The sequence below is a fragment of the Clostridium sp. OS1-26 genome (assembly GCF_030915445.1).
Taxonomy (GTDB): Bacteria; Bacillota; Clostridia; order Clostridiales; family Clostridiaceae; genus Clostridium_AM.
On record NZ_CP133264.1, the window covers coordinates 1,556,432 to 1,614,102 of the forward strand.

Consider the following 57,671-nt stretch of genomic DNA (forward strand, 5'->3'; position numbering starts at 1 on the left):
CAAATATTAAAAACTACAGAAAGCGAAAAGAGAAGTCTATTTGCATGGATGCAAGCGGTAAAGAGAATCGGCAAAGGTACTGGGAAAATGGCTTCGAACTATAGAAGAATAGCGCAAGATGAGATGGAGAAGTGTAAAACAATAATTCCAGTATGGATTATGCCTTTAAACAGAGTAATTGAAAATATAAAGTTATCAAGAGACTTATTTGACGTAATTATATTTGATGAAAGCAGTCAAAGTGATATATTTTCAATATGTGCATTAATGAGGGCAAAAAAGCTATTATAGTAGGAGATGATAAACAGATAAGCCCGGAAGTCATAGGAATAGATCAGGGATTTATACATGAGCTAATTAATAAACATTTAAGAGATATACCTCAAAACGAATGGTTTGATCTTCAGACCAGTCTTTACGATACTGCACTAAGAGTTTTTCCTAATAGATTAATGCTTAGAGAACATTTTAGATGTGTTCCAGAAATAATTAAGTTTAGCAATGATAATTGTTATGCTGGAGATATGAAGCCTTTGAGGTATCTTAAGTCCTATGAGGCTTTCTATCCTCCTGTGGTGCCAGTAAAGATTGATAGCGGATACAGAGAACAAAACAAGCCAATTAATATTCCAGAGGCAGAGTTTATTGCAAATAAAGTAGCGGAATGTTGCAGAGATAGGCGATATACAGGAATGACAATGGGAGCTATATCTCTCCTTGGAGAATCTCAAGGCGAACTAATTGAAAGTATGATAAGAGAAAAAATAGGCGAAGAGGAGATGATAAAAAGAAAACTAATATGTGGAGATGCTTACTCTTTCCAAGGTGATGAAAGAGACATAATGTTTTTATCAATGGTTATTTCAAATAATGTAAAATTTACATCTCTGACCAAGGAATCAGATGTTAGAAGGTTTAATGTAGCAGCGAGCAGGGCTAGAAATCAGATGTGGCTGATTTATTCAATAGATTTAGAGGAGCTTAATCCAGAATGCATTAGATATTCTCTTTTAAATTATTGCTTAAACTATGATAAAATTAATTGCAACAACACAAATATTAATTATGCCTTTCAATCGAGATTTCAAAAAGATGTGTATAATATGATTAGTGATGAAGGAATTAAATTAGTTCCTCAAGTTAAAATAGGAAGATATAAAATAGATTTTGTGGTAGAAGGTTCAACAAATAAAATAGCAATTATATGTGAGGGAGAGATGCTCAGCGAAAATTATGACTGGGAGGAGAGATTAGAAGTACAGATAGGATTAGAAAGAATAGGGTGGACATTCTTAAGGATAAGACCTAGTGAGTTTTACTATAATCCCGAAAAGACTATGGATAGGCTATGGCAAAAGTTAAAGAATAATGATATGGAACAATATAAAAATAAAAATTTAATAGCAGAACAATTAAAAGTCGTATAAATTATATTTAAAATAATGCCTAGTACATTTATAATTAAAGATAGGCGGAATATATTACGAAATAATATGTTAATGTATAACATTGCTTTTTATGCAGACATGCTTCTGCATGAAAAGCAATATGTCATTTCAATGTATTTTATTATTTTATATAAGGGTGATTAAATATGATAAAGTCTATAGATAATAATATTCCCATAGAATTTATATCAAAAATATCTAAAAAAGAAGCAAATAGTAGAAAACCCATATATCAAATACATAAGTGGTTTGGCAGAAAAACAGATGCTATATTTCGAAGTATTCTTTTATCATTAGAATTAGACAAAGAGAAAGTGAAGGATTTTCACAATATATATTATAGCAATAATTCAAAACTACTAGAAGGAAAGGTAATACTGGATCCATTTATGGGGGGTGGAGTTACACTAGTAAATACTCTTAGACTTGGTGGAAAAGCTATAGGTATAGATGTTAATCCAGTTGCTTGGTTCATAACAAAAAACGAACTTCAAATACCGGAACTAGGTAAGGATGGTTGTAGACAAGAAATGATAAAGAAGCTGCAGCTTGAATTTACAAAAATAGAAGATAGGATAGGTAATGAAATAAAAGAGGAATACACCACCGAAATATACGATTATAATGAAAATAAAAATCGAAAAGTTGATATAATGTATGTACTTTGGATAAAGAAGGTTAAGTGTCCTAAATGTGGTAGATACATTAAGTTGTTTCCATCATATTCTATTACAAAGTTAATTAAAAAAAATTTTCATAACTATAATATATGCCCTAAGTGCGGAAAAATAGTAAGAGGAAATGAAAAAATTCTAATATGTAAAGAGTGTAGTTATAAATTTGATAAGGATACAGGTGTTTATAAAGGGAGAAACTTTATATGTGATAATTGTGGTGAAAAGTGGAACTTAATGAAGGATATAATGAAAAAAAGAAAAGACCCACTCTCAGCAGAGATCTATGCAATTCAATACTATGACCCTAAAACAGGGGAGAAAGGTTTTAAAATACCAGATAAGAATGATTTGAGTAAATATAGAAATGTTAAAATGAAATATAAAAGTTTAAGCTATAGGATAGGAAGATTTATTCCCGATATTTCAATACCAGATGGGTATAATACGAAGCAAATTAGAAATCACAATTATAATTACTGGAATCAGATGTTTAATTATAGACAGCTTTATTATTTATCTAGACTTATAGAAGAAATAGATAAAATTGAAGATGAAAAAATTAAGGAATTATTTTCATGTGTATTTTCAAACACAATAAATGCCAATAATATGTTCTGCATATATAATTCGCAGTGCGGAAAAGTAGAACCATTATTTGGTGATCATCACATGGCCCCAGTAATGAATCCCGTAGAAAATAATATATGGGGGACAAAACTTGGAAGAGGTAGCTTTGTAAAATATTTTAGATCATTTATTCAAAGTAAGGAGTTCAATTATTGCCCTTATGAAAGAGAAAGTATAAATGGAAAGAATAAGAATGTAATATTAGAAGATGAAAAATTTTATTCGAAATTTACTGATAATTTCCAAGAATTGATAAATTCTGATAAAAACACTATGCTAGAGTGTGGCAGTGCAGATGATTTATCTTTTTTACCAGACAAATCTGTAGATGCTGTAATCACAGACCCACCATACTATTCTGCCATAAACTATAGCGAAATAAGCGAGTTTTTTTACGTTTGGGATAGAATGATATTAAAGAATAAATATAGTTTTTTCGATCAAGAGCATATTCTGTTTAATAATGAGGTTACTGTAAATGATATAAGAGGAATAACAATGCAACAATTTCAATTCAAATTAACTAAGTGTTTTAAGGAAATAGGAAGAGTACTGAAAGATGAATCTCCATTAATACTTACTTACAATAATAGCACCGCAGAAGGGTGGCAAGTATTAATGGAAGCCTTAATTGAATCAGGTTTCTTAGTAGAAAAAACCTACCCAATTCATACAGAGCTGCGAGCAGGGCTTATAGACAATAGAAGAGATAAAATGAATTATGACTTAGTTATAATTGCAAGGGAAAAAAGTAATTTTAGTTCAAGAAGTATAAGCATAAATGAGTTTATGGAAGTGGTGGAATTAGAATTTAAAAAAACTTACTTAGAGCTAAATGATAGGGAGTTAGCTCTACTAGATGAGATTTTAATTAAAGTTGGAAAAATTTTTGAGCTTTATTCAAAATATCATGCTAATATATATATGGATAATGAAAGCATAAACATTAAACATATATTAAGACACATTTATAATAATGAAAAGCTCGAAATAGAAACTAATTTGAACGATCAGATACCTTAGTTACAGGATAAAATTTTCATTGTATTATATAATAATTATTACTATAATTAAATCATAAAGTGAAACTTACTTCAGGTGGAGGTGCATACGACTCCGGGGCTTTGCCCGTTAAATGCCATTTAGGCATTTAACCCATCTGAAGTTTAGTTGAGCGAATCCAGGGACGTAGCCGCTCTTTACTCCTAACTTGAAAAAAGGTAGGAGTATTAGAGCGGGTAGTCATCGGATAAAAGTAAAAAGTAGGTGAAGAAGTGGGCATATCTGAATTAATATATAGAGTTAAGGATATAATGGCAAAAGACTTTATAAGAGCTACTGTGGATACAAGCATAAAAGATGCGCTGTATATGATGATAGAAGGATATAAAGAAGAGGTTGTCATTACCGATGAAGACCATAAGTTACGTGGGATTTTTACTATGAATGATATGGCTAAAATTAAAAAGAAAAATATATCCTTTGATTCACCTATCATGGAGTTTGCATATAAGAATGTAATAACCATTGATCTAGACGCATCTGCAAGGGAAGCTAGAGACATTATGCTAGCTAATAGAATAGGTAGGCTCCCTGTAGTAGAAGACGAAAAAGTAATAGGAATTGTAACTAGTAATAATATTAGAGATACATTTTACCTAAAGATGGATGAATTATTTAACCTTCAAAACAATGTGTTTGATAACTTACATGAAGCTGTATGTATATGCGATGAAAATGGGACAGTAAGATACTGGAATAAGAGTTCGGAAAAGCTCTATGGAGTAGCTATTGAGAATATAATAGATAGAAACTTGGAGGACTTTTTTCCGAATGCATTGAGTATACAAGTACTAAAAACAGGGAAAAGAGTAGATAACGTGTGTCATGAGCCGGTCGAAGGAAAATTAGTGGCATTAAGTGCTGTCCCGCTATATAATTCGAAGGGTAATTTGATTGCAGTGGTATCGACAGATAGAGATATCACTGATGCCGAAAATTTAACAAAGCAGCTTGAATATGAGAAGAAAAAGGTAGAGTTTTTAGAACATGCATACAAAAAGAAATAGCATCTAAATATAATTTTCCATCTATTATCGGAAAAAATAAGAAAATAATAGAAGCTATTGCTATTGCAGAAAAGGTGGCATCAACATCAACGAGTGTTCTTATCACAGGTAAAAGTGGCACTGGCAAAGAAGTTTTTGCTAAATCTATTCACGAGGCTAGTGGCAGAACTGGCAACTTTGTAGCAATTAACTGTAGTGCAATACCTGAGAGTTTGTTTGAAAGCGAACTTTTTGGATATGTGGAAGGTGCATTTACTGGAGCTATAAAAAAAGGAAAGATAGGTAAATTCGAATTTGCCAATGGAGGAACCTTATTTCTTGATGAAATAGGAGACATGCCATTGGAAATGCAGGCGAAAATTTTGAGAGTTTTACAGGACGGGATTATATATAGACTTGGAAGTGAAAAACCTGTAACCACAGATACTAGAATAATAGCAGCAACTAATAGAGATTTAAAAAAACTAATATCTGAAGATAAATTTAGAGAAGACTTATTTTATAGGCTGGCAGTAGTTCAAATTCATCTCCCGGACCTTAGAGATAGGAAAGAAGATATAAAGGATTTGTGCAATCTATTTTTAGAACAAGTATCAAAGCAGGAAGATATTAAAATAAACGATATAGATGAAAAAGTGTACAAAATACTAGCTAATTATAAATGGGATGGTAATATACGAGAACTAAAAAATGTAATTCAAAGGATGGTTGTTTTATCTAATGATGGTAAAATAACTATAGAATCCATTCCGGAATATATTTTAGAAAGTGCATCTGATAGCGAAGATATAGGAGAAAACCAACATGATCTTGAAAGAATTATTGAAAATGTTGAAAGAAGAACTATTAAAGATGTAATGAGTATGGTTAATGGAAATAAGCAACAAGCTGCTAAAATATTAAATATTAAAAGAAGTACTCTATATTATAAATTAGGAAAGTATAATATAGAATAAATTATATATCTAAGTTTTTAAATTTTTGACAGTCATGTCCATTTTTGGACATGACTGTTTTTTCATCCCTAACCAACTAATAGAGTTATCTGTAAATAAATTACAGTAAAAATTGTGTCAATATTTTGAAAAATTAAATTACGAATAAACAATATAAAATTTGATTATAGCAACCAAATACAGTATTTGTAATACTTATAAAAATTTTAAACAATATGCATATAATTGGCATGGAATATGCTGGCTATTAATTATGAAATATAAATTACTAGGAGGGATGACATGGGAGTTTATTATTATTTCCCTCTCAAAATGCATGTAGGTGCACCGGATGTTCCTGTAGTTAAAGAAGGTCAGCTGGTTAAAAGAGGGGAATGCATTGCAGAGCCAAATGGATTAGGATCAAAGATTCACAGTAGTATTTTTGGGATAGTATCTAAGATCACAGCTAATGAAATCGTTATACAAGCTGATGAAGCTCAGTCAGAAGATTATGTAAAAATAAAACAGTGTGAAAGCATCGTAGATTCAGTATACGAAGCTGGAATCGTCGGAGCTGGAGGAGCAGGATTCCCAACTCATATCAAATTAAAAGCACAAATACCTGATGGATATATTGTGGCTAATTGTGTCGAGTGTGAACCTGTACTTCATCACAATATAAAGAGAATAGAAGAAGAGCCAGAGCTAGTAGTTAAAGGTATAAGATATGCTATGCAAGCTACTGGTGCTAAAAAAGCATACATAGCTATAAAAGCCAAGCATCCAGAAGCTATAGCATCATTGGAAAAATACTTAAATGGTGACAGTTCAATAGAAATTAAGAAGTTAAGAGACATGTATCCAATGGGAGAAGAAAGAGCTATTATAAATGAGATATTTGGAGTATGGTTAGCACCTACACAATTACCACTTGATGCTAAGTGCGTAGTTTTGAATGGAGAAACCTTAGCAAATATAACTATGGCTGTTGAGGAAAGAAAGCCAGTAATAGACAAAGATATAACCGTAATAGGAAAGCTTAGATCAGGAAAAGAACCAAAGGTATTCTTTGATGTACCCGTGGGAAGTAGTATAAAGAGTCTTATAGAAAAGTGTGGAGGCATTGATGGAGAGTATGGTGAGCTTGTAATAGGCGGACCATATACAGGAAAGTCAGAAGATGTAGAAAAGGCTACTGTTACAAAGATATCTGGAGGAGCTATTGTAACTATTCCTCTTCCTGAATATAAAGGACCTTTAGGGTTACTTGTATGCGCTTGTGGGGCAAACGAAGACAGACTTAGAGATATAGCTGCAAAGATGAACTCAGAAGTAGTAGGAGTTACTAAGTGTAAAAATGTTGAAGAAATTAAAGGAGCTAATAAATGCAAGACTCCAGGAGATTGTCCAGGACAAGTAGCTGGTATTATGTATTTAAAGCAGCAGGGGGCAAAAAGAGTTTTAATATCCAACTGCAGCGATTGTTCAAATACCGTAATGTGTTGTGCGCCTAAGGTAGGATTGCCAGTATATCATCATACAGATCATGTATTTAGAACAGTAGATTATCCACTAACAAGAAGACTTCCGTTAGAGGAAGAAAATTAAGGAGGTTTTTTACTATGTCAATGAGTGATGAACACGCAGAACAGCTTAAAAATGAATTTGCTGTAGTGTGCTGTAGAACAGAAGAAGGAATAATAATTTCCGCTGCGAATTTAGAGGATCCGGCTATATTTCCGGATATGGTAGATTCAGGGCTTTTAACTATGCCAGATAACTGTTTAAAAATAGGACAGGTAATAGGAGCAAAGTTAACTAAAACTATCGATTCTCTTACTCCGTTAACTCCAGAAATTATAGAAGGCTATAAGACTAATAGTAGCGAAGAAAAGAAAGAAGAATCTGTAGAGCAAAAAGAATATATAGAATGCTGTGATGAAGAGGATAGCTGTAATGACGGTATTGAACACATAGTAGCAGATGGTGCTTCTTCAGTTACAATAGTTGGAGGAACTTTAACAATAAAAATAGAAGAAGGTAAGGGAATAGACATCGAGATTCCTTTTTATGCAGGTTAAAGCTTATATAAGAAGATTCACATACAAATAATGTAAAACTCTAACAGCAAAAAATAAGAACTTTGATAAAAAAATAAGGAGGGGATAACTATGTCGATGAGCGTTGAACATGCAGAACAATTAAAAGATGAGTCTGCTGTTGTATGCTGTAGGACAGAGGAAGGAACAATAATTTCCGCTGCAAATTTGGAAGACCCAGGCATATTTCCGGATATGGTAGATTCAGGACTTTTAACTATACCAGATAACTGTTTAAAGATAGGACAAGTAATAGGAGCAAAGTTAATTAAAACTATCGATTCTCTTACTCCGCTAACTCCAGAAATTATGGAAGGCTATAACACTGATGATAGCAAAGAAAAGAAAGAGGAGTTAACTAAAGCAGGAGAAAAGGCAGTTTTAAAATATAACAAAAAGTCGGGAGACATTATAGGAGTTTCAGATTTGGAAAACCCAATGAATTTTGAAAAGCTTGAGGATTCTTTGCTGATAAAGCTAGATAAAAGAGTACTTACAAGAGAAGAAGTCATTGGAGCAGTTCTAAAAGAAGATACGCCAGCTTTAACTCCTATAGTTCCTGATATGTTAGAAGGATATAAGGAGGAAGTAGACATGGCAGAGATACCAAAACCAACAACAAGTGTAAGCGGTGGAATGCTAAAAATCAAAATTTCCGAAGGAAAGGGAATTGACATTGAAGTACCTCTAAATTTGGGGGTAGCTCCTGTAGCTGCACCTATGCAGCAACCAGTAGTTGTGAAGGGTGCAAAATCCGTTAAAGCTGAAACCGCTGCAGTTCCAGTAGTTAAAGAGGTTAAATTAGAAGAAAAAGTTTTAAGAACTCTTACAAGAAAATACTTCAAAATTGACAAAGTAGAATTTGGACCAGAAACAAAAATTGAAGGCACAACTCTTTATATAAGAGAAAATGTTTGCGATGATGCTGTAAAAGTAAGGGATTTAGTTAAATCTATAAAGATTGATATCATAACTCCAGATAAGTACAACACATATAGTGAAACAATAATGGATGTTCAACCAATAGCAACAAAAGAATCAGACAGCAAACTAGGTTCAGGAACTACTAGAGTAATTGATGGTGTTATAGTAGTAGTTACAGGTACTGATGAAAATGGAGTTCAAATAGGTGAATTTGGTTCATCAGAAGGTATTTTAGAAGAAAACATCCAATTTGGTAGACCAGGAGCTCCAGACAAAGGAGAAATATTTATAAAGACTGAAGTTATAATTGCAGCTGGAACAAACATGGAAAGACCAGGTCCACTTGCTGCTCACACTGCAACTGATTTTATTACTCAAGAAATCAGAGATGCGTTAAAGAAACTTGATGATTCTCTAGTTACAAGCACACAAGTGTTTGAGCAAAAGAGAAGACCAGGAAAGAAAAAAGTTGTAATATGTAAAGAAATAATGGGTCAAGGTGCTATGCACGATAACTTAATACTACCAGTTGAACCAGTTGGAGTACTTGGTGGAAAACCAAACGTTGACTTAGGAAACGTTCCAGTAGTTTTATCACCACTTGAAGTATTAGATGGAGGTATCCACGCATTAACTTGTATAGGACCTGCATCAAAAGAGTGTTCAAGACACTACTGGAGAGAGCCACTAGTAATAGAAGCTATGAATGATCCAGAAGTAGACCTTTGCGGAGTTATATTTGTAGGAAGCCCTCAAATAAACAGCGAAAAGTTCTATGTATCAGAAAGACTAGGTATGACTGTAGAAGCTATGGACGTTGATGGAGCAGTTGTTACAACAGAAGGATTCGGAAACAACCACATTGACTTTGCAAGCCATATTGAGCAAATCGGTATGAGAGGAATACCTTGCGTAGGTATGTCATTCTGTGCAGTTCAAGGAGCTCTAGTTGTTGGTAACCCATACATGAAATATATGGTTGATAACAACAAGTCAGAAGCTGGTATAGAAAACGAAGTTCTATCATGCAACACTTTATGTCCAGAAGATGCTGTAAGAGCATTAGGAATGTTAAAGTCAGCTATGGCTGGAGAAGAAGTTAAGGCTTCAGAAAGAAAATGGAATCCAAACGTTAAGGAAAGTAACATTGAAGCATTAGAAAAAATTTCTGGAAAGTCAATTGAAAGAGTTGAAAATGAAACAGCTATTCCTATGAGCCAAAAGAGACTAGAAAAATACTCAACAAAGTAGGCGTTTTATATGGATTTAAAATATGGTGATAAGATTATCGAAATGCAAGGCATTATCGTTGAAATACATGATGGATGCGTAGCATTAGATCTTAAAGGAAGATTAGGTTACTTAAAAGTACCTATGAGGATGCTTATAACTGACTATCCGTTAAAGGTAGGTCAGGAAGTTGGCTTCAAAATGAGCTTCTTAGAGGTTCTTTCAGAAGAGGCCAATGAAAAATATATTAGTAATATTGATATAAGAAATAGAAAGGAAGGTAATTTATAATGAGCCTAACAGTTGTTAAGGGGTTACAGTCAGAAATATTTGTTCCTATAACTCCACCACCAGTTTGGACTCCTGTGACAAAAGAGCTTAAAGATATGAAAATAGCATTGGCTACGGCAGCAGGGGTACATTTAAAGTCAGACAAAAGATTTAACCTAGCAGGAGATTTTACCTTTAGAACAGTACCAGGCGATACAGCATCAGGAGAGCTTATGGTATCACATGGCGGATACGATAATGGAGACGTTAATAAAGATATTAACTCTATGTTCCCTATAGATAGATTAAGAGAGCTTGCAGCAGAAGGATTTATAAAAGAAGTTGCTGAAACTCATGTAGGATTCATGGGCGGAGGTGGAAATCAACAAAAGTTTAGAGAAGAAACAGGCCCAGCTATTGCAAAAATATTAAAAGATGAGGGTGTGGATGCAGTTTTAATGACTGCTGGATGAGGAACCTGTCACCGCTCTGCAGTATTGGTGCAGAGAGCAATAGAAGAAGCAGGTATCCCTACTATAATAATAGCAGCGTTACCTCCAGTAGTTAAGCAAACAGGTACTCCAAGAGCAGTTGCTCCAAGAGTTCCAATGGGTGCTAATGCAGGAAAGCCACATGATATAGAAATGCAAACAGGTATAGTAAAGGATTCGTTAACCGAATTAACAAAGATAACTACAGCAGGAACAATAGTTCCTCTACCATATGAATATATAGCTAAAGTTTAATTTATAAGCCAGAAATCAGCATTTAGTGCTGATTTCTGGTTACTAAATAAAAGTGTGGTGGTTTTGCTTGGAAAAGGAAATGAGACGTCTGGCAATAAAGACTTTTCATATTGAAAAGGTTGAATTTGCAGAAAAAACCTATATAAAAGATGGAGTATTATATATAAGAAATGATGTATCAGTAGATGCAATAAAAGAGGAAGATTTAATTTATAAGCTAAAAATAAATATGTTATACCCAGACAGCCATAACATATTTGTGAATTCAATAATGGACTTTTCTCCAATAGCTACAAAGGTATTAGGAAAATTAGGCGAAGGAATTACTCATGTTTTAACAGGAGTAACGGTAATGTTAACAGGTGTTGACGAAAAGCGAGTACAGGTTGCAGAGTTTGGATCTTCTGAAGGAATATTAAAGGAACAAGTTAAGTTTGGTCGAAGAGGTACACCTTCAGAGAGTGATATTATAATACATGTAGATGTTATTTTAAAAGATGGAGAGGGTAGTAGAAGACCAGGGCCTATGGCAGCTCATAGAGCATGTGATGTTATAATACAAGAAATAAGAGAAGTTCTAAAAAAACTAAATGGAAGACTATGCGATGAAAAGTATGAATATTTTGACAAAATAAAACCTGGCAAAAAGAAAGTTGTTATTCTAAAGCAAGTAGCAGGACAAGGGTGTATGTATGATACAGGGCTTCTGGGAAAAGAGCCAGGTGGTTTTTTAGGCTGTAGGTCAATAATTGATATGGGCAATATGCCTATATTATTAAGTCCTAATGAGTATAGAGATGGTGCATTGAGAGCTATGCACTAATCTGTTAATCAGAGGTGATAAATGTGGGAATCGGACCATCCACTAAGGAAACAACTATTCATCATTTTAGGGATCCTTTAGTTGAAATTGTATCCAATGACGAAGATGTAGATCTTCTTGGGATCATAGTGGCAGGAACGCCGCAGGAAAATGAAGATAAGGTTTTTGTTGCTCAGAGGGCAGCTGCCTGGATAGAAGGAATGAGAGCTGATGGGGCTATTGTATCTATAGATGGTTGGGGTAATAGTAATATTGATTTTGCTACAGCGTTAGAGGAAATAGGTAAAAGAGATATTCCTGTTGTTGGAATGAGCTTTGTTGGTACACAGGCTCAATTTGTAGTTACAAATCAGTATATGGATACTATAGTGGACTTCAACAAGTCAAAAGAAGGAATCGAAACTGAAGTTGTGGGAGAAAACAATGTAGTGGAGCTAGATGCTAAAAAAGCATTGGCGTTTTTAAAACTGAAAATGAGAAATAAAGAGAAATAGGGAGGTAGGAAAATGAAATCAGAAAGAACAATATTTGCTGTAGACTCACATACAATGGGAGAACCAACAAGAATAGTAGTAGGAGGGGTTCCTAATATACCAGGAAAAACAATGCCTGAAAAGAAAGCATATCTTGAAGAGCATCTTGACTGGGTAAGAACAGCTATAATGCTAGAGCCAAGAGGACACAATGATATGTTTGGTTCAATAGTAACTCAGCCAACAACAGAAGAAGCTGATTTAGGAATAATATTCATGGACGGCGGCGGATATTTAAATATGTGCGGACATGGATCAATAGGAGCAGCAACAGTAGCAGTAGAAACAGGAATGGTTCCAGCAGTTGAGCCAGTTACAAACTTAACTTTAGAAGCACCAGCAGGATTAGTTAAGGCAAGCGTTAAAGTAGAAAATGGAAAAGCTAAAGAAGTATCAATAGTTAACGTACCAGCATTCCTTTATAAGAGAGATGTAGAAGTAGATGTACCAGGAATAGGTAAAGTAGTAATGGATATATCCTTTGGAGGAAGCTTCTTTGCTATAGTTAAAGCAGAAAACCTAGGATTAGAAATAAGCCCAGCAAGTGCACAGAAGTTAATAGAAGTAGGAATGAATGTAATAAAAGCTGTAAATGAGCAAATAGAAATACAACATCCAACGCTTCCACATATAAAAACTGTTGATCTTTGCGAAATATATGGACCTGCTAAGAGTGCAGATGCAACAATGCAAAATGCAGTTGTGTTTGGCCAAGGACAGCTTGATAGATCACCATGTGGAACAGGAACAAGCGCTAAAATGGCAACATTATATGCAAAAGGTCAATTAAAAATGAAGGAAGACTTCATATACGAGAGCATAATTCAAACTAAGTTCAAAGGAAGAGTATTAGAAGAAACTAAGGTTGGAGACTATGATGCGATAATTCCAGAAGTAACTGGAGCAGCGTATATAACAGGACACAACCAATTCTTTATAGATCCTGAAGACCCTGTTAAACATGGATTTATATTAAAATAATATCAAAAAAATTTCTAATTAAGTAATATTTTGTATCAAAATAAAATAAATTAGTATTACAAAAATAATTATAAAATATGGAGGGGACTTATGATGGTTAAAGTAGTATCTGGATTACTTCTGGCTTTGACAGTTTATTTTGCAATAGTTTTCTTTAAAGATTATGCTAAAGCATCGAAAGAGGGAAACCTCGAAAAGACAAATTTTCTTGCGCTTGGAGCAGTAGGATTTTTAACAAACTTTTTAGATACCCTTGGTATTGGTAGCTTTGCCCCTACTACAGCGTTACTTAAGTTCTTTAAGCTTAGCAAAGATAGAACAATACCAGGTACTCTTAATGTAGCGTGTACAATACCTGTTGTTGTTGAGGCGCTAATATTCATAACTGTTATAAAAGTTGAAGTAGTAACTTTGTTTGCAATGTTAATTTCAGCTACTGTAGGAGCATTTATAGGTGCCGGTATTGTTTCAAAACTTGATGAGAAAAAAGTACAAGTTGGAATGGGAATAGCGTTACTAATAGTAGCGTTGACAATGCTTGCAAGTCAATTGAAATTAATGCCTGTAGGCGGAGAAGCTATAGGACTTACAGGAGCAAAACTTATAATAGCAGTAATAGTTAACTTCATATTAGGAGCACTTATGACACTAGGAATAGGTCTTTATGCTCCATGTATGGCACTAGTATTTGCACTTGGAATGAGTCCTAAAGTAGCATTCCCAATAATGATGGGATCTTGTGCATTCTTAATGCCAGTTGCATCAGCTAAATTTGTTAAAGAAGGAGCATATGATAGAAAGGCTTCTATGGCTATAACTATATTTGGAGCTATAGGTGTTCTTATAGCTGCATATATTGTAAAATCACTTCCTTTAAAGATATTAACATGGTTAGTTATAGTAGTTATTATTTACACTTCTATAATGATGTTTAGATCGGCAACAAAGAAAAAAGATGTAGATGTTTCGGTTTAATTAAAAATCTTATGGCTGTATGTGGTTTAAATACCATGTACAGCCATTATTTTTTTACATAAATTTTATGTGATAAAACAAAATATAAATGAATGCTTAATAGTGTCAGTTTTTTGACTATAAAGATGACAAAATATACTGATTTTTTTAGAGAATAAGCAAAACTTAGCATAAAGTGACGACTTTTTGGATATTATGTGTCAAAAAAGCTACACAAATTATATATTGCTTACATCTATAAAAAATCCATATAGCTCACAAAGCATTGTATTAGCATATTTTATAGCTATTTAAGAGAAACTAATTTTATTGGCATAAAAGTTGCTTATAAAAATTATGTAAAAAAAAGTAGGAGGGATCATATGGCAACTTTATATAAGTTTCCCCTTAAGATGCACATTGGTGCGCCTGATGCGTCTGTTGTTAAGGTAGGTCAGGAAGTTAAAAGGGGAGAGTGCATTGCGGAACCAACAGGTTTAGGTGCAAAAATTCATACGAGTGTATCAGGAAAAGTAACAGATATAACTGATGCTGAAATCGTTATCGAGGCTTATGATACTCAGTCAGAGGACTATGTAAAAATTAAAGAGTGTGACAGTATAATTGATAGCATATATGAGGCTGGCATAATTGGTGCTGGTGGAGCAGGATTTCCAACTCATGTTAAAATAAAAGCTAATATTCCAGATGGATATATTATTGCAAATTGTGTTGAGTGTGAACCTGTACTTAGACATAACATAGAATTGCTAGAAAAGAATCCAGGAATAGTTATTAGAGGCATAGAGTATGCAATGAAAGCAACAGGAGCTCCTAAAGGCTATATAGGAATAAAAGCTAAAAACAAAAAGGCAGTAGCTTCTCTTAAGGATGCATTAAAAGGAAGAACTGATATAGAGGTTAGTGAGTTAAAAAACCTTTATCCAATGGGAGAAGAAAGAGCATTAATAAATGGTATATTTGGAAAATGGCTTGAACCAAATCAGCTTCCACTAGAAGCAAAATGTGTTGTAATGAATGGCGAAACTCTTGCTAACATTACTAGGGCTGTTGAAGATAGAAAGCCAGTTATAGATAAAGATATAACTGTAGCAGGAAAGCTTAAGAGTGGAAAAGACTCTCACGTATTTTTCCAAGTTCCAGTTGGAACATCTATAAAAAGCTTAGTAGAAAAAGCTGGTGGTATTAAAGGTGAATATGGTGAACTTGTAGTAGGTGGACCATACACTGGAAAAGCTGAAGAACTAGAAAAAGCCATAGTTACAAAGACTTCAGGTGGAGCTATTGTAACTATACCTCTTCCAGAGTATAAAGGAAAGATGGGACTTTTAGTATGTGCTTGTGGAGCAAATGAAGCAAGATTAAGAGACATAGCTAACAAGATGGGATCAGATGTAGTCTCGGTTGTAAATTGTAAAAACATAGTGGAAAACAAAGGTGTAGCAAAATGTAAGACACCTGGAGAATGACCAGGCCAAACAGCTGCAGTTTTGCAGCTAAAGAAAGAAGGAGCAGAAAGAGTATTAATATCTAACTGTAGTGACTGCTCAAATACCGTTATGAACTGTGCACCAAAAGCTGGTCTGCCTGTATATCATCATACAGACCACATATTTAGGACAGTTGATCATACATTAACAAGAAGACTAGATGAAGAATAAAGGAGGTAACCCAATATGTCAATGAGCGCTGAACATGCAATGGAGCTTAAAAACGAGTTAGCTGTTGTATGTTGTAGAACTGAAGAAGGAACAGTAATATCAGCAGACAATTTAGAGGATCCAGGAATATTCCCAGATATGGTGGATTCAGGACTTTTAACTATACCAGATAACTGCTTAAAGATAGGTGAGGTTTTAGGAGCAAAATTACTTAAAACAATAGACTCACTTACACCTATAACTCCAGAACTTGTAGAAGGAGCTAGTGTAATGGCTTCCGAAGAAAAAACAGAAGCAGCAGCTGAAGAGCTAACTGAAGGAAGCGAAAAGGCAGTTTTAAAATACAATAAAAAAGCAGGAGACACTATTAGTGTTGAAGATTTAGAAAATCCAATGAACTTTGAAAAACTTGAGGATTCATTATTACTAACATTACATGATGCAGTTTTAACAAGAGAAGAAGTTATTGGAGCAACATTAAGAGTAGATGCACCAGCATTAACTCCTGTAACACCTGATATGTTAGAAGGATATGAGGAGGAAATAACAATGGCAGAAGCACCAAAAGCAACAACAAGTGTATCCGGCGGCATTCTTAGAATTAAGATAGCTGAAGGAAAAGGTATTGATATCGAAGTACCTTTAAATATTGGAGGAACAACTCCAGCAGCACCAGCTGTACCACAAGCTCCATTAGCAGTAAAGGCTCAAAAAGCTGTTGCTACAGCAGAGGTTCCAGCAGCTAAAGAAGTTAAGCTTGAAGAGAAAGTTTTAAGAAGTCTTACAAGAAAATACTTCAAAATTGACAAAGTAGAATTTGGACCAGAAACAAAAATCGAAGGCACAACTCTTTATATAAGAGAAAATGTTTCCGATGATGCTGTTAAAGTAAGTAATTTAGTTAAGTCTATAAAGGTTGATATCATAACTCCAGATAAGTACAACACATATAGTGAGACAATAATGGACGTTCAACCAATAGCTACTAAAGAAGCAGACAGCAAAATAGGTGTAGGAAACACTAGAGTAATTGATGGTGTTATAGTAGTAGTTACAGGTACTGATGAAAATGGAGTTCAAATAGGTGAATTTGGTTCATCAGAAGGTATTTTAGAAGAAAACATCCAATTTGGTAGACCAGGAGCTCCAGACAAGGGAGAAATATTCATAAAGACTGAAGTTATAATTGCGGCTGGAACAAACATGGAAAGACCAGGTCCACTTGCTGCTCATACTGCAACTGACTTTATTACTCAAGAAATCAGAGAGGCATTAAAGAAATTAGATGATTCTTTAGTAGCAAGAACAGAAGTATTTGAGCAAAAGAGAAGACCAGGAAAGAAAAAAGTTGTAGTTGTTAAGGAAATAATGGGTCAAGGTGCTATGCACGATAACTTAATACTACCAGTTGAACCAGTTGGAGTACTTGGTGGAAAACCAAACGTTGACTTAGGAAACGTTCCAGTAGTTTTATCACCACTTGAAGTATTAGATGGAGGTATCCACGCATTAACTTGTATAGGACCTGCATCAAAAGAGTGTTCAAGACACTACTGGAGAGAGCCACTAGTAATAGAAGCTATGAATGATCCAGAAGTAGACCTTTGCGGAGTTATATTTGTAGGAAGCCCTCAAATAAACAGCGAAAAGTTCTATGTATCAGAAAGACTAGGTATGACTGTAGAAGCTATGGACGTTGATGGAGCAGTTGTTACAACAGAAGGATTCGGAAACAACCACATTGACTTTGCAAGCCATATTGAGCAAATCGGTATGAGAGGAATACCTTGCGTAGGTATGTCATTCTGTGCAGTTCAAGGAGCTCTAGTTGTTGGTAACCCATACATGAAATATATGGTTGATAACAACAAGTCAGAAGCTGGTATAGAAAACGAAGTTCTATCATGTAACACTTTATGTCCAGAAGATGCTGTAAGAGCATTAGGAATGTTAAAGACAGCTATGGCTGGAGAAGAAGTTAAGGCTTCAGAAAGAAAATGGAACCCAAATGTTAAGGAAAGCAATCTTGAGTCAATAGAAAAAACTGCTGGAAAATCAATTAATAGAGTTGAAAACGAAACGGTTGTTCCTATGAGCCAAAAGAGATTAGAAAAATACTCAACAAAGTAGGCGTTTTATATGGATTTAAAATACGGTGATAAGATTATCGAAATGCAAGGCGTAATTGTTGAAATACAAGATGGCGCTGTAGCATTAGATCTTAAAGGAAGATTAGGTTACTTAAAAGTACCTATGAGGATGCTTATAACTGACTATCCGTTAAAGGTAGGTCAGGAAGTTGGCTTCAAAATGAGCTTCTTAGAGGTTCTTTCAGAAGAGGCCAATGAAAAATATGTTAGTAATATTGATATAAGAAATAGAAAGGAAGGAAAAATATAATGGATTTAACAGTTGTTAAAGGATTACAATCAGAAATATTTGTTCCTATAACTCCACCACCAGTTTGGACTCCTGTGACAAAAGAACTTAAAGACATGAAAGTAGCTTTAGCTACAGCAGCAGGAGTACACTTAAAGTCAGATAAGAGATTTAACTTAGCAGGAGACTTTACTTACAGAACAATACCAGGAGATGCTCCATCAGGCGAACTTATGGTATCACACGGTGGATACGATAACGGAGACGTTAATAAAGATGTTAACTGCATGTTCCCAATAGATAGATTAAGAGAACTTGCAGCAGAAGGATTTATAAAAGAAGTTGCTCCAACTCATGTAGGATTCATGGGCGGCGGCGGAAACCAAGAAAAATTCAAAAACGAAACTGGTCCAGCTATCGCTAAGATACTAAAAGACGAAGGGGTCGATGCAGTTGTATTAACTGCTGGATGAGGAACTTGCCACCGCTCTGCAGTATTGGTGCAGAGAGCAATCGAAGAGGCAGGTATACCTACTATAGTTATAGCAGCGTTACCTCCAGTAGTTAAACAAACAGGTACTCCAAGAGCAGTTGCTCCAAGAGTTCCAATGGGTGCTAATGCAGGAGCTCCAAATGATCCTGCTATGCAAACAGCAATAGTAAAAGAAACATTAGAAGAATTAATTAAAATACCAACAGCAGGAACAATAGTTCCACTTCCATACGAATATATAGCAAAAGTTTAATTAGTGCATGCTTTTTCGGGATATAAGAAAAAGTTACTATGCAATATAAGTATAATTACAAGTCCCCATACGTGGGGCTTGTAATTATATAAAGTATATTTAAATTAAAGATGTGGTGATATGTGTGGAAAAAGAAATAGAGATGAGAAGACTTACAATAAAGACTTTTCATATAAAAAGGGTTGAACTTTCCGAAAAAACATATATTGAAAATGGCATCTTATATCTAAGAAAAGATATAAGAGATAATGCCTCAGTAGATGAAAAGCTTATTAAAGATATAAATATAAGCATAGTTAATCCAGACGACCATAATATATTTGTTAACTCAATAATGGATTTTTCACCAGTAGCTACAAAAGTTCTTGGGAGAATGGGTGAAGGTATTACTCATGTTTTAACAGGAGTGATGATAATGTTAACAGGAGTTGATGAAGATGGAGTTCAAGTTGCAGAATTTGGTTCATCAGAAGGTATATTAAAAGATCAGGTTGTATTTGGAAGGGCAGGTACCCCTGATAAAAATGATATTATAATTCATGTAGATATTACATTACACTCAGGCAAAGGAACAAGTAGACCGGGACCTATGGCTGCTCATGAAGCTTGTGACAAAATAATACAAGAAATAAGATTTTATTTAAAGAAAATGAATGGAAGACTATGCAGCGAAAGGTACGAATATTTTGACAAAATAAAACCTGGCAAAAAGAAAGTCGTTATTTTGAAGCAAGTAGCGGGACAAGGAGCTATGTATGATACAGGGCTTCTGGGAAAAGAGCCAGGTGGTTTCTTAGGATGCAGGTCAATAATTGATATGGGCAATATGCCTATATTATTAAGTCCTAATGAGTATAGAGATGGTGCATTGAGAGCTATGCACTAATCTGTTAATCAGAGGTGATGGATATGGGTATTGGACCATCTACGAAGGAAACTACTTCGCATCATTTTAGAGATCCTCTACTTAATGTAGTGTCCAATGATGGAGATGTAGACCTTCTTGGAATCATAGTGGCAGGAACGCCGCAGGAAAATGAAGATAAGGTTTTTGTTGCTCAGAGGGCAGCTGCCTGGATAGAAGGAATGAGAGCTGATGGGGCTATTGTATCTATAGATGGTTGGGGTAATAGTAATATTGATTTTGCTACAGCGTTAGAGGAAATAGGCAAAAGAGATATTCCTGTTGTTGGAATGAGCTTTGTTGGTACACAAGCTCAATTTGTAGTTACGAATCAGTATATGGATACTATAGTAGACTTCAATAAGTCAACAGAAGGAATCGAAACTGAAGTTGTGGGAGAAAACAATGTAGTGGAGCTAGATGCTAAAAAAGCATTGGCGTTTTTAAAACTGAAAATGAGAAATAAAGAGAAATAGGGAGGCAGGAAAATGAAATCAGAAAGAACAATATTTGCTGTAGACTCACATACAATGGGAGAACCAACAAGAATAGTAGTAGGAGGAGTTCCTAACATACCAGGAAAAACAATGCCTGAAAAGAAAGCATATCTTGAAGAGCATCTTGACTGGGTAAGAACAGCTATAATGCTAGAGCCAAGAGGACACAATGATATGTTTGGTTCAATAGTAACTCAGCCAACAACAGAAGAAGCTGATTTAGGAATAATATTCATGGACGGCGGCGGATATTTAAATATGTGCGGACATGGATCAATAGGAGCAGCAACAGTAGCAGTAGAAACAGGAATGGTTCCAGCAGTTGAGCCAGTTACAAACTTAACTTTAGAAGCACCAGCAGGATTAGTTAAGGCAAGCGTTAAAGTAGAAAATGGAAAAGCTAAAGAAGTATCAATAGTTAACGTACCAGCATTCCTTTATAAGAGAGATGTAGAAGTAGATGTACCAGGAATAGGTAAAGTAGTAATGGATATATCCTTTGGAGGAAGCTTCTTTGCTATAGTTAAAGCAGAAAACCTAGGATTAGAAATAAGCCCAGCAAGTGCACAGAAGTTAATAGAAGTAGGAATGAATGTAATAAAAGCTGTAAATGAGCAAATAGAAATACAACATCCAACGCTTCCACATATAAAAACTGTTGATCTTTGCGAAATATATGGACCTGCTAAGAGTGCAGATGCAACAATGCAAAATGCAGTTGTGTTTGGCCAAGGACAGCTTGATAGATCACCATGTGGAACAGGAACAAGCGCTAAAATGGCAACATTATATGCAAAAGGTCAATTAAAAATGAAGGAAGACTTCATATACGAGAGCATAATTCAAACTAAGTTCAAAGGAAGAGTATTAGAAGAAACTAAGGTTGGAGACTATGATGCGATAATTCCAGAAGTAACTGGAGCAGCGTATATAACAGGACACAACCAATTCTTTATAGATCCTGAAGACCCTGTTAAATATGGATTTATATTAAAGTAAGAAAATTATAAAAATTATGTAGAATGATGTTGATTAAATATAATTGACTATGATATATTATTTACAATAAGCAATTATACAATAAAAAATATAGTATAATAAAGGGAGGCTATGTAATGGTAAAAATAGTTTTCGGCATATTGCTGCTTTTAGTAGCATACTTTGCATTTTTGTTTTTTACAGATTATGCGAAAGCATCAAAAGAAGGAAAACTTGAAAAATCAAACTTTTTAGCTCTAGGAGTTGTAGGATTCATTACAAACTTTTTTGACACTTTAGGTATAGGAAGCTTTGCGCCAACTACTGCATTATTGAAGAACTTTAAACTTTCAGAAGATAGAACATTACCAGGTACACTTAATGTTGCTTGTACAATACCAGTTGCAATTGAAGCGCTTATATTTATTACAGTTATAAAAGTTGATCCAGTAACATTATTTTCAATGTTAGCTGCTGCAACTATAGGTGCTATAGTAGGAGCTGGAATTGTTTCAAAACTTCCTGAAAAAGTTATACAGCTTGGAATGGGTGTAGCATTAATAATAGTTGCATTTGTAATGCTTGCAGGACAACTTCATTTAATGCCAGCTGGTGGAGAGGCTATAGGACTTACAGGTGGAAAACTTATAGTAGCAATAATAGGTAACTTTATATTAGGAGCACTTATGACACTAGGAATAGGACTTTATGCTCCATGTATGGCACTAGTATTTGCACTTGGAATGAGCCCTAAGGTAGCATTTCCAATAATGATGGGATCATGTGCATTCTTAATGCCAGCAGCATCAGCTAAGTTTGTTAAAGAAGGCGCGTATGATAGAAAGGCTTCTATGGCTATAACTATATTTGGTACTATAGGCGTTTTTATAGCTGCTTATATAGTTAAAGAACTACCACTTAAAATATTAACATGGTTAGTAATAGTAGTTATCTTCTACACAGCGGCTATGATGTTTAGATCAGCATCTAAGGCAAAGGCTGCTAGCAGAGCGTAAAATTTTACCCAAAAAGTTAAAATATTAACGATATAAAAAGTAAACTCCAGGTTTTTAAAAAATCTGGAGTTTACTTTTTTATGCATTATATTTTATGTATTAAGAATATAGTAAGTTTACTCTATAATATATAATTCATCTTTTCACAATTATATTGAAAGTTACATATTATAGAGTAAAGCAATATTTAGGGGTGAGGCTTATTGTTATATGCACTGATTCTTGCGGGTGGTAAAGGAACAAGACTATATCCTCTCTCAAGGGCTAAAAATCCAAAACAATTTTTAAAAATTATAAATAATAAAAGTTTTTTAAGAAATACAGTAGATAGAATAAAACCACTAGTAAGCAAAGAAAATATTTATGTAGTAACTAATAAAGAATATATAGATAAAGTATATGCGGAGCTGCCTGAGATAGATAAAAAAAATATATTTGTAGAGCCAGAAAATAAAGAGACCTCTACATTCAATATATAGGTCATTATGTAAAATTTGATGATTTAAGATAAAAGAATAAAAGCGCTTTCCGTGGAAAAACTAACTTTAGAAAGGGGAGTTAAATATGACTGATAGAATACACCATAAAGCAAGCAATAGAGAAAATAAGAGAAATGACGTAAGTAGACCATCTGGGAATAAAAAGAATACTAAGAATCCACCTAAATTTGAAAATTTTAATGGAGAGCCAATTTACTAGACCATAAAAAACAAAGGAAGTGATAGCATGAAACAAGTGACACAAATAGAGCTTCAGCATGATTTTAAGAGAGAAAATAACAAACCAGGGTCTAGAGCTCAATCTCCTTTTCAAAGTAAAGCCATAAGAGAGGCTAAGCAAATAGTTAAATCTGCTGATTAAAAAGAGCCTTTAGGGCTCTTTTTTATTATCTGAGAAGATTATATAATTAATATATAATTTTTAAGGCTATGAAATAGTACCAAATTATATATTTATGGCGGTGAATTGAATGAAAAAGCTTAATAGAGAATTTTATAGTAGAGATACAGAAACAGTTGCGAAAGAACTTTTAGGAAAAATATTAGTTCATGAAGTAGATGGTAAGAGGTTGGCTGGAAAGATAGTCGAAACTGAGGCATATTTAGGTATAAAAGACAAAGCAGCACACTCTTATGGAGGAAGAAGAACTCCAAGAGTGGAGGTTATGTATGGAGAGGCGGGATTTTCATATGTTTTTATAATATATGGAATGTATTACTGTTTTAATGTAGTTACTCAGAAGGAAGAGATACCTGAGGCAGTACTTATAAGAGCTTTAGAGCCTGTAGAAAGCTTAGATATAATAGCAACTAATAGGTTTAAGAAAGATTATAATGACTTAACTAAGACTCAAATTAAAAGTTTGACTAATGGCCCTGGGAAATTATGTGATGGACTAAAAATCAATAAGACCCTAAATGGTGAAGATCTATTGGATAATAAATTATACATAGAAGATAACGATGAAGAGTTTAATATTATAACCGATAAACGTATAGGAATAGATTATGCAGAAGAGGCAAAGGACTATTTATTAAGATTTTATATAGAAAACAACAAATATGTATCTGTAAAATAGTTTTTTAAGGGGAATAGAAGGTGAATTACATATATATTTTAAAGTGCAAAGATGGTAGTCTTTACACAGGATATACTAATAATCTAGAAAGAAGAATAAAAACTCACAATAATGGCAAAGGGGCAAAGTACACTAGATGTAGGCTTCCGGTAGAGCTAGTTTACTATGAATCTTATGAAACAAAGAGCGATGCTATGAAAAGAGAATATTGCATAAAGCAAATGAGTAGAGAAGTAAAAATGAAACTTATATCAAATAAATAAATCAAAAATGTTTAACCTCCAGCATATTATTAATTATGAACTAATGTGCTGGAGGATTTTATGTCTAAAAAGGAAAAAATAATAGTAACCAGGGTCTTTGGGAAAAAGGACTTAAATGAAATAATAAAAAAGATAATTAAAAGTAATCTAAGTGAAACTAAGATAGCTATCACAAATAAAGTATGGAGTGATAGATAAATGGGTATTTGGAATGTGGCTATCTATGCAAGAGTGAGTACGGACAAGTATGACCAGAAAGAATCTATACCAGCTCAGATTCAAGGCTTAAAAGAATGGATTCTAGAAAAAAGTAAAGAAGATAAAAACTCTATATATAATCTTGTGAATGTTTATGAAGATTGTGGATCTTCAGGATCCAATTTTGAGAGGGAAAGTTTTATCCAGATGAAAGAAGATATAGAGAATAAAAAAATAAACATGATACTTACAAGAGATCTCTCGAGATTTTCAAGAAACTATATAATGGCTGGATATTATTTAGAGGACTATTTTAAAGCCAAAGGTATTAGATTTGTTTCTGTACTTGATAACGTAGATACATTATATGAGTTTAATGATATAATTCCATTTAAAAATATTTTAAATGAGATGTATATAAAAGATTGTTCAAGAAGAACTAGAGATGGCCTTAGGCAGAGGATGATAAGAGGATCTAGTATTGCCAGTAAACCTCCTTATGGCTATAAGTTTGAAGAAAGTTTTGAAGAAAATATAAAAATTATAAAATTAATACCTGCAGAGAATGAAGCTACTAAAATAGTGATAAAAATATATGATCTGTATTTAAAAGGATGGGGATTTAAAAAGATTGCAGACTATTTAAACTCAATTGGAGTAAGGCCGCCATCGTGGCATGTGAAAAATTTCGGAAAATCCAAGTTCTTTAAATGGAATAGCAATTCTATAAGGTATATTTTAACAAACCCTAAATATTCGGGACGAATGATTCAAGGGAGATGGAGAAAAGTAAGTTATAAGTTAAAAACAGTGAAAGCTTTACCAAAAGATCAATGGATATATGGCGGGGAATTTAAAGGAATAATACCTAAGGAAACTTTTGATGAAGTTCAGGAACTTATAAAAAAGAGACAGAGGACATTAAGATATAAAAACGACGAAGTACATTTATTTTCAGGAGTACTTAAGTGTGGTGACTGCGGTGGAGGCATGTGCTATAGAAAGAAATATAACGGATACAAGTGTACAAATAGTCAAACTGGTAAAAAAAGGTGTACTGCTCATTCCGTAAAAGAAGAATATATAAAGCAAATTATTATAAATGATTTGATAAATTACACAAAAGATTTAAATAAGGAAATATTCTATAAAGAACTAAAAGAACTTATTAGAAGTACTAATCATACTGAAGAACTCAAAAGAATAAATGATAAGCTTAAAGAAATAGATACAAATATTAAGCGAATATATGAAGATAGGTTAAAAAGCATAATAAATGAAAAAAACTTTAAAATGATTTTAAAAGAAATCCAAGATAAACAAAATCGATTAGAAAAAGAGCAAGAACAAATAGAAAGCGAGATAAATAGTAATAGAGATTGTGTAGCTAGTTTAATATGTAGTAAGATTGACCATATATTAAGCTTTAATGAACTTAAAAGAAATGATATAGAGGAGTTAGTAGAAAAAATAATTGTTTTTGAAGATAAAAATGTAAAAGAAAAACATATACAAGTTTTTTATAAATTTAATGCCTAATAAACTATATGACCTATAATGAGATTCAAGGGACCGCCACCTGTATAGGGCTCTCTGCGGTAAAACTATTAAAAAAGGACAGCGATGCTACTATGATAATTTTACCGTCAGATCATTATATAGAAAATGAAAAATTATTTATAGATACTCTATCACAAGCTAAAGAGATTGCAGAAAAACGAAGAGGTCTTGTAACTATAGGTATAACGCCTACAAGGCCTGAAACTGGATATGGTTATATAGAGATGGGTGAAAGAATAGGTGGTGACATTGCAAGCTTTAAGGTTGAGAGATTTCTAGAAAAACCTAACATTGAGGTTGCTAAAGATCTTTTGCTTAAAGGCACTTATCTTTGGAATAGTGGAATGTTTGTATGGAGAGCAGATGTTTACTTAAGAGAAATGCAAAAGTATTTACCTAAAATGCATAAAAGCATGATGTCTATATATCAGAGCTTAGGAACAGAGAAAGAGGAAGAAAATATAAAAGAACAATATGAGATTATAGATGGAATTTCCGTAGATTTCGGAATCATGCAAAAAACTAGAAAAGCCTATGTAATAAAAAGTGAATTCTTATGGGATGACATAGGAACATTTGCTGCATTAGGGAGGTTCTTAAAAAATTATAAAGGAAACAATGTAACAGAAAATACTTTCTTAGAAGCAAGTGAAAATTGTATTGTATTTGGAAGTGATAGACTTATTATAGTTTTTGGAGTAAAAGATTTAATTGTAGTAGATTCTGAAGATGTGGTACTAGTTATGGATAAAAATAAGGATCAAGAAATAAAGTATCTTGTTAATCAATTAAAAAGTGAAGAAAATAAGGAAGAATTTTTATAGTAGAGTAAGCTGTCAACAATGGGTTGGCAGCTTTTGTTAAACACCATATAAGCCAGCATTATAATTTTTAAGAAAAGGAGGAAAGAAATTATTTTAATAAGAGTTCGCTAAATACTTAAAAGGAGTTAGGAGTTATGAAATTTTATAAAAATACCGCTTATATTTTTATAATTGGTTCAGGTGATGAACAAACTCCACATCTTGCTTTAGGGGCAGCATATGACCCTAGGGATAAGACTATAGCTTTTTGGTTTAAGGGCAGAAGTAGAAGTTTCAATGTAGATAAGGTAGTAAAAGATGAGGAAAGCTTATTTGAGTTTATTGATGCAAATTTATTAAGAGTCTCATTCCATCCAGTAGCATTAGAGGATTTAAAAAAATATAGACATAATTTATTTAACAATGCGCCTACGTTTAAAACAGCTGAGGGATTACAGAATTGGCTAATGAGTAGTAGTTATTAAAAATTATGCAAACTTATATATAGAGCTGCGGACAATATGTCTGCAGCTTTTATTAAATATTTCCTATATAATTTATTATAATTTAAAAATGTAAGAAGGAAAATTAAACTTTTTGTAGAATATTACAATAATAATCAGAAAGGGGTGAATGTTATGAAATTTTACAAAAATACAGCTTATATTTTTACTGTTGGATTGGATGATAATCAAATTGCCAATGTTGCATTAGGAGTTTCGTATTATCCTAAAGATAAAACTATAGCTTTTTGGCAAAAAGATTGTAGTAAAATTTTCCACTTAGACAAACTTGTCAAAGATGAAGAGAGTAGATTTGAGTTTATAGATACAAATGGTTTAAGAGTTTCATTTCACCCAGTAACACTAGAGGATTTTGAAAAATATAGAGATAAATTATTTTATGGTGTACCTATATTTAAAACAACTGAAGGTCTCCAAAATTGGTTAATGAAAAATAATCATTAAAGCTTAGATAAGATATTTACAATATAAAGAGGCCCTAGGAGCAGCATTAAAGCTCCTAGGGCCTAAAATTATTTTAAAATTAAATAAGATGTAGTAAAAATAAATTTTATACTTTTGAATTAAATATTATAGTAACATATGGTAGAATATTAAATAAGGTTTGAGAAGAAAGGAAGAATTGTATGACAAAAGAGTTAAAAGCAGACTTAAGCCTGTTATTAGTTACAGTTGTATGGGGAGCGAGCTTTCCGGTAATAAGTTTAATTCTTAAATATATTCATCCATATTCATTTATAGCAATTAGATATTTTCTATCTGGAGCAATACTTGCAATAATATTTCATAAAAGGTTTAAGCGTATTAATAAAAAGACAATTAACTCAGCAGTAATTATTGGTATAGCATTGTTTTTAGGGTCCGTTTTTCAAGTTGTAGGATTAGTATATACCACTCCAAGTAAATCGGGATTTATTACAGGTCTTTATGTTGTGGTTGTACCTATAATAATGGCTGTTATGTATAAGGTTATACCAGATGCTAAGACTACACTGGGTATAACATTTGCTTTAATTGGTCTTGGTGTTATATCTATAGATAGTACATTGAAGATAAATCCAGGAGACTTTCTTACATTACTGTGTGCAATAGCCTTTGCATTTCAAATAATATTGGTAGATAAATATATTAAAGATGTAGATATAATACTTGTAACTTGTATAGAAACACTTGTAGCAGGTATTTTAGGATTTATTCCAGCAGTTATTGTCGAAAATTTAAGTTTTACAATAAACCTTACCTTTATGATTTGTATGATTTTCATGGTATTGTTTTGTACTATAGGAGCCTATATGATACAAAATAAGATGCAGCCATATACAAACCCGACTCATGCAGCAATAATATTTTTAGGAGAGCCGGTTTTTGGGGCTATATTTTCTATGATCTTTGGCGACAAACTTACTGGTAAGACTTTAGCTGGATGCGCATTGATTTTATTGGGAATGATTATAATTAATATAAAGAACAATAATTCAAGTGAGATAATAGAAAACTAAAATAACATATAGGAGATAAATAAACATGAAAATACTTTATTATGATTGCTTTTCAGGTATAAGTGGAGATATGAATTTAGGGGCTTTAATTGATCTAGGGATAGATAAGAATTACTTAATAGAGGAGCTTTCCAAGCTAAAAATTGATGGATATAAAATATTAGTAGAAAAGACAGTTAAAAATGGAATTAGTGGTACAAAAGTAGATGTTATTTTAGATCACCATCACCATGATGAACATGGTTACCACCATCATCATGAACATGATCATAGAAATTTAAAAGATATAGAAAATATAATAAACTCAAGTGATTTAGACAGCAATATAAAAGAGGTAAGCCTGAGTATCTTTAAAAAGGTTGCTGAGGCAGAAGCAAAAGTGCATAACAAAAGTATAGAAGAAGTGCACTTTCATGAAGTGGGAGCAGTGGATTCTATAGTGGATATTGTAGGTGCAGCTATCTGCTTTGCTTATCTAAAAGTTGATAAGGTTATAAGTTCTACTGTAGAAGCTGGCAGTGGTTTTGTAAAGTGTGCCCATGGTATGCTGCCGATTCCAGCACCAGCTACTGTAGAAATACTAAAAAATATACCGCTAAAATCTAATATACCTTTTGAAGCTACTACCCCAACCGGAGCTGCTATTATAGCTTATTTGACTGATGAATTTAGAGATAATAAGAATTTCAAAATAAACAAAATAGGTTATGGTATAGGAAATAAAGATAATAAGGATATTCCAAATGTTTTAAGAGTATTCTTAGCAGAGGAATTAGATCAAAAAACTAACAAGTCAAATGAAGAATTTTTACAAGGTGAGGCAGAAGTTTTAGAATGTAATATAGATGATATGAATCCAGAAATGTATGAATATGTTATGGAATTGCTTTTTAAAGAAGGAGCTTTAGATGTTTATCTGACTCCAATAATTATGAAAAAAGGAAGACCGGGAATTAAATTAAGCGTAATATATAGCAAGGAACAAGAAAAAGAAATTGAGAAGATAGTATTAACTGAAACTACTACTTTAGGGTTTAGAAAATATAAGGTCCGAAGAAATATGCTAAGGAGAGAATTCAATAAAGTTGAAACTAAATATGGAGAGTTTACTATAAAAAATTCTTACTATGGTGAAAAACGAGTAAAATACAAGGCTGAATACGATGAATGTAAAAAGGCTGCACTAGAGAATGATGTTAGTATAAACGAAATTTACAGAGAGATAAATCAAAAAATCTAGCAGCATTGATACCCGAAAGAAGGATGATAGTATGAATATTAATGAAACTAGAGAGCTATTAGAAAATGTAAAGAATGGATCGTTAACTATAGATAAAGCCTTAGAAGATTTAAAGGACTTACCATTTAAAGACCTAGGATATGCAAAAGTTGATAATCATAGAGAGTTAAGAGTTGGATATCCTGAAGTTATATATTGCGAAGGAAAAAACCCAGAACAAATAAGAGGAATAGTGGAAATTATGCTGGCTAGAGGAAGCGATATATTGGGAACTAGAGCATCAGAAGAGGCTTATAAATTAGTTAAAGAAATCTGTCCCAAAGCTGAATATAGCAAAATGGCAAGAACTATAACTATAAAAAACAAAGAGCCAGAAATAACAAATACATATATTTCTATAGTTACTGCAGGAACATCAGATATACCAGTAGCAGAAGAAGCAGCAGTAACAGCTGAGATCTTTGGGAATAAGGTAGAAAGAATATACGATGTAGGAGTTGCTGGAATACATAGATTATTTGATAAAATCGACTTAATAAGAGGTGCAAAGATTATTATTGTGGCAGCAGGTATGGAAGGCGCATTGGCTAGCGTTATTGGAGGATTAGTTGATAAGCCAGTAATAGCAGTACCTACAAGTGTGGGTTATGGTGCTAATTTCGGGGGACTTTCAGCCTTACTATGTATGCTTAATAGTTGTGCAAGCGGTATTAGTGTAGTAAACATAGATAACGGATTTGGAGCTGGTTACCTCGCTAGTATGATAAATAAGTTATAAGGCACATTCAAATAAATATGATAGGAGTGTAGTTCCTATGAGTAAAAATGCTAAAAAGTTTTTATTATTTATTTTAATCAATATGCTGATTTTAACAGTTTCTTGTAGTAAAAATAATAATGTAACAAAACAAGAAGATACATTAAAAGGTGAAATTAAAGTAGTAACAGAAGAGAAATATGCAGAGCAATTGAAAACTGTAGCAGATAAATTTAAAAAAATTCACCCAAGGGTAAACATAGAAATAAAAATTGACAATAATATAAAAAACAAAGTTATAGATAAATCAAATAATCAAGAAAATACTATAGATATAATAAATATAGAAGACCAAAGTGCTCAATACTTTATAGATAAATCATCAGAATTCGCCTTAGATGTAACAGAGGCAGTTAGTTCATATAAGGATAAAATATCAAAAAATAAATTAGATAATTTAACTGTGAAAAATAAGATATATGGAATGCCTTGGAATACTTCACCAAAGGTGATTTTGTATAGAAGCGATGTATTTTCAAAGGAAAAAATAAATATTGATGATATAAAAACTTGGCATGATTACGCTGTTGTAGGTAAAAATATTAGCAAAGATACAGGAAAGAAGTTCTTAGTTAATGTTCAAGATGAAAACAATAATTTTAATATAGTTCTAGCTAATCAGTTAGGTACATCGTATTTTAATAAGGATGGTAAATTAGACTTTAATTCCAAGGAGTGGCTAAAGGTTATAGAAACAGCTAAGCTACTGTATTCACAAGAGCTAATGTCTGATATAACTTCCAAAAACGAATTTATTAGTCTTGCAAAAAAGGGTTCAGTAATTTCAATTATAGCAGATCCTTTATATATAAATGAACTTATGAAGAACATACCAGAGGATAAAGGGAAATGGAGCGTAATGAAATTACCTGCTTTTGAAGCCGGAGGAAATAGAGATTCATCAGTAGGTGGGGCTAATTTAATAATAAATAAGAATTCAAGCAATATAGCTCCAGCAAAAGGATTTGTTGAATTTATAGCTACTGATGAGATTACGCAGATGGATTTGCTCAATAATTACGGAAATTTCCCTGCTAATACATATATATATACTCTTATAAACTTTAATAATATAGTAGATTATTTTCATGCAAAAGTATGGAATGTATTTGCCAGTGCAGAAAAAAGGTCAGCTACAATTAATTACACTAAATATTTTCCAATTGTAAATGATGCTGTAAGAAATACTTTGACACAATCTAACATAAAAGAAAAGGATGCTAAACTAATATTAGATTCTCTTGAAAAAGATTGCGAGAGTAGAATTTTACAGAAATAATTTTTTTATAAAACGTTTACAAAGATTAAATTATGATATATAATATCTTTAGTAAAGGGGTTAATCATAGGGAATTTTCTAAAATATAAAGATAAAACCTCCTGACTGAGAGCGGAATGCAGTCAGGAGGTTTTGTCTTATTTTATTTTAGATGTCTAAAATATTTTTATATGCTTCAAAGGTTTTTTCAGAAGTTTTCTCCCAAGAGAAGTTAGATGCTCTTTGTAATGCTTTAATACTGAGAGAACTTCCTATCGACTCGTTATTTAACAGATTTTCTAATGAACTCATTAGACTATCTATGTTAAAAGGGTCTATCAAAATTCCACCATCACCTACTACTTCAGGTATAGAAGATATATCAGAAGTAATTACGGGAGTTCCACAATTCATAGCTTCCAAAGGCGGAAGACCGAATCCTTCATACAAAGATGGATAAACAAAAACATCACAGCTGTTATATAAAACAGGTAAAAGATCTTCATCAACAAAACCAGTAAATTTTACACGCGACTCTACATTTAAGTCAATGCTGAGATCTTTTAAAAGGCTTCTGTCATCTTTATTTGCTCCAACTATAACTAAGTTATATTCTTTGTTTAAATTCATGTATATTTTAGAAAAGGCAAGAATTAAAGATTTTACGTTTTTCCTTGGACTAAAACCACCTATATAAAGTATAAAAGGTTTATCAATATTATAATTTTCCTTTATTATAGTTTTACATTTTTCTTTATCCAAGGGCTTATATTTATCATCGGCGGCTAATGGAGTTACAAAAACCTTATTTTCATCAATAGGAAAAAACTTTAAAATATCTTTCTTAGAACATTCTGATACGGTAATAATACCAGAAGATAAATCCACAATTCTAGGCATTTCTTGTAAAAACTTTCCTAAGTATCCCCTTCCAACTGTTTCAGGTAAAATATATGGTATTAAATCGTGAATAGTAACTACGGTTTTGCAAGGTATTTTTTCAGAAATTCCTATTCCGTTTTGAGGTATGTGATAGATATCTATGTTCTCATTTGTTAAATTACGAGGAAAATAATGCTGTTCAAAAAATCTATGATGCCTTTTAGAAGCCATTAATATTTTTGTATTGTCATTTTCAAACTCATCATAATTTCCGCCAGACCAATAAATTTGATAAAAAATTTCTCTATGAGTTTTAATCATATATCTTAAAATCTTATCAGTATAAGTCCCTATACCAGTTCCCTTATACCAATTAATACCCCTTGCATCGATAGCAATTTTCATACAATTATCTACCTCCAATTAAAATTGGCCTATATAACTTGTCAATTGTAAAAACCTATGTAGTATATAGTATTAATATTATTCGAAAAATGTGTCACTTAGCACACACATATAGGTTAATTCATATACTACATAATATAGTAATATTTTGGAGGCAGAAGCTTGGATATATGCGATGTAAGGAAGTCCGTTCAAGATACTTATGGGCTCCAAATTCAATATATAGAAAAAATAAAAAATGTATACAAAATTTCCTGCGACAATAAACAATATTGTTTAAAAGTAATTAGATATGATTTGGGCCATTTCTTATTTATTCTTTCTGCAATAAAGCATCTTCAAAATAATAAGTTTAAGCATATACCTAGGATAATTAAAACTAAGGATGGTATGGATTATATGAATATACAAGGGGGTTATGCGTATTTAACTAGTTGGATTACATCACGTCAATGTAATTATGACAATCCCGTAGATGTTTTAATAGCGACATCAAAGTTAGCTGAACTTCATAAAAAAAGTCATGGATTTAATGTAACAGAAAATATGAATCCCAGAATAGGTTGGTTTAAATGGCCAGAAACCTTCAACACTAGAAAAAATGAGATTTTAGATTTTAAAAAAAGAATAGATAAAAAAGATAAAAAAACAGAGTTTGATGCAATTTATTTAGATGCGATGGAAGAAGAATTAAATAGAGCTGAACGGTCTATAGAAAACTTAATAAGGAGCAATTACCTTGAAATAATGAATAAAGAAATAGCAAGTAAAGGATTTTGCCACCATGATTACGCAAACCATAATGTATTAATAGGTACAAGCGGAGAAGTAAATATTATAGACTTTGATTACTGTATGTTAGATACTCATCTTCATGATTTATCTAGTTTGCTTTTAAGACGTATGAAGAATGGAAAATGGAGCATAAACAACTGCATATTTATTATAGATTCATATAATTCAGTTAACAAAGTGAAAAGAGAGGATATTCCTGTTATGGCTGCTTTTATGGAGTTTCCACAGGATTATTGGCAAATAGGAATACAATATTATTGGGAAAAACAGCCTTGGGAAGAAGAGCTATTTTTAAAAAAATTAAAAAAGACACTTGAGGATAGAGGTGAAAAGCAAGATTTTATAGATGAATTTGAATTTGTAAAATATAACTAAAATGTAAGAAAGGAGATTTTTCTATGGGGCACCATAAAAAGAAATATGATAATTATAAAGATGGAATAAATAATGAGGATTTAAAATCTTATGAGAATAAAGTAGAAGGTTTAAAAAGATCAGTAAAAGAGTTAGAGAAAATAAGTAAAAGAAAGAAGGAAGTCATGAAACTAGAGAAGAAAAGAAAGAAGATTTTAAAGGATATGAAGAAAGGACATAAGTAAAGATTATCGGGGAGGTTTGGAAGTGTATTGTGATAACCTTACTCAGAGCTTTAAAAAATATTTGGAATCCAAGGGTGTTAAATGTGTAGAACATTTTGATGATACTGTTGATGTTGGATCTGTAACAGCATCAGATATAAAGAATCAAATATGCAATATTAGTGAATTTCATATAAGAACTCTTGGATATACAGGATATATGAATAAGAGATTGAATAATAATATAGGTAAAACAGTAGAGCAATATAAGATTTATATAAAGAGACTTTCTAAGCAGATAAATAACCTAAAGAAAAATGAAGCTAACAATGAGTTTGAAAATCTGCTTTTTAAATATGGAGATATATATTTAGATAGAGCAAACAAATGTATAAATACCATATATAATAGCAATTATATAGGCTTAATATTGCGTAGTATGAAGAGAACAGAGATGTGTTTAGGTAACACATATTTTGATAATTTGAGAAAGATCAAGAGTCTAGAGATAATTGATGTAGATGAGTGTTGTTATAATATGTCTGAAATGGATTTGATTTATTTTCTAGGAAAGATCAAAAGAAAAAATATAGATATAGACTTTCACAGTTTAATAAAAGATTTTTGTGAGCTAGAATCGCTAGATAAAAATAGCCATACATTTATCCTGTCTATTATATCTTATCCCTACGAATTTATTAGGTGTTGTAATAGATACAGGGAGGGAACAAAAAATTGGACCGTAGAACAATACACAGAAAAATTACAAAAAGCTATTATAGCTGATGGAGATAGCCTAGTTTAAAGAGGTGTTGAAATGTTTGATAGGTATAAAGAAAAAGAATATCTAACCAAATATGACCTATGCGTTGAACTATTTAATAGATTTAATTTAACTGTTTATGATGTGATACCAGTAAGAGGAGTTTATATTGTATCAACCAACAAGGGTGATAAAGTTTTAAAAAGAGTAGAGTATACAAAAGAAGAATTAAAGTTTATATATAATGTATTAACTTATATAAAGAACAAATATAGCAGAGTAGTTGATTTTATAAAAGATGTTAATGGAGAAATCTATACTATATGGAATGGGAATATGTACTGCATTATGGATATGGTTGGAGGAAAGGAATGTAATTTTAACAACCCTATAGATCTTAGTATTACAGCCAGGGGGTTAGCGGAGCTTCATGGCGCATCAGAGGGCTTTAAAACCCCTTTATACAACAAGTACAATACCGGTAAACTAATAGACACTTTTAAAAGAAGAATACAGGAAATGGAGTTTTTTAAGAATATAGCTAGTATTCATGAGAAAAAAAGTGAATTCGATTCTATATTTATTAATAATGTAGATTATTATATTGATGAAATTAAAAAGAGTGTTAGTATGCTGGAAGAATCCTTTTATTATAAGCTTTGTAGTGAGGAAGATAAAATAGTAGTATGTCACCATGATTTGGCTTATCATAACATATTGATAAACAATGATGAGGCATATTTTATAGATTTTGACTATGCTATAATTGATCTAAAGGTACATGATTTATGTAATTTTATAAACAAGGTTATAAAAAATTTTGCCTTTGATATAGAAAAGTCTAATATTATAATAGAAAATTATTGCACTAAAAATAATTTAAGTAAGAGAGAATTAGAGGTACTTCATGCAATGTTAACTTTTCCTGAGGATTTTTATACAATATCTAAGGACTACTATACAAGGCGAAAGGATTGGGATGAGTCGGTATTTTTAGATAGGTTAAAAAGAAAATCAAATTATAAAGAAGATAGGCAGGAATTTTTAGAGAAATTTAAAGACAACCTTTTGTAAGACATAAAAACGTGGCTTTTAGGCCACGTTTTTATGTCTTATTTGATTACCTTAAGTTTAGAAACTGTAGGTCTACACCAAAATCTTTTGATTTTAAATTTTGAATTACTAATTGAAGATCATCCTTTTTAGCACCAGATACACGTACTTTATCATCCATTATCTGTGCCTGAACTTTAAGCTTAAGCTCCTTTATGTATGCAGCGACTTCCTTGGCTTTTTCCTTGCTAAGACCTTTTTGAATTTCTACCTCCTGTTTTAAGGTTCCAGAAAAGGCGTTTTCTATTTTGCCAGGATTTAAGCATTTTATTGACAAACCTCTTTTAATCATTTTTCCTTTTAAAATATCAAGCATAGCATTAATTTTATAATCATCTTCGGCATTTAGCTTTAAAGAATCCTTTTCTAAAACTATCTGAGCTTTACTTCCTTTAAAATCGTAGCGCTGCTCTATTTCTTTCATTGCTTGATTAACTGAGTTATCCATCTCTTGCATATTTACATCTGATACAATATCAAATGAACTATCTTTTGCCATTATAAGTACCACCTTTCATAAATTCCTCAGTGATATTATACAATAAGTGGATATATCAGTAAACTACAATCATAGTATAAAAAATATGCGACATAGCTTTTTATAGGGGATGAAACTAGAAAATTGACTTGCACAAAGGGCTATGTTTCCAAAGCTGAAGGTAGATTTAAAAATTTTGTGTCAGTCTTAGTGAAGTGTTTTAAGACAACCTTAGAACCTTAGATACTGTTTGAGCGTAGCGAGTTTATCTAAGTTCTTAGGTCGTCTAAAACACAAGCTTTAGACTGACTAAAAGTTTTTAACGAACTGAAGCTTGGAAACATGGTCCGGGGTGTAAGTCAATTTTCGGCCTTTTAACCCTACACAGAGAACTTATGTCGCATAATTTCTATATTGTTAATTCTAACTATTTGAAACTTTATTATATGCGTTAATAGTTTGATATGCAGTTTTTTGCCAGCTTAGTTCTGATGCTTTAACAATACCCGCTAAGATCAATCTTTCGCGCAGGTCATCGTCTAACAATACTCTAAACATGGAATAACATAAATCATCTACATCATTTGGGTTAATAAGTAATCCACCATCACCTACTACTTCAGGAACAGAAGTAGCATTAGAAGCTACTACAGGTACTCCACAAGACATCGCTTCAATAGGCGGAAGACCAAACCCCTCATAAAAAGAGGGATAAGCAAACAATTTGGCTGCATTATATATATATGGCAGATGATCGATTGTTATAAAACCTGGGAATATTACTTTATCAGATATACCAAGCTCCTCTGCTCTTTTTTTATAAGAGTCATATGACTTTCCTTTTTGCCAGCTATTACAAGACTTATATCTTTTTTATAGATAGATAAAAGCTTACTAAAGCTTTCTATAAGACCAATTATATTTTTCCTAGGGCTAAATCCTCCAACATAGAGTATGAAATCTTCATCTATAGAATAATATTTCTTTGCAATTTTTTTACTTAAATCTCTATCTAAAGGTCTATAAATATCTTCGCTTGCTAAATGCGTAACAAATATTTTATTCTCAGGAAAATTAAAAGCTTCCATGATATCTCTTTTAGAATAGTTAGAGACGGTAATTATTCCATCGCATGCTGATACAACCTTAGGGATATGCTCATGGAAAATTTTTAGGTATCTATCACTCACTGTTTCTGGCATCTTATAAGGAATTACATCATGAAGAGTAATCAAAAAATTACATTCTTTATTTTCAGGAAGTCCAACCCCGTTTTGAGGCACATGATAGAGCTCTATATCTGAACCTTTTAATATATTAGGTATATTTACCTCATCCCAAAAGCTATTATTATTACCTTCACTAATATTATTAAAACGAAAATTATCCTTAAAAGACATATCAGCCTCGCAGTTTTCGGGCATAAAAAGCAAATAATTATTTATGTTATCAATTTTATTTAAACAGTTAATTAACTGATAAGTATAGGTACCTATTCCTGTTCCTCTATACCATTTCGCCGCACGTCCGTCGATTCCTATTCTCATAAGATTAATCCTTTCGAATTTGCTATAATTTATTATATTAATGTTATCTCAAAAGTGTTAATACTCTTCTAAATTAAATGTATTATTCATATAAATTATATAGGGGTGATTAACATGATGAGAGAATTTGAAATAGAAAGACAATTTGATATTAAAATTGAAAACATCAAACCAAATAAAGGAGTATACCTTTTAAAAACAGATAAAGGATTAAAATGTTTAAAAAAGATAAATTATGGAACACAAAAACTCCTATTTGTATATGGAGCAAAAGAGCACCTAATGAAGAATGGATTCCCAAGGGTAGATAGATATTGTGTTAACACTGAAGGTAACCCTTACGCCCTTGTAAATGAAGATATTTATACTCTTTCTGGATGGATAGAGGGAAGAGAGTGTGACTTTAAAAGCAAAGATGATCTGGTTAAAGCTGCTAAAAGTCTAGCCTACATGCATATAGCATCTAAAGGATATGAACCACCAGAAAATAGCAAGTTAAAAACTGACTTAGGAAGATGGCCCAGCCTTATGGAAAAAAGAGTAAGATCTCTCGATAAGATGAGGGATATGGGAAGAAAAAAAGGAAGTAAAGGTAGTTTTGATTTAAATTACACAAAGACAGTTCAATTCTATAAAGATTTAGGTAAAAGGGCTATAAATGTGCTGGAAAGTTCAATGTATATGGATTTATGCAGAATTACAGAGGAAGAAAAAGGTTTCTGTCATCACGATTTCACATATCATAATATAATAATAGATAAAGAGGATAATGTTAACGTGATAGACTTTGACTATTGTAAACGAGAGATAAGAAGCTATGATATATCTGCATTTATGATTAAAGTTTTAAAAAGAGTGAATTGGGATATTGAACATGCACAATTAATTATTGATTCTTACAATGATGTTAGTCCACTAAAAGAAGAGGAATATAGAGTATTATTCGCATTTTTACTATTTCCTCAACGTTTTTGGAGGCTTTCTAATAGGTATTATTATAATGAAGTAAATTGGCCTTCAAATACCTTTAACAATAAATTGGAGGATTTGATTTCTGAGCAAGAGATATATACCAAATTTATGGATAATTTTAAAATGGTTTACGATCAAAAAGAATAGTAGTGTTAAGCTAATGTAAACACATAGACAAGAAGTCTTAGACTTTTATGTTTATGTGTTTATTTTTATTATTCACTTAAAGTTTAATAAAACATATTATATATAATAGAATTTTATATTTTGGAGATGTTATTATGAAGATAGGAGATATAGTAGTAAGAAAGTCTTATGGAAAGGATATTACATTTAAGATTATAGATATTAAAGAGGTAAATGAGGACATAATATACTCGCTAAAGGGAATAGATTTAAGAATTATCGCAGATTCACCAGAAGATGATTTGGAATTAGTTTCAGAGAATTCCTCAACTGAACGAGAAAAAACATTTAGCAGAAAGGTTAATGGTTCAATTAGAAATATTCTATTAAGTAGAGGAGGCTTTCGCAGTGAAGTCAGAGTAGTAAAACCGAACCCAACTAATGAACTTGCATTTGGAAGACCAGGCAAGATTCTTCATGTAGATGGAGATTCTGAATATCTAGATGTATGCTTAAAAGTGTATAAACAATTAATGCTAGATGTAGTTGGGAAAAATATAGCAGAAAAGGAGCAGCCTAAGGCTATATTGGAGCTAGTAAAACAAGTAAAGCCTGATATTGTTGTAATTACAGGACATGACTCTATAGCTAAAGGTACTAGAAATTATACTGATTTAAGCAACTATAAAAACTCAAAATATTTTGTAGAATCTGTAATGGAGTTAAGAAACTATGAATCAAGTTATGATGATTTAGTGATTTTTGCAGGTGCATGCCAATCTTGCTATGAAGCTATTTTAGATGCAGGTGCAAATTTTGCCAGTTCACCTAATAGAATACTGATACATTGCTTAGATCCAGTATTTTTGTGTGAAAGAATTGCATACACCAATATAGAAAAAGTAGTTTCTATCCAAAATGCTTTAGAAAACACTATAACTGGTACTAAAGGTATCGGCGGACTTCAAACGAGAGGAAAATATAGAGAGGGATTTCCTAAGTCACATTATATATAAATTTTTTGATTTTAAAATATAGTGTATATATGAATAAACTTGAGGGAACAATACTTAAGGTAGTGAAAATTTAAATATTTGAGAGTGTTTACAAAAAATTAATATTGACAAAACAGATTGTTAACTGATAAAATAAATAGTTTATTTGACATTATATACATTGAGATATATAATATACAATGTGGAAAGAGGGTGTTTAGTATGGAAAAAGCAAATGTATTGGCTTCAATAAGGAAAAATATTGAAGAACATGTTGGCGACAGGGTAACATTAAAAGCCAATGGAGGAAGAAGAAAGGTTTTCGTAAATAGTGGAGTTATAGAGAAAGCCTACCCTAGCATATTTGTGATTAGATTAGAAAGCGACACCCAAAGGAAAGTGACTTATAGTTATTCAGATGTTTTAACCAAAACAGTTCAACTGGTTTTTGCTGTATAGAATCGGTACTAACTCATAGTACCGATTTTTTTTATCTTAAAACAACAAGACAATTTCAAACAAAAAGAAAGATGGTGGGTTTCCATCTTTCAACTATGGTATAAAAGGGTATTGAGAATTTATGAGAGGTTATATGGTCAACAACCATTTCTAATATTACGCCAAAATTCAGCAAATGTCAATATATATAATGCTTATTAGCGTAGGAAACGTAAAAAATACCCCAAAAAATGATGAATATTGTAGTAAAAAAAATTCCTTTAACCTATTACTTATTATAAAAATATATGAAATTTTATCATATTTCTTTATCAATGTTTGTATAAATAAATAGTAGGTTTAATGGGAGGGATATATCATATGGCTATAGAGATGGTTAAAGAAAATATAGAGTGTGAACAATTGCTTGGTGAAAATTTTAGTGATACTGTAGTGAAAGGTGAATACGTAATACCTGATACGCATCCGGATGTTGGTGAAATATTATTACTTGATGTTAAGCCGTTTATTACAAATACTGAAGTTATGCAGGATAAGGTATTTGTAGAAGGACAAATAGAATATACTGTACTTTATCTAGCAAGAGAGGAAGACAGTTCAGGAGTTCATAGTACAAACTATACAGGAAAGTTTTCAAACTATGTAGAAATCCCTGGAGCAGAGCATAGAATGCTAAGTGATTCAGGCTGCTATATTGAACATATGGAATGTGGCATTGTCAATGAAAGAAAGATAGCTGTTGAAGGTATTATAAAATTAAAATCCGAGATATACAAAAATTATGAATTTGAAGTAATAAAAGACGTAACAGGCTCACAGGATGTTCAAATGCTTAAAAATCCTGCCACTGTAGATAAAATAATAGGAACTGTTTCAGGTGACCTAATAGCCAAAAGTCACATGCAGATTCCTATGGAAAATCCACAAATAGGAACTATATTAAAATGTGAGGTTAGGGTTAACAAAAAAGATGTTAAGATTATGGAAGGCAAAGCATTAATAGATGCTAATGCTCTAATAACATTATTGTATAGAGGAAAAGATACTAGAGATATAATTTATGTAGAAGACAATGTACCAATAAGCAAAGAGATAAATCTTGATGGAGTAAATCCAATAATGGATAATTATACAGAATTTAAGGTAGATGCTATAGAGTATGATATTAAAGAAGACGATCTAGGAGAAAATAGAATTGTTGATATAGAGGCTTTAGTTAAATCTAATACTAAAGTTATGTATAAGGAAGAGATTGATATTATAGAAGATGCATACTCACCTTCAATACTTATGAAAATGGATAAAAAGGATTATGAATTAAACGTAATGCATGGACATTCAACTAACCAAAGTATAGTTAAATCAAGCATTGAATTAGAAGATAGACCAAGAGCATCTAAAATAATAATGTGCTGTGGGGAGGTTTGTATAACAGATAAAAAGCTAGTGGAAGATAAGATTATTGTTGATGGAGTACTAAATACAGAGGTGTTATATAAAACTTTTGATGAAGAAAAATACGTGCACACCGTTAATGAAGAGTTGCCATTTAGCTGTACTGTAGAAATACCAGGATGTAAAATTGATATGCAATGCATAGCTAAGGCTTGCTTAGAGAATATCGATGCATCAATAGAGGCAAATACTATAGCAATAAAGGCTGTAGTAGACGTATATGGCAGAGTAAATTATGTTACACATAAGGAATTTTTAGTAGATATGGTTCCGGTAGATGGAGAACTTCCAAAAAGAAGGCAAGCATGACAATATATGTAGTTCAACACGGAGACACTTTATGGAAAATAGCTAAAAAATATTATACAACTATGGATGATTTAGTTAAGTTGAATAGTATGGAAAACCCAGAGGTCATAAAGGTTGGCGATAAGTTAATTATCCCTGGTAGATCAATAATTTAGTTTGAATTAAAGGAAAATATAATAAAAATTATTATTAACTTCAGTAGTAAGTCTACTGAAGTTTTATTTATGTATAACTATTTTAAATGTGGAAAAAATATAAAATATCTACAAGAAGGGGTGTATTGTCTTGGAAGAAAAGTTACAAGGTAATTTAATAATAATCGGAGGAGCAGAAGATAAAAAAGGTGAAAAGAGCATACTTAAAGAAGTATGCGGCAAGCTTAACAAAGAAGAAGATGTGCTTGTTGTAGCAACGATTGCATCACAGCTCCCAGAGGAATTAGGAAATGAATATAAAAGTATATTTGAAAATCTTGGAGTCCAAAATATTAAAATATTGAACATAAGAGAAAGAAAAGATGCTTATGATTCAAGTAATATTCAAATGATAGAAGAGGCATCCTTAGTTTTCTTTACAGGGGGAGACCAACTGAGAATAACAAGCTTAATAGGAGGAACTCCCTTATATTTAGGTATGAAGGATGTTTATGAGAAAGGATGTATTTTTGTTGGAACGTCTGCAGGAGCATCTGTTATGAGTGACACTATGGTAGTAACAGGACCAGACGAAGAATCGCCTAAAAAGTGCACATTAAAAATGGCACCAGGATTAGGGCTGATTAAAGGCGTAATAATAGATCAGCATTTTGCTCAAAGAGGAAGAATTGGAAGATTACTAGTCGGAATAGCTGAGAACCCTCAAAGTTTAGGAATTGGAATAGATGAGGATACTGCTATAGTTGTAAATGAAGAAGGCGAATTAAAAGTAATAGGGTCTGGTGCAGTGTATATAATAGATGGAAGTAATATAAATTACAGTAATGTATCAGAGCAATATCAAGACGAAATACTATCTATTTTTAATGTAAAATTGCACGTATTAAAAGATGGAGATAAATTTGATTTGAATAATAAAATACCATATAACGGAGAACAATTAAGCTATAAAAATGTAGAGAGTCGTAGCTAGGAAAGAGGAGGACAATATACACAAAGATGAAGATTTATGAAGTTAGAGTTTTTGAAGGAAGAAATATATACTCTCATAGAAAATGTATAAAGATGTGTGTAGATTTAGAGGGATATAGGGATATTCCAACTAAGGATATAGATGGTTTTAATGAAAACTTACTAAAGAGCATACCTCAGTTATTTGAACATAGGTGTGGTATAGATGAAGACTATGGTTTCCAAAAAGGCTTAGAGAAGGTACTTATCTTGCTCATGTATGTGAGCACATAATCATTGCAATTCAAAACATTCTAGGAATAGATGCGGCTTATGGAAAGTCTAGAGAGATTAAGGGAAATAAATATTATATTATATATGAATACGGTCATAGGAATACAGGCGTGGAAGCTGGTAAAATAGCAGTAGAATTTATAAACAGCCTCATAAATAAAAAATCGTATAATTTTACTGCTGCGATGGAATCGCTGCGAACTATACTTAGGGCTGAAGAACTAGGTCCTAGTACTAGTGCAATATTAGAGGAAGTGAAAAAGAGAAAAATACCTGTGATGAGAATAAGCGAAGGAAGTATGCTTCAATTAGGTTATGGAAAGCATAGTAAACTTGTTGAGGCAACGATTTCGCACAATACTAAAGCTATTTCTGTAGATATAGCCTGCGATAAATTATTAACTAAAGAAATACTTTACAATCAGTGTTTACCGGTTGCAGATGGGTATATAGTAAGGAATAGTTTAGAATTATTATTCAAAGCTGATAAAATAGGATATCCTATAGTTATAAAGCCTAGATGTGGCAACCAGGGAAAAGGTGTTTTTGTTAATATAAAGAACGAAAAAGAAGCTCTTAGTGCTTACAACATATTATCAAAAGATTATAGCGATATAATTGTTGAAAAAAATATAGTTGGTAGAGATTATAGAGTTTGTGTAGTTGATGGCAAAGTTGTAGCTGTGGCTGAAAGAATACCTCCATATATAGTTGGAGATGGTTTAAGCAGCATAAAAGAACTTATAAATGTAATAAACCAAGATAATAGGCGAGGAGAAGGCCACGAAAAACCTTTGACAAAAATTAAGATCAATGATGAGCTTAATGCGTATATTGGTAAAAATGGGTATGATTTAAGTTCTATTTTGGCCGAAGGAGAAAAGATTTTACTTAGGGAAAACGCAAACTTATCTACAGGTGGCAAGGCAATAGATTGTACAGATATAATTTGCGATGAAAATATTAATATATGTGAAAGAGCAGCTAAAGCAGTGGGTCTTGACGTATGTGGCATAGATGTATGCTGTTCAGATATAAGTAAGCCAATTACAAAAGATGGCGCAATAATAGAGATAAATGCTGCACCAGGTATAAGAATGCACCATTACCCTAGTGAAGGAAAGAGTAGAAATGTTGCTGGTGCAATAGTAGATATGTTATTTAAAGATACTCCTAAACCTATACCTGTAGTATCTATTACTGGAACCAATGGAAAAACTACGACTACAAGATTAATTGGTCATGTATTAACTAAAGCTGGATACAATGTAGGAATGACTACAACTGGTGGAATATATATAAACAATAAATGTATTCATAAAGGAGATACTACAGGATATTATAGTGCTAAATCAGTATTAATGAATAAGGAAGTTGATGCTGCAGTTTTAGAAACAGCAAGAGGTGGTATTATTAGAAAAGGCTTAGCTTACGATATGGCAGATGTAGGAGTTATCACCAATATAACTGAAGACCATTTAGGACTAGATGATATAGATACAATGGATGATATGGCTTATGTGAAGGCTTTAGTTGGAGAAGCTGTAAAAGATGAAGGATATGTTGTATTAAATGCTGATGATCCTGTTAGTGTAAGTATTATAAAAAGAACAAAAAGTAATATTATTATGTTTTCTAAAGATAAATATAACTCCGTACTTAGAAGCAATATAAGAAAAGGAGGATATGGAGTATATACTCATGAGGGTGTTATATACGTTGAAAAAAGCGATGAGCTAACACCTTTGGTAAAAGTTACAGATATAAAAATTACCATAGGAGGAAGGTTGATTTATAATATAGAAAATGCTATGGCTTCTTGTGCAGCACTCATTGGATTAAATATAAGTTGCTCTGCTATAAGAGAAGGAATAACAAGTTTTTATGGTGATGAAGAATTCAATCCGGGAAGATTTAATATGTATAAAATAAATGGAGCATTAGTTGTTCTAGATTATGGTCATAATATAGAAGGCTATAAAGCTGTTTTAAAGGGCGCTAAAAATATAAATCACAATAGACTTGTGGGAATAATAGGCGTACCAGGAGATAGAACTGATAGCAGCGTAAAAGAGCTAGGTAAAATAGCAGGAGAAAACCTTGATTATATATATATAAAAGAAGATAAAGATAGAAGAGGCAGAAAAGTAGGAGAGATTGCATCCATCCTTGAAAAAGGAGTTATAGAATCCGAATTTGATAAAAAAAGGGTAGAAGTGATATTGGATGAAGTAGAAGCACTAGAAAAAGCCATTGATACCTCCAGGCCTGGAGATCTAATTATAATATTCTTTGAAGACCTAGAGCCATTAGTGCAATTAGTTAGGAAAAAAATCAATGCTCAAATAGATAAAGAGCAATCAGCAGTAATGGTATAAGAGTTTTAAAATTGAAGCTATACTTTTAAGATTTTAAATCTTAAAAGTATAGCTTTAATTTTAAGGTTGTATTATACTATTTAGTATCATTAAATAGATTCCTGGAGGGCTAAGATGTTAATAAAAGCTTATGCAAAGATTAATATATCCTTAGATGTTGTAGGAAAAAGAGAAGACGGATATCATCTTTTAAAAATGATAATGCAAACTATAGATTTATATGATCATATAAATATTAAAAAATACGATAATGGTATAAAGATAACCTGTAATAAAGTATACGTACCAACTGATGAAAGAAATTTAGCTTATAAAGCAGCAGATCTTTTTATAAATACCTATGATATAGATGGTGGAGTAGAAATATATCTTAAAAAGAATATACCTGTAGCGGCAGGGCTTGCAGGTGGCAGCACAGATGCAGCAGCTGTATTAAAAGCTATGAGAAACTTATATAAGCCAGAGATATCAGATGATGAGCTTATGAAATTAGGATTAAAGATAGGCGCAGATGTTCCTTATTGTATAGTAGGGGGAACTGCTCTTTGTGAAGGCATAGGGGAAAAGATAACTAAGCTTGCCGCCTTTAAAAATCATATATTAATAGTGGTTAAACCATCTTTTGGTGTATCAACTAAAGAAGTATATAAAAATTTAGATATTAGTAAAATAAATAAGCACCCAGATACTGAACTTCTAATAAAAAGTATGGAAGAAGAAAATTTATTTAGAGTAAGTAAAAATATGAAGAATGTCTTAGAAAATGTTACTTTAAGAAAACATACGATAATAAAGAATATTAAAAAGGAACTTCTAGATATGGGAGCAATGGGTGCGCTTATGAGTGGCAGCGGCCCTACAGTATTTGCATTCTTCGATGATATTCTAAAAGCACAGATTTGTTATGATAAGATTAAAAAGAAGTATAAGGAAGTTTTTATAACAAGAACAATTTAAAGCATCTAAAAGAAAATAATAAGGCAAATATTGAGAAGATGGAACTAAGCTTTGTATAACTTAGTTTCATCTTTTTTATATTTCCTTACAATGCATAAATATCTTTTTAGAAGCTAAAAATAATTTAAGGTTACCAAAAGTATTAGGAGTGAATTTTGTGAGAGTATTAAGTTTGTATGATAAGTATTTTTTAGCACTTATGATTATACAAGGATTCATATTAATTATAGATTCAAAAAATTTTTGAAATGGAATATGAAGGACACTGCTAGAAAAGCAAAATCTATAGGAATAAGTATCATGATAATTGGAATTATGCTGTATTTAGTGACAATGTATATTGCATAAAGTGTTTAATAACATATTTTAATATGATAAAAGGAAGTGGTGATTTTTGAAAGAAGAAATAAGAGATAAAATATCTCTAAAAGCTCAAGAAAATCTATCTTATGCCAAGAATTTATTGAAAAACAATTCAGATATAGTATTCAGAGAATTTTACATAGGAAAGCTCAAAGCTGCATTAATATATATAGATGGAATGGCAGATAAGAACTTACTAGATGATTATGTATTAGAAACTCTAATGGTAATAGGGTCAGATATAGCAGAAGTAGAAAAAATAAAAGATAAAATACTCACCGTTTCGGATATGAGAGAAGTAAAAAAGTTTAGTGAAGGTGTAAATGCAATGCTTTCTGGAGACACATTGATGTTTATTGATGGTCTTGAAGTAGGTTATGTTATTGCATCTCGTTTATGGCCTGCGAGAGGAGTGTCGGAGCCATCAGGTGAAACAGTAATTAGAGGTGGTAGAGATGGCTTTACAGAAACAATAAGGTTTAATACTGCTTTAGTGAGAAGAAGAATAAAAGATACAAGGCTTAAAGTAGAATCTAAGACTTTAGGGGTAAGATCTAAGAGTGATTTAGCTATTATGTACATTGATGACATTGTAAATAAAAAGGTTCTTGAAGAGCTTCTTAGTAGATTAGAAAAAATACATATAGATGCCATTTTGGATAGCGGATATGTAGAACAACTTATAGAAGATAATAAGTGGTCTTTTTTTCCGCAAGTACAAAGTACAGAGAGACCAGATGTGGTTGCAGCAGCTTTGTATGAAGGAAGAATTGCCATACTTGTAGATAACTCACCATTCGCTCTTATTGCACCAACTACAATGGCGGCAATGTTTCAATCACCTGATGATTATTATCAGAGATGGATATATGGGTCTATTATAAGATTTGTAAGATTTTTCTCTATTTTTGCAGCATTAATGCTTCCGGCTCTTTATGTTGCTGTTACTTCCTTTCATCCTGCTATAATTCCCACAAAATTAGCATACTTTATTGCTGCATCAAGGGAAGGAGTGCCGTTCCCAGCTTTTGTAGAAGCATTAATTATGGAATTTAGCCTTGCATTTTTAATTGAATCAACAGCTAGGCTTCCTAAAGCTATTGGATCTACAGTAGGAATAGTAGGAGGACTTATAATAGGTCAGGCTGCAGTAACAGCCGGAATTGTAAGTCCTATAATGATAATTATAGTTTCTGTAACAGCTATTACAAATTTTACAACCCCTAACTATGAAATGGCATCTGCTTTTAGAATATTAAGGTTTATATTAATAATATTTGCTGCAGTGATAGGGCTTTACGGAATTATGCTTGGAATAATTCTTATATTAATACACTTAGTAAGATTAAAGAGCTTTAATATACCTTATTTAGCGCCAATGGTCAATCCAGATATTGATGATTTTAAAGATACATTTATAAGATTCCCTATTAGATTTCACAAAAAAGACCTGAATTTATGGATACAGGAGATAAAGTAAGACAGAAGTAGAGGTGGTATATCTTTTATGAATGATAAAGAATTTATTACACCTTATGGCTTGTTTGCAACTATTGTAGTAACTGTTATAGGGGTAGGCGTTTTTTCCTTCCCTAGAGATGTGACAGCAAATGCTGGTACTGATGGCTGGATTATAACATTAGTTAGTGGAGCCATAAGCTATTTATTAATTTTGATTGCCATAAAGGCAATCAAAAACAATAATTATGGTAAGTTATATTATATTCTGAGGTCTAACTTTGGAAGGCTAATAGGTTCTATATTAGCATTGATTTTTATTGCATATAATATTTTTGCTGTATCTATAGGTATGAGAGTTTTTATAGAAGTAATAAAGATGTATTTACTTCAAAAGACTCCCACAGAATTTTTGATTTTAGTTACAATACTTGCTGGTATATACATAATAAGAGGAGAAGTAGGAAACTTAGTAAAATTTAATGAGTTTTCTTTTTGGATAATGTTTATTCCTATTATTTTTGTACTTTTACTTACTTTAAATAGAACAGATTTTACTAATATTTTTCCGATACTTAATAACACCCCACATGAATATGTGAAAGCGTTAAGTACAACTGTCTATAGCTTTGGGGGAATTGAAATAGTTTATTTGATGCTCCCATTTATGAAGAATAAAAAGTCTATACCTAAAATTGCTATGAAAAGTATTATGTTTATAACGATATTTTATGCTGTTATAGTGATATTTTGTTTAGCTGTCTTTGCTAAAGAGCAAACAAAAATTCTACTGTGGCCTACTATCACTTTAATAAAATCTATAGATATACCTGGAGCTTTTATAGAAAGATGGGAAGGAGTAGTAATGGCATTATGGGTAATATTTTATTTTACTACTTTCATAAACTCATATTATTTGTCTGCAGATGTACTTAAAGATATGTTTAAGTTACATGATATAAAGCTTTCATCAGCTTTAATAATACCTTTTATATATGCAATAGCTTTATATCCTGAGAACATAGCTGAAGTTTATGACATTAGCAACAGTGTATTACCTTATTTAGCAATTTTTAGCTTGGTTATACTTCCTTTGTTACTTTTTATTAGAAAACCCTCAAAAAAGACTTAAAGGAGGGTGAATGTTAGAGTATGAAATATAAAAAAGTTATAGTTATTATATTATCATGTATTTTATTAAGTGGGTGCTGGGACAAAGTTGAAATAGATAGAAGGAGTCTTACATCAATTATAGGCATTGATGTAGGTGAGCAGGCTGGCAAGGAAAAAGAATTGAAAAGCTTAAGTCCCGACGAACCATTTACGGGTATGGACCTAAAAAAGTTAAAAGTAACCTTCGGTGCTCCAGATATAAGCCAGCTAGGACCAGATAAAGGTGGAACAGCAAAGGATATGTATATAAATACTGACGCTTATTCAATGCAGAATGCAGTGGATAAAGCGACATTAAAAAGCAGTAGAAATATAAGCTTTAGTCATATAAAACTTTTAGTGTTGAGTAAAGATTTAACAACATATCCTGAAATTCTAAAAGAAATTGTAGATTACCTTCAAAGAGAACCTTCTTTAAATAGAAATATGTATGTTGTAATATCTGATGGAAAAGCAGAAGAGTATATAAAACATAAACCTACAATGGAAAAGAATATTGAGAATTATATAAGCGGCCTTATAGAAAATACTACTAGAAGTACTTCAATATTACCAGTAACTTTAAATGAATTTTTAGTTTTATTAAGTGAAAATGGAAATGCAATGCTTCCTCGTATGACTATAGAAAAGGATAAAAATGAATTGGGAATATCAGGGGTATCAATAATTAAAGACTATAAATACAAGGGAGATTTATCCGCTATAGAAACAGCAAACTTAGAGATGCTAAGAGGAAAGTTAAAAGGTGGAAGAAAAACAATATATAAGAATGGCCACCCTATAGATATTGTAATTGATGGTGTAGAAAGAAAGATATCAATGGATAATCAACAAGGGAAACTTACATTTAGTATTTCTTTAGATATTGAGGGTGAGTTAAAAGATTATTATGTTGGTGGTGAACTATTCTCCAAAAATATGCTTGAATCATTACAACAAAACCTAAATAATTCTGTAAAACAGGAATGTAGTCAGGTGGTTCAAATTACTCAAAGAGAATTTGGAGTTGATCCTATAGGAATAAGAGAATATGTTGAGAAGTATCACCCATCACTATGGAAACAAATTAAAAATAATTGGTCTGAGGTATATAGCAGTGCAACCATCAACGTAGTTGTTAATAGTAATGTAAGAAGAATAGGTGTAGTTAAATAATAATTTTTTTAAAGTGAATATAACTATAATACTTGTCTATAATATGAATAGGAATTAAGAAGGTAATGGGGGATGTTAAAATGAAGAAGATTTTAATAATTATTGTCTGTATTTTAGCTATATTCACTTTAAATTCAAATAAAATACAAGTTAAGAGTGAGCCGGTACAGCAGGATATAGCATCTAAGATTATAAGATTTCATGTAATCGCTAACAGCGATTCAAAAAGTGACCAAGCTTTAAAATTAAAAGTAAGAGATAAAGTTTTAGAATACATTCAACCTAAGCTAAAGAAATCAAAAAGTATAGAAGAATCAAGAAAAATTATTAGAGAAAATGATAAACAAATAATAGCTATAGCAAATAAGACCATAAAAGATAATGGATATAGTTACTCTGTAATAACTACTTTATCTAATGAAAATTTCCCTATAAAAACATATGGAAATATTACATTACCACAAGGCAAATATGAGGCTTACAGGATAATTATAGGTGAGGGTAAAGGTCAAAATTGGTGGTGCGTAATGTTCCCTCCTCTATGTTTTGTTGATATCACGAAAGGTGAGGTTTCCTATAAAGAAACGGAAGCTGAGATGAAAATGGTGTTGACTCCAGAAGAGTATGAAGTAGTAAATAACAAAACAGATAAAACAAAAGAGAATGGCATAAAGATAAAATTTAAAATATTAGAATTACTAAAAGATAAGAAAAATCCAGCCCGATAAAAGCTGGATTTTTAAATTACCAACAAAATAATTTGCTGGCTGTTTTCATAAAATATTTCTCTACAGATTTAAGAAATGTTTTGCTAGGACTATCCTTTTCAAAAATTTTCTCGGAAATCTTTACATTGTTATTTATATTGTTATTTTCTATAAGTAGTCTCATTAGTTTATAAATATCATTTCCAGAGCAGGGCTTAGAAAATTTTTTGCAATTTTCCTTCATTAATTCTAATTTTTCATGAGAATCTAATAAATCCTCAATTATCTCATTACAGTTGTTTATATCTGTAAGGTTAACTGCTAAATTGTGTTTTAGAAGAAATTGCGCATTTTTCTCCTCCTGACCTGGAATAGGAGAAAAGAGTCCCAAAGGAATTTCACATATCAAGGCTTCTGTTATGGTAAGTCCACCAGGTTTGGTTAAAAGTAGATCACAAGCTTGCATATACTTGTTAACCTTGTTAGTAAAACCTATAATTCGTGTTTCTTTTGGTGAAAATTCTTTTAATCTTGTAAGGTCTTGATATAATTTTTTATTATTACCTGTTATCACAATTATTTGGATATCCTTTTTAATAGTAACCAATTTTTCATATAAATCTGTAATTTTTCCCATTCCTAAGCTTCCACCCATAATAAGAATAGTAGTTTTATCTTCAGCGAGATCTAGCTCTTTTAATGTATCACTCTTATCATATTTTTCAATAAAACAAGGTTTAACAGGTATACCCAAATCGTGTATAGCATTTCTAGAAATGCCTTTATTAACTATATCCTCAACCATATCGCAATTAGAAACAACATATGCATCTATATGAGAATGAAGCCAAGAACTATGAGAATAGTAATCTGTAATTACTGAAATAGCTGGAATAACTACTTTATATTTGCTTTTCATTACAGATACCATTTCTGTTGAAAATGAATGAGTACATATTAAAACATCAGGATTATACTCATCTAATAAAGGCAGCAGTTTGTATGCCATAATTTCAATAAACTTTGAACTTATGGTAGTAGCTAACCCATAATCTTCTTCAGAATGAGAATATAGTTTGCCATAAAGTGAAGGAGTTATTTTTATGGTTTTTAAATAACTCCCTATTACTACCTTATCTATTATTGGGTTTATATATTTTAATGTATCAACAATTTTTACGTCTGATGATGAATCATTTAATTTTATATAATCTTTTATAGCACCTGCTGCATGACCATGACCACCACCAGCAGAAACCGAAAGAATTAATACTTTCATCTAATCACCTTCTGGTTAAGTATGTAATAACATTATAAATGATGTATGAGCAATAATAAACTAATTTAAAAAACAATTAAGAAAAAATTTATATTTATTAAGTTTCCCTTAATAGTATACTCATATACCAACAATATTTGCAAATTATTATTAGGTTTTTTAAACAAATTTGTATAATATGAATAACAATTAGCTAAATACAGATAATATGAAATATAAATTTCTCAATACAATATGACAAATTCAGATATAACGCAATTATATTATACATAAAAGCTAGGAGGAGTTATTATGAAAATAGCCAAGAAAAGAATGATATATACTGCTATAGTAACTTTAATAGTAGTTTTTTCAAGCACCTTTGCAATCCTTATGACCCTTGAAAGAACTGACTATAGAAACTATTTGCAAGCAGAATACAGCAAAAGTATGTATGATTTAATAGATTCTGTACAAAACATAAGAGTAAATTTGGGTAAATCGACCATAGTGGGATCTAGAGAACAGGAAATGGCTGTATTTTCTGAAATATTTAGATATGCATCTATGGCAAATGATAAAATACATTCTCTTCCCGTGGCTCAAGAAGTTATAGGTGATACTAGTAAGTTTTTATCTCAGGTAGGTGATTTTTGTTATACTCTTGAAAGATCGTCATCAGAAGGAAAACAGTTAAGTGATGCTGATTATGCTGCTATAGATAAATTGAAAAGTCAATCTTTTACATTAGAGCAAGAACTAAAAAAGGTATCATCTGATATAAATGAAGGAAAAGTAAAATGGGGAGAAATAAGAAAGAAAATTACTGGCGTATTTGCTAGTGGAAACAAAGGAGAAATGCTAGCTGATAAGTTTGGGTCTATACAAAAGCAAGTAGCTCAATACCCAGCACTAATTTATGACGGACCTTTTTCTGATAATTCACTGCAAATTAATCCTAGAATTAACTCCCAGAAAGAGGTGACTCAAAGTCAAGCAGAGGATGTTGTTAGAAATATAATTGGAAAAGATAAAATTGAAACACTACAGACATTAACTGTTCAGGGTACAGGAAGAAGAGTAGATGTATATAGGTTTTCTGTGGCGATGAAAGGCAGAAAAAATAAAAATGAAAGAGTAGTATGTGAAATAACTAAAAAGGGCGGAAAAGTGTTATATTTAATTAATGATAGAGCGGTTGGAAAGGCAAATATTGATGCTTCTAAGGCTACTGTTATTGGATCAAATTATCTAAAAAATATAGGATATAGCAATATGGTGCCTACATATACTCTGAACTATGGAGATGTTGCAGTAATAAATTATGTGTATATGCAGCAAAATGTTATAGTTTATCCTGATCAGTTAAAACTAAAAATTGCACTAGATGACGGAAGTATAGTGGGTATTGAATCTGAAAAATATCTTGTAGCACATCAAGAAAATAGGAGTATACCGTCTCCAAAAGTAACTGCTGAGCAAGCAAAGCAAAGAGTAGGGAAAAAGCTCAATATTACAAATGTAAGACTTGCATTAATTCCTACAGAGACTAATAAAGAAATTTTATGCTATGAGTTTTCTGGAAATTATAAGGGAGATAACTATAAAGTATATATAGACGCTCAAACTGGATATGAACAAAGAATATTGCAAATTATAAATACCCCTAACGGACAGCTTACAATGTAGTTTGAGATAAAAACTTTCGCATTTTTTGGCGAAAGTTTTTATTTTAGCTTTTTAAGGTATCTTGAAAAAAACTAGTCAGTACGCTAGTATATTTGACTTGTTGTTTTATTTTAGATACCTAAATTACTTCATTATAAGAATACTTGTTGATAAACTAATGAAAATTAACTAAACTATTATTTAGAAGTTTTAGTTTATAGTGGACTCTTAATGTATTTTTTATAGTCCGTATATAAAAATTTAATTTTGATTTGAGAAAGGTGATAATAATGACAAGAGCACTTGCAATGGTTTCTGGTGGATTAGATAGTATATTAGCGGCAAAACTTATTAAAGATCAAGGCATAGAGGTTATAGGTATATGTTTTAAATCTTACTTTTTTGGGCCGGGTAATGCTATTAAAATGACAAAACAAGTAGGAATTCCACTAGAGGTAGTTGATTTTTCTGAAAAGCATTTTGATTTAGTCAAAAATCCTAAGCATGGTTATGGCAAAAACATAAATCCTTGTATTGACTGCCATGCTATGATGTTAAATTATACTGGAAAACTTTTGGAGAAGTATAAAGCGGATTTTATAATTACTGGAGAAGTATTGAATCAGAGACCTATGTCGCAAAACAGAATTTCATTGGACATAGTAAAAAAGGAATCAGGATTCAGTGATAAGATTTTAAGGCCCTTATGTGCCAAAAATCTTAATCCTACTAAGATGGAGTTAGAGGGATTAGTAGATAGAGAAAAACTTATGGATATATCAGGAAGAACCAGAAAAGTTCAAATGGAATTAGCCGAGAAGTGGAATATTAAAGATTATCCTTCTCCAGCAGGAGGGTGTAAGCTTACAGAACCTAACTACGCTAAAAGATTAAAGGAACTATTAAAGTATAAGAATATGCCTGATGAAAAGGATCTAGAGTTATTAAGATTTGGAAGACATTTTAGAGTTTCACAGGATGCTAAAATTATATCAACAAGAACTGGTGAGGAAACGAAGGAAATAAAAAATTACTTAAGTACAAAGGATGTAATATTTTTAGCAGATACATTTAAAGGTTCTATGATAATAATAATTGGAAAACCTACAGAAGAAGATATAGAATTTGCAGCTAAAGTAACAGCTAGATATTGTAAAGGAAAAGATGAGGATAAAATAAAAATCAAATATGGATATTTTAAAAATCCTATGGATAAGTTTATAGAAGTTAAAGCAGCTACGGACGATGAGATATCAAGATTTATTATCTAAGGCATCTGAAAGAAAATAACAAATCAAAGATGCGACGAATATTTTGTGTCAGACGAGGAGGAGAGTTATGAAAAAAAAGGCTATTATCTCTGTATCAAGCAAACAAAAAAGTGATGAAAATGATGTTATAGAAGTAGTTACTCCTGGTGATTTTTATGAAAAAGATGGATCATACTATGCCGTATATAAGGAAACTGAGATATCAGGAATGGAAGGAACCACAACTACATTAAAAATATCTAACGACAAATTTTCTATTATAAGAATAGGAAGTACAAGCGCTAAAATGGAATTTGACAAAAAAGCTAAAAGCGTATCCATGTATAATACGCCTTATGGGACATTGGAATTAAAAATAGAAACTAAGACCTTGAGTGTGGATGTTGGTGAAAAAGGTGGAGATATAAAAGTAAATTATAACTTAAGCGTGAGCGGTCAGACACCTCAAAATACACAGCTAAAAATAAATATAAAGGCACAGGAATAAAGAAAATATTTGATATCTGTTTTCCCTAATTTAAAGGTGGGAAAACGGATATCAAATGATAAATTTATTGTCTGTGTCTTTATTTATGTGTATATTTTATTGAGTTATTGTTTAAAATTTAGAAAGAGATATCCCCATTAACTTATCAACATTGTGGATAGAAGGAAGTGCTTGTTGTGAGTAAATATTTTATTGATAAAGAAGAAAAATATGAAAGAATACTAGAGCTTTTATGTAAATATAAAGGTTTAAGTAGA

At 31.8% G+C, this 57,671-nt stretch carries 53 protein-coding genes and 6 pseudogenes (2 of these 59 running past the window's edge); 55 read left to right on the forward strand and 4 right to left on the reverse strand.

Going from position 1 to position 57,671, the window contains the following annotated elements; all coding sequences use genetic code 11:
• From RCG18_RS07805 to RCG18_RS07980, 36 genes and pseudogenes are all read left to right on the forward strand, one after another.
• On the forward strand, positions 1-291 hold the 3' end of the coding sequence (locus RCG18_RS07805) for an AAA domain-containing protein (RefSeq protein WP_308040744.1). It extends 2,655 nt beyond the left edge of the window; the window shows 291 of its 2,946 coding nt (coding positions 2,656-2,946); its start codon lies beyond the left edge, outside the window; its stop codon occupies positions 289-291.
• Positions 258-1,427, forward strand: coding sequence for an AAA domain-containing protein (locus RCG18_RS07810; RefSeq protein ID WP_308040745.1), 1,170 nt, complete (start codon positions 258-260; stop codon positions 1,425-1,427). The genes RCG18_RS07805 and RCG18_RS07810 overlap by 34 nt, the downstream gene beginning before the upstream one ends.
• 167 nt (positions 1,428-1,594) lie before the next feature.
• Positions 1,595-3,775: a hypothetical protein gene (locus RCG18_RS07815; protein WP_308040746.1), complete on the forward strand. Its 2,181-nt coding sequence runs from the start codon at positions 1,595-1,597 to the stop codon at positions 3,773-3,775.
• Positions 3,776-4,026: 251 nt separating this feature from the next.
• Positions 4,027-4,821, forward strand: coding sequence for a CBS domain-containing protein (locus RCG18_RS07820; protein WP_308040747.1), 795 nt, complete (start codon positions 4,027-4,029; stop codon positions 4,819-4,821).
• A 74-nt stretch (positions 4,822-4,895) separates the two neighbouring features.
• Positions 4,896-5,777, forward strand: coding sequence for a sigma-54 dependent transcriptional regulator (locus tag RCG18_RS07825; RefSeq protein WP_308040748.1), 882 nt, complete (start codon positions 4,896-4,898; stop codon positions 5,775-5,777).
• A 282-nt stretch (positions 5,778-6,059) separates the two neighbouring features.
• Positions 6,060-7,367, forward strand: coding sequence for a proline reductase-associated electron transfer protein PrdC (gene prdC / locus RCG18_RS07830; protein WP_308040749.1), 1,308 nt, complete (start codon positions 6,060-6,062; stop codon positions 7,365-7,367).
• Between the two features lie 14 nt (positions 7,368-7,381).
• Positions 7,382-7,840 carry a sugar transporter gene (locus RCG18_RS07835; RefSeq protein ID WP_308040750.1) on the forward strand — a complete coding sequence of 153 codons (459 nt, stop codon included), beginning with the start codon at positions 7,382-7,384 and terminating at the stop codon, positions 7,838-7,840.
• 90 nt (positions 7,841-7,930) lie between these two features.
• On the forward strand, positions 7,931-10,033 hold the full coding sequence (gene prdA / locus RCG18_RS07840) for a D-proline reductase (dithiol) proprotein PrdA (protein ID WP_308040751.1): 2,103 nt from the start codon (positions 7,931-7,933) through the stop codon (positions 10,031-10,033).
• Between the two features lie 9 nt (positions 10,034-10,042).
• The gene (locus RCG18_RS07845) at positions 10,043-10,303 is read left to right on the forward strand and encodes a CBO2463/CBO2479 domain-containing protein (protein ID WP_308040752.1); all 261 of its coding nucleotides are present in this window, start codon (positions 10,043-10,045) and stop codon (positions 10,301-10,303) included.
• Positions 10,303-11,028: a D-proline reductase (dithiol) protein PrdB gene (gene prdB / locus RCG18_RS07850; protein WP_308040753.1), complete on the forward strand. Its 726-nt coding sequence runs from the start codon at positions 10,303-10,305 to the stop codon at positions 11,026-11,028. The genes RCG18_RS07845 and prdB (RCG18_RS07850) overlap by 1 nt, the downstream gene beginning before the upstream one ends.
• Positions 11,029-11,107: 79 nt before the next feature.
• On the forward strand, positions 11,108-11,851 hold the full coding sequence (prdD, locus tag RCG18_RS07855; RefSeq protein WP_374119123.1) for a proline reductase cluster protein PrdD: 744 nt from the start codon (positions 11,108-11,110) through the stop codon (positions 11,849-11,851).
• Positions 11,852-11,874: 23 nt separating this feature from the next.
• Positions 11,875-12,345, forward strand: coding sequence for a glycine/sarcosine/betaine reductase component B subunit (locus tag RCG18_RS07860; protein ID WP_308040755.1), 471 nt, complete (start codon positions 11,875-11,877; stop codon positions 12,343-12,345).
• 12 nt (positions 12,346-12,357) lie between these two features.
• Positions 12,358-13,365: a proline racemase gene (locus tag RCG18_RS07865; protein ID WP_308040756.1), complete on the forward strand. Its 1,008-nt coding sequence runs from the start codon at positions 12,358-12,360 to the stop codon at positions 13,363-13,365.
• A gap of 90 nt (positions 13,366-13,455) precedes the next feature.
• On the forward strand, positions 13,456-14,340 hold the full coding sequence (locus RCG18_RS07870) for a sulfite exporter TauE/SafE family protein (RefSeq protein ID WP_308040757.1): 885 nt from the start codon (positions 13,456-13,458) through the stop codon (positions 14,338-14,340).
• 362 nt (positions 14,341-14,702) lie between these two features.
• Positions 14,703-16,001 (forward strand): proline reductase-associated electron transfer protein PrdC, encoded by a 1,299-nt coding sequence (prdC, locus tag RCG18_RS07875; protein WP_308040758.1) that lies wholly within the window; start codon positions 14,703-14,705, stop codon positions 15,999-16,001.
• A 15-nt stretch (positions 16,002-16,016) separates the two neighbouring features.
• Positions 16,017-18,131: a D-proline reductase (dithiol) proprotein PrdA gene (gene prdA / locus RCG18_RS07880; protein ID WP_308040759.1), complete on the forward strand. Its 2,115-nt coding sequence runs from the start codon at positions 16,017-16,019 to the stop codon at positions 18,129-18,131.
• 9 nt (positions 18,132-18,140) lie between these two features.
• Positions 18,141-18,401: a CBO2463/CBO2479 domain-containing protein gene (locus tag RCG18_RS07885; RefSeq protein ID WP_308040760.1), complete on the forward strand. Its 261-nt coding sequence runs from the start codon at positions 18,141-18,143 to the stop codon at positions 18,399-18,401.
• Positions 18,401-19,126 carry a D-proline reductase (dithiol) protein PrdB gene (gene prdB, locus RCG18_RS07890; RefSeq protein ID WP_308040761.1) on the forward strand — a complete coding sequence of 242 codons (726 nt, stop codon included), beginning with the start codon at positions 18,401-18,403 and terminating at the stop codon, positions 19,124-19,126. The genes RCG18_RS07885 and prdB (RCG18_RS07890) overlap by 1 nt, the downstream gene beginning before the upstream one ends.
• Positions 19,127-19,250: 124 nt before the next feature.
• Positions 19,251-20,012, forward strand: a complete 762-nt coding sequence (prdD, locus tag RCG18_RS07895) for a proline reductase cluster protein PrdD (protein WP_308040762.1) — start codon at positions 19,251-19,253, stop codon at positions 20,010-20,012.
• Positions 20,013-20,035: 23 nt separating this feature from the next.
• Positions 20,036-20,506, forward strand: a complete 471-nt coding sequence (locus tag RCG18_RS07900; protein ID WP_308041981.1) for a glycine/sarcosine/betaine reductase component B subunit — start codon at positions 20,036-20,038, stop codon at positions 20,504-20,506.
• A gap of 12 nt (positions 20,507-20,518) precedes the next feature.
• Positions 20,519-21,526: a proline racemase gene (locus RCG18_RS07905; protein ID WP_308040763.1), complete on the forward strand. Its 1,008-nt coding sequence runs from the start codon at positions 20,519-20,521 to the stop codon at positions 21,524-21,526.
• Between the two features lie 116 nt (positions 21,527-21,642).
• Positions 21,643-22,521, forward strand: a complete 879-nt coding sequence (locus RCG18_RS07910; protein ID WP_308040764.1) for an anion permease — start codon at positions 21,643-21,645, stop codon at positions 22,519-22,521.
• A 203-nt stretch (positions 22,522-22,724) separates the two neighbouring features.
• Positions 22,725-22,988 (forward strand): annotated as a pseudogene (locus tag RCG18_RS07915) (sugar phosphate nucleotidyltransferase); the annotation flags it as partial.
• Between the two features lie 97 nt (positions 22,989-23,085).
• Positions 23,086-23,220, forward strand: coding sequence for a hypothetical protein (locus RCG18_RS07920; RefSeq protein ID WP_308040765.1), 135 nt, complete (start codon positions 23,086-23,088; stop codon positions 23,218-23,220).
• 27 nt (positions 23,221-23,247) lie between these two features.
• On the forward strand, positions 23,248-23,382 hold the full coding sequence (locus RCG18_RS07925; RefSeq protein ID WP_308040766.1) for a hypothetical protein: 135 nt from the start codon (positions 23,248-23,250) through the stop codon (positions 23,380-23,382).
• Positions 23,383-23,491: 109 nt separating this feature from the next.
• Positions 23,492-24,100: a DNA-3-methyladenine glycosylase gene (locus RCG18_RS07930; protein ID WP_308040767.1), complete on the forward strand. Its 609-nt coding sequence runs from the start codon at positions 23,492-23,494 to the stop codon at positions 24,098-24,100.
• Positions 24,101-24,120: 20 nt separating this feature from the next.
• Positions 24,121-24,363, forward strand: coding sequence for a GIY-YIG nuclease family protein (locus RCG18_RS07935; RefSeq protein ID WP_308040768.1), 243 nt, complete (start codon positions 24,121-24,123; stop codon positions 24,361-24,363).
• A 60-nt stretch (positions 24,364-24,423) separates the two neighbouring features.
• Entirely contained in the window at positions 24,424-24,561 is a 138-nt protein-coding gene (locus tag RCG18_RS07940; protein WP_308040769.1) for a hypothetical protein, read from the forward strand.
• On the forward strand, positions 24,562-26,100 hold the full coding sequence (locus RCG18_RS07945) for a recombinase family protein (RefSeq protein WP_308040770.1): 1,539 nt from the start codon (positions 24,562-24,564) through the stop codon (positions 26,098-26,100).
• A 2-nt stretch (positions 26,101-26,102) separates the two neighbouring features.
• Positions 26,103-26,945: pseudogene (locus tag RCG18_RS07950) on the forward strand (mannose-1-phosphate guanylyltransferase); the annotation flags it as partial.
• 134 nt (positions 26,946-27,079) lie between these two features.
• On the forward strand, positions 27,080-27,409 hold the full coding sequence (locus RCG18_RS07955; RefSeq protein WP_308040772.1) for a hypothetical protein: 330 nt from the start codon (positions 27,080-27,082) through the stop codon (positions 27,407-27,409).
• Between the two features lie 153 nt (positions 27,410-27,562).
• Complete coding sequence (locus tag RCG18_RS07960) at positions 27,563-27,892, forward strand: hypothetical protein (protein WP_308040773.1); 330 nt, start codon at positions 27,563-27,565, stop codon at positions 27,890-27,892.
• Positions 27,893-28,074: 182 nt separating this feature from the next.
• The gene (locus RCG18_RS07965) at positions 28,075-28,947 is read left to right on the forward strand and encodes a DMT family transporter (protein ID WP_308040774.1); all 873 of its coding nucleotides are present in this window, start codon (positions 28,075-28,077) and stop codon (positions 28,945-28,947) included.
• A gap of 25 nt (positions 28,948-28,972) precedes the next feature.
• Positions 28,973-30,187, forward strand: coding sequence for a nickel pincer cofactor biosynthesis protein LarC (larC, locus tag RCG18_RS07970; RefSeq protein ID WP_308040775.1), 1,215 nt, complete (start codon positions 28,973-28,975; stop codon positions 30,185-30,187).
• 31 nt (positions 30,188-30,218) lie between these two features.
• A complete protein-coding gene (gene larB / locus RCG18_RS07975; RefSeq protein ID WP_308040777.1) occupies positions 30,219-30,965 on the forward strand; it encodes a nickel pincer cofactor biosynthesis protein LarB in 747 nt (248 codons plus the stop codon).
• A 37-nt stretch (positions 30,966-31,002) separates the two neighbouring features.
• Complete coding sequence (locus tag RCG18_RS07980) at positions 31,003-32,283, forward strand: ABC transporter substrate-binding protein (RefSeq protein ID WP_308040778.1); 1,281 nt, start codon at positions 31,003-31,005, stop codon at positions 32,281-32,283.
• 147 nt (positions 32,284-32,430) lie between these two features.
• Here the strand turns inward: RCG18_RS07980 and RCG18_RS07985 are convergent, their stop codons facing one another.
• Positions 32,431-33,549: a glycosyltransferase family 1 protein gene (locus tag RCG18_RS07985; protein ID WP_308040779.1), complete on the reverse strand. Its 1,119-nt coding sequence runs from the start codon at positions 33,547-33,549 to the stop codon at positions 32,431-32,433.
• A gap of 162 nt (positions 33,550-33,711) precedes the next feature.
• Between RCG18_RS07985 and RCG18_RS07990 the strand changes: the two genes are divergently transcribed.
• From RCG18_RS07990 to RCG18_RS08005, 4 genes are read left to right on the forward strand one after another with little or no spacing between them, the layout of a single operon-like run.
• The gene (locus RCG18_RS07990; protein WP_308040780.1) at positions 33,712-34,719 is read left to right on the forward strand and encodes a CotS family spore coat protein; all 1,008 of its coding nucleotides are present in this window, start codon (positions 33,712-33,714) and stop codon (positions 34,717-34,719) included.
• Between the two features lie 23 nt (positions 34,720-34,742).
• Positions 34,743-34,943 (forward strand): hypothetical protein, encoded by a 201-nt coding sequence (locus tag RCG18_RS07995; protein WP_308040781.1) that lies wholly within the window; start codon positions 34,743-34,745, stop codon positions 34,941-34,943.
• A gap of 22 nt (positions 34,944-34,965) precedes the next feature.
• Positions 34,966-35,727 (forward strand): spore coat protein, encoded by a 762-nt coding sequence (locus RCG18_RS08000; protein ID WP_308040782.1) that lies wholly within the window; start codon positions 34,966-34,968, stop codon positions 35,725-35,727.
• Positions 35,728-35,739: 12 nt separating this feature from the next.
• Positions 35,740-36,759: a CotS family spore coat protein gene (locus tag RCG18_RS08005; protein WP_308040783.1), complete on the forward strand. Its 1,020-nt coding sequence runs from the start codon at positions 35,740-35,742 to the stop codon at positions 36,757-36,759.
• A 46-nt stretch (positions 36,760-36,805) separates the two neighbouring features.
• Here the strand turns inward: RCG18_RS08005 and RCG18_RS08010 are convergent, their stop codons facing one another.
• On the reverse strand, positions 36,806-37,297 hold the full coding sequence (locus RCG18_RS08010) for a YajQ family cyclic di-GMP-binding protein (RefSeq protein WP_308040784.1): 492 nt from the start codon (positions 37,295-37,297) through the stop codon (positions 36,806-36,808).
• Positions 37,298-37,699: 402 nt separating this feature from the next.
• Positions 37,700-38,823: pseudogene (locus RCG18_RS08015) on the reverse strand (glycosyltransferase family 4 protein).
• Positions 38,824-38,937: 114 nt separating this feature from the next.
• Between RCG18_RS08015 and RCG18_RS08020 the strand changes: the two are divergent.
• The 11 genes and pseudogenes from RCG18_RS08020 (at position 38,938) to spoIIR (ending at position 52,751) form a co-directional block, all read left to right on the forward strand.
• Positions 38,938-39,942 (forward strand): CotS family spore coat protein, encoded by a 1,005-nt coding sequence (locus RCG18_RS08020; protein ID WP_308040785.1) that lies wholly within the window; start codon positions 38,938-38,940, stop codon positions 39,940-39,942.
• 134 nt (positions 39,943-40,076) lie between these two features.
• On the forward strand, positions 40,077-40,937 hold the full coding sequence (yabG, locus tag RCG18_RS08025) for a sporulation peptidase YabG (RefSeq protein ID WP_308040786.1): 861 nt from the start codon (positions 40,077-40,079) through the stop codon (positions 40,935-40,937).
• A 201-nt stretch (positions 40,938-41,138) separates the two neighbouring features.
• Positions 41,139-41,375, forward strand: coding sequence for a Veg family protein (locus tag RCG18_RS08030; RefSeq protein ID WP_308040787.1), 237 nt, complete (start codon positions 41,139-41,141; stop codon positions 41,373-41,375).
• A 360-nt stretch (positions 41,376-41,735) separates the two neighbouring features.
• Positions 41,736-43,294, forward strand: a pseudogene (locus RCG18_RS08035) (SPOCS domain-containing protein).
• A gap of 130 nt (positions 43,295-43,424) precedes the next feature.
• Positions 43,425-44,267 (forward strand): cyanophycinase, encoded by an 843-nt coding sequence (locus tag RCG18_RS08040; protein ID WP_308040788.1) that lies wholly within the window; start codon positions 43,425-43,427, stop codon positions 44,265-44,267.
• A 26-nt stretch (positions 44,268-44,293) separates the two neighbouring features.
• Positions 44,294-46,917 (forward strand): annotated as a pseudogene (gene cphA / locus RCG18_RS08045) (cyanophycin synthetase).
• 114 nt (positions 46,918-47,031) lie between these two features.
• Positions 47,032-47,874, forward strand: a complete 843-nt coding sequence (ispE, locus tag RCG18_RS08050; protein WP_308040789.1) for a 4-(cytidine 5'-diphospho)-2-C-methyl-D-erythritol kinase — start codon at positions 47,032-47,034, stop codon at positions 47,872-47,874.
• Between the two features lie 394 nt (positions 47,875-48,268).
• Positions 48,269-49,728: pseudogene (locus RCG18_RS08055) on the forward strand (spore germination protein).
• A gap of 16 nt (positions 49,729-49,744) precedes the next feature.
• The gene (locus RCG18_RS08060; protein ID WP_308040790.1) at positions 49,745-50,827 is read left to right on the forward strand and encodes an endospore germination permease; all 1,083 of its coding nucleotides are present in this window, start codon (positions 49,745-49,747) and stop codon (positions 50,825-50,827) included.
• Between the two features lie 20 nt (positions 50,828-50,847).
• The gene (locus RCG18_RS08065; protein ID WP_308040791.1) at positions 50,848-52,023 is read left to right on the forward strand and encodes a Ger(x)C family spore germination protein; all 1,176 of its coding nucleotides are present in this window, start codon (positions 50,848-50,850) and stop codon (positions 52,021-52,023) included.
• A gap of 80 nt (positions 52,024-52,103) precedes the next feature.
• On the forward strand, positions 52,104-52,751 hold the full coding sequence (spoIIR, locus tag RCG18_RS08070; protein WP_308040792.1) for a stage II sporulation protein R: 648 nt from the start codon (positions 52,104-52,106) through the stop codon (positions 52,749-52,751).
• 16 nt (positions 52,752-52,767) lie between these two features.
• Here the strand turns inward: spoIIR and RCG18_RS08075 are convergent, their stop codons facing one another.
• Entirely contained in the window at positions 52,768-54,009 is a 1,242-nt protein-coding gene (locus RCG18_RS08075; protein WP_308040793.1) for a glycosyltransferase, read from the reverse strand.
• 291 nt (positions 54,010-54,300) lie between these two features.
• Between RCG18_RS08075 and ypeB the strand changes: the two genes are divergently transcribed.
• The 4 genes from ypeB to RCG18_RS08095 all read left to right on the forward strand — a co-directional run.
• Positions 54,301-55,677 (forward strand): germination protein YpeB, encoded by a 1,377-nt coding sequence (ypeB, locus tag RCG18_RS08080; RefSeq protein WP_308040795.1) that lies wholly within the window; start codon positions 54,301-54,303, stop codon positions 55,675-55,677.
• A 269-nt stretch (positions 55,678-55,946) separates the two neighbouring features.
• Complete coding sequence (locus RCG18_RS08085) at positions 55,947-56,927, forward strand: tRNA 4-thiouridine(8) synthase ThiI (protein WP_308040797.1); 981 nt, start codon at positions 55,947-55,949, stop codon at positions 56,925-56,927.
• A 67-nt stretch (positions 56,928-56,994) separates the two neighbouring features.
• Complete coding sequence (locus tag RCG18_RS08090) at positions 56,995-57,414, forward strand: DUF1934 domain-containing protein (RefSeq protein ID WP_308040798.1); 420 nt, start codon at positions 56,995-56,997, stop codon at positions 57,412-57,414.
• Positions 57,415-57,590: 176 nt separating this feature from the next.
• Positions 57,591-57,671 carry the beginning of a ribose-5-phosphate isomerase gene (locus tag RCG18_RS08095; protein WP_308040799.1) on the forward strand. It continues 228 nt past the right edge of the window, so only the first 81 of its 309 coding nucleotides appear in the window; the start codon lies at positions 57,591-57,593; its stop codon lies beyond the right edge, outside the window.

Excerpts from the sequence above, each read along its gene's own strand:
- ypeB (WP_308040795.1), top strand. The coding sequence starts at position 54,301 with ATGAAAATAGCCAAGAAAAGAATGATATATACTGCTATAGTAACTTTA.
- RCG18_RS07865 (WP_308040756.1), top strand. The coding sequence starts at position 12,358 with ATGAAATCAGAAAGAACAATATTTGCTGTAGACTCACATACAATGGGA.
- spoIIR (WP_308040792.1), top strand. The coding sequence starts at position 52,104 with ATGAAGAAGATTTTAATAATTATTGTCTGTATTTTAGCTATATTCACT.
- RCG18_RS07900 (WP_308041981.1), top strand. The coding sequence starts at position 20,036 with ATGGGTATTGGACCATCTACGAAGGAAACTACTTCGCATCATTTTAGA.
- RCG18_RS08060 (WP_308040790.1), top strand. The coding sequence starts at position 49,745 with ATGAATGATAAAGAATTTATTACACCTTATGGCTTGTTTGCAACTATT.
- RCG18_RS07810 (WP_308040745.1), top strand. The coding sequence starts at position 258 with ATGTGCATTAATGAGGGCAAAAAAGCTATTATAGTAGGAGATGATAAA.
- ispE (WP_308040789.1), top strand. The coding sequence starts at position 47,032 with ATGTTAATAAAAGCTTATGCAAAGATTAATATATCCTTAGATGTTGTA.
- prdA (WP_308040751.1), top strand. The coding sequence starts at position 7,931 with ATGTCGATGAGCGTTGAACATGCAGAACAATTAAAAGATGAGTCTGCT.
- RCG18_RS08005 (WP_308040783.1), top strand. The coding sequence starts at position 35,740 with ATGTTTGATAGGTATAAAGAAAAAGAATATCTAACCAAATATGACCTA.
- RCG18_RS08020 (WP_308040785.1), top strand. The coding sequence starts at position 38,938 with ATGATGAGAGAATTTGAAATAGAAAGACAATTTGATATTAAAATTGAA.
- RCG18_RS07980 (WP_308040778.1), top strand. The coding sequence starts at position 31,003 with ATGAGTAAAAATGCTAAAAAGTTTTTATTATTTATTTTAATCAATATG.
- RCG18_RS07905 (WP_308040763.1), top strand. The coding sequence starts at position 20,519 with ATGAAATCAGAAAGAACAATATTTGCTGTAGACTCACATACAATGGGA.
- RCG18_RS07940 (WP_308040769.1), top strand. The coding sequence starts at position 24,424 with ATGTCTAAAAAGGAAAAAATAATAGTAACCAGGGTCTTTGGGAAAAAG.
- RCG18_RS07985 (WP_308040779.1), bottom strand. The coding sequence starts at position 33,549 with ATGAAAATTGCTATCGATGCAAGGGGTATTAATTGGTATAAGGGAACT.
- larC (WP_308040775.1), top strand. The coding sequence starts at position 28,973 with ATGAAAATACTTTATTATGATTGCTTTTCAGGTATAAGTGGAGATATG.
- prdC (WP_308040749.1), top strand. The coding sequence starts at position 6,060 with ATGGGAGTTTATTATTATTTCCCTCTCAAAATGCATGTAGGTGCACCG.
- RCG18_RS07885 (WP_308040760.1), top strand. The coding sequence starts at position 18,141 with ATGGATTTAAAATACGGTGATAAGATTATCGAAATGCAAGGCGTAATT.
- RCG18_RS08030 (WP_308040787.1), top strand. The coding sequence starts at position 41,139 with ATGGAAAAAGCAAATGTATTGGCTTCAATAAGGAAAAATATTGAAGAA.
- RCG18_RS07960 (WP_308040773.1), top strand. The coding sequence starts at position 27,563 with ATGAAATTTTACAAAAATACAGCTTATATTTTTACTGTTGGATTGGAT.
- RCG18_RS07925 (WP_308040766.1), top strand. The coding sequence starts at position 23,248 with ATGAAACAAGTGACACAAATAGAGCTTCAGCATGATTTTAAGAGAGAA.
- RCG18_RS08090 (WP_308040798.1), top strand. The coding sequence starts at position 56,995 with ATGAAAAAAAAGGCTATTATCTCTGTATCAAGCAAACAAAAAAGTGAT.
- RCG18_RS07930 (WP_308040767.1), top strand. The coding sequence starts at position 23,492 with ATGAAAAAGCTTAATAGAGAATTTTATAGTAGAGATACAGAAACAGTT.
- RCG18_RS07965 (WP_308040774.1), top strand. The coding sequence starts at position 28,075 with ATGACAAAAGAGTTAAAAGCAGACTTAAGCCTGTTATTAGTTACAGTT.
- RCG18_RS07870 (WP_308040757.1), top strand. The coding sequence starts at position 13,456 with ATGATGGTTAAAGTAGTATCTGGATTACTTCTGGCTTTGACAGTTTAT.
- RCG18_RS07945 (WP_308040770.1), top strand. The coding sequence starts at position 24,562 with ATGGGTATTTGGAATGTGGCTATCTATGCAAGAGTGAGTACGGACAAG.
- larB (WP_308040777.1), top strand. The coding sequence starts at position 30,219 with ATGAATATTAATGAAACTAGAGAGCTATTAGAAAATGTAAAGAATGGA.
- RCG18_RS07920 (WP_308040765.1), top strand. The coding sequence starts at position 23,086 with ATGACTGATAGAATACACCATAAAGCAAGCAATAGAGAAAATAAGAGA.
- RCG18_RS08075 (WP_308040793.1), bottom strand. The coding sequence starts at position 54,009 with ATGAAAGTATTAATTCTTTCGGTTTCTGCTGGTGGTGGTCATGGTCAT.
- RCG18_RS07995 (WP_308040781.1), top strand. The coding sequence starts at position 34,743 with ATGGGGCACCATAAAAAGAAATATGATAATTATAAAGATGGAATAAAT.
- RCG18_RS08085 (WP_308040797.1), top strand. The coding sequence starts at position 55,947 with ATGACAAGAGCACTTGCAATGGTTTCTGGTGGATTAGATAGTATATTA.
- RCG18_RS07955 (WP_308040772.1), top strand. The coding sequence starts at position 27,080 with ATGAAATTTTATAAAAATACCGCTTATATTTTTATAATTGGTTCAGGT.
- yabG (WP_308040786.1), top strand. The coding sequence starts at position 40,077 with ATGAAGATAGGAGATATAGTAGTAAGAAAGTCTTATGGAAAGGATATT.
- prdD (WP_374119123.1), top strand. The coding sequence starts at position 11,108 with ATGAGACGTCTGGCAATAAAGACTTTTCATATTGAAAAGGTTGAATTT.
- RCG18_RS07815 (WP_308040746.1), top strand. The coding sequence starts at position 1,595 with ATGATAAAGTCTATAGATAATAATATTCCCATAGAATTTATATCAAAA.
- prdA (WP_308040759.1), top strand. The coding sequence starts at position 16,017 with ATGTCAATGAGCGCTGAACATGCAATGGAGCTTAAAAACGAGTTAGCT.
- RCG18_RS07835 (WP_308040750.1), top strand. The coding sequence starts at position 7,382 with ATGTCAATGAGTGATGAACACGCAGAACAGCTTAAAAATGAATTTGCT.
- RCG18_RS08065 (WP_308040791.1), top strand. The coding sequence starts at position 50,848 with ATGAAATATAAAAAAGTTATAGTTATTATATTATCATGTATTTTATTA.
- RCG18_RS07910 (WP_308040764.1), top strand. The coding sequence starts at position 21,643 with ATGGTAAAAATAGTTTTCGGCATATTGCTGCTTTTAGTAGCATACTTT.
- RCG18_RS07845 (WP_308040752.1), top strand. The coding sequence starts at position 10,043 with ATGGATTTAAAATATGGTGATAAGATTATCGAAATGCAAGGCATTATC.
- RCG18_RS08010 (WP_308040784.1), bottom strand. The coding sequence starts at position 37,297 with ATGGCAAAAGATAGTTCATTTGATATTGTATCAGATGTAAATATGCAA.